At 72.1% G+C, this 53,976-nt stretch carries 61 protein-coding genes (2 of these 61 cut by a window edge); 24 read left to right on the forward strand and 37 right to left on the reverse strand.

The annotated features are described in order from the left end of the window. Positions 1-557: the 5' portion of a Fic/DOC family protein gene (locus CMN_RS00540; protein WP_015488918.1), read on the reverse strand. It extends 133 nt beyond the left edge of the window; only the first 557 of its 690 coding nucleotides appear in the window; the start codon lies at positions 555-557; the stop codon falls past the left edge of the window. A 10-nt stretch (positions 558-567) separates the two neighbouring features. Then, positions 568-759, reverse strand: coding sequence for an antitoxin VbhA family protein (locus CMN_RS00545; protein WP_041465182.1), 192 nt, complete (start codon positions 757-759; stop codon positions 568-570). A gap of 114 nt (positions 760-873) precedes the next feature. Between CMN_RS00545 and CMN_RS00550 the strand changes: the two genes are divergently transcribed. Continuing rightward, positions 874-2,253, forward strand: a complete 1,380-nt coding sequence (locus CMN_RS00550; protein WP_015488920.1) for an NAD-dependent succinate-semialdehyde dehydrogenase — start codon at positions 874-876, stop codon at positions 2,251-2,253. Between the two features lie 109 nt (positions 2,254-2,362). Here CMN_RS00550 and CMN_RS00555 read toward each other — a convergent pair whose 3' ends face one another. Continuing rightward, a complete protein-coding gene (locus tag CMN_RS00555; RefSeq protein ID WP_041465183.1) occupies positions 2,363-2,545 on the reverse strand; it encodes a hypothetical protein in 183 nt (60 codons plus the stop codon). Between the two features lie 143 nt (positions 2,546-2,688). On the opposite strand from CMN_RS00555, the gene CMN_RS00560 reads away from it, so the two are divergent. Continuing rightward, the gene (locus tag CMN_RS00560; RefSeq protein ID WP_041465184.1) at positions 2,689-2,904 is read left to right on the forward strand and encodes a hypothetical protein; all 216 of its coding nucleotides are present in this window, start codon (positions 2,689-2,691) and stop codon (positions 2,902-2,904) included. A gap of 33 nt (positions 2,905-2,937) precedes the next feature. Here the strand turns inward: CMN_RS00560 and CMN_RS00565 are convergent, their stop codons facing one another. Then, positions 2,938-3,603, reverse strand: a complete 666-nt coding sequence (locus tag CMN_RS00565; protein WP_015488921.1) for a TetR/AcrR family transcriptional regulator — start codon at positions 3,601-3,603, stop codon at positions 2,938-2,940. A gap of 144 nt (positions 3,604-3,747) precedes the next feature. Here CMN_RS00565 and CMN_RS00570 point away from each other — a divergent pair, with 144 nt between their 5' ends. Both CMN_RS00570 and CMN_RS00575 read left to right on the forward strand, forming a co-directional pair. After that, complete coding sequence (locus tag CMN_RS00570) at positions 3,748-5,289, forward strand: DHA2 family efflux MFS transporter permease subunit (protein ID WP_015488922.1); 1,542 nt, start codon at positions 3,748-3,750, stop codon at positions 5,287-5,289. A gap of 152 nt (positions 5,290-5,441) precedes the next feature. After that, positions 5,442-5,714, forward strand: coding sequence for a helix-turn-helix domain-containing protein (locus CMN_RS00575; RefSeq protein ID WP_227077708.1), 273 nt, complete (start codon positions 5,442-5,444; stop codon positions 5,712-5,714). Between the two features lie 208 nt (positions 5,715-5,922). On the opposite strand, the gene CMN_RS00580 is transcribed toward CMN_RS00575, so the two are convergent. Then, complete coding sequence (locus CMN_RS00580) at positions 5,923-6,645, reverse strand: TetR/AcrR family transcriptional regulator (protein ID WP_015488924.1); 723 nt, start codon at positions 6,643-6,645, stop codon at positions 5,923-5,925. A gap of 111 nt (positions 6,646-6,756) precedes the next feature. Between CMN_RS00580 and CMN_RS00585 the strand changes: the two genes are divergently transcribed. From CMN_RS00585 to CMN_RS00605, 5 genes are read left to right on the forward strand one after another with little or no spacing between them, the layout of a single operon-like run. After that, positions 6,757-7,857, forward strand: coding sequence for a Gfo/Idh/MocA family protein (locus CMN_RS00585; protein WP_015488925.1), 1,101 nt, complete (start codon positions 6,757-6,759; stop codon positions 7,855-7,857). Then, positions 7,854-8,666 carry a hypothetical protein gene (locus CMN_RS00590; RefSeq protein ID WP_015488926.1) on the forward strand — a complete coding sequence of 271 codons (813 nt, stop codon included), beginning with the start codon at positions 7,854-7,856 and terminating at the stop codon, positions 8,664-8,666. The genes CMN_RS00585 and CMN_RS00590 overlap by 4 nt, the downstream gene beginning before the upstream one ends. A gap of 54 nt (positions 8,667-8,720) precedes the next feature. Then, positions 8,721-10,043, forward strand: a complete 1,323-nt coding sequence (locus CMN_RS00595) for an ABC transporter substrate-binding protein (RefSeq protein ID WP_015488927.1) — start codon at positions 8,721-8,723, stop codon at positions 10,041-10,043. 42 nt (positions 10,044-10,085) lie between these two features. Then, on the forward strand, positions 10,086-11,081 hold the full coding sequence (locus tag CMN_RS00600; RefSeq protein ID WP_015488928.1) for a carbohydrate ABC transporter permease: 996 nt from the start codon (positions 10,086-10,088) through the stop codon (positions 11,079-11,081). Beyond that, positions 11,078-11,959: a carbohydrate ABC transporter permease gene (locus CMN_RS00605; RefSeq protein WP_015488929.1), complete on the forward strand. Its 882-nt coding sequence runs from the start codon at positions 11,078-11,080 to the stop codon at positions 11,957-11,959. Before CMN_RS00600 ends, CMN_RS00605 begins: the two co-directional genes overlap by 4 nt. A gap of 94 nt (positions 11,960-12,053) precedes the next feature. Here the strand turns inward: CMN_RS00605 and CMN_RS00610 are convergent, their stop codons facing one another. The 5 genes from CMN_RS00610 to CMN_RS00630 form a co-directional block, all read right to left on the reverse strand. Beyond that, the gene (locus tag CMN_RS00610; protein ID WP_015488930.1) at positions 12,054-12,398 is read right to left on the reverse strand and encodes a hypothetical protein; all 345 of its coding nucleotides are present in this window, start codon (positions 12,396-12,398) and stop codon (positions 12,054-12,056) included. A 2-nt stretch (positions 12,399-12,400) separates the two neighbouring features. Next, positions 12,401-12,859, reverse strand: a complete 459-nt coding sequence (locus CMN_RS00615; RefSeq protein WP_015488931.1) for a hypothetical protein — start codon at positions 12,857-12,859, stop codon at positions 12,401-12,403. 44 nt (positions 12,860-12,903) lie between these two features. After that, positions 12,904-14,766 carry a glycoside hydrolase family 2 protein gene (locus tag CMN_RS00620; RefSeq protein ID WP_015488932.1) on the reverse strand — a complete coding sequence of 621 codons (1,863 nt, stop codon included), beginning with the start codon at positions 14,764-14,766 and terminating at the stop codon, positions 12,904-12,906. Between the two features lie 94 nt (positions 14,767-14,860). Further along, complete coding sequence (locus tag CMN_RS00625) at positions 14,861-16,018, reverse strand: Gfo/Idh/MocA family protein (RefSeq protein WP_015488933.1); 1,158 nt, start codon at positions 16,016-16,018, stop codon at positions 14,861-14,863. Positions 16,019-16,073: 55 nt separating this feature from the next. After that, positions 16,074-18,692, reverse strand: a complete 2,619-nt coding sequence (locus CMN_RS00630; RefSeq protein WP_015488934.1) for an MMPL family transporter — start codon at positions 18,690-18,692, stop codon at positions 16,074-16,076. 67 nt (positions 18,693-18,759) lie between these two features. On the opposite strand from CMN_RS00630, the gene CMN_RS00635 reads away from it, so the two are divergent. After that, complete coding sequence (locus CMN_RS00635) at positions 18,760-19,359, forward strand: TetR/AcrR family transcriptional regulator (protein WP_045929045.1); 600 nt, start codon at positions 18,760-18,762, stop codon at positions 19,357-19,359. Here the strand turns inward: CMN_RS00635 and CMN_RS00640 are convergent, their stop codons facing one another. From CMN_RS00640 to CMN_RS00650, 3 genes are read right to left on the reverse strand one after another with little or no spacing between them, the layout of a single operon-like run. Beyond that, positions 19,360-20,319: a D-2-hydroxyacid dehydrogenase family protein gene (locus CMN_RS00640; protein ID WP_015488936.1), complete on the reverse strand. Its 960-nt coding sequence runs from the start codon at positions 20,317-20,319 to the stop codon at positions 19,360-19,362. 51 nt (positions 20,320-20,370) lie between these two features. Beyond that, positions 20,371-21,654: an SLC13 family permease gene (locus CMN_RS00645; RefSeq protein ID WP_015488937.1), complete on the reverse strand. Its 1,284-nt coding sequence runs from the start codon at positions 21,652-21,654 to the stop codon at positions 20,371-20,373. Between the two features lie 34 nt (positions 21,655-21,688). Continuing rightward, complete coding sequence (locus CMN_RS00650; RefSeq protein ID WP_015488938.1) at positions 21,689-22,795, reverse strand: PrpF domain-containing protein; 1,107 nt, start codon at positions 22,793-22,795, stop codon at positions 21,689-21,691. Positions 22,796-22,897: 102 nt separating this feature from the next. On the opposite strand from CMN_RS00650, the gene CMN_RS00655 reads away from it, so the two are divergent. Beyond that, complete coding sequence (locus CMN_RS00655) at positions 22,898-23,830, forward strand: LysR family transcriptional regulator (RefSeq protein ID WP_015488939.1); 933 nt, start codon at positions 22,898-22,900, stop codon at positions 23,828-23,830. Between the two features lie 36 nt (positions 23,831-23,866). Here the strand turns inward: CMN_RS00655 and CMN_RS00660 are convergent, their stop codons facing one another. From CMN_RS00660 to CMN_RS00675, 3 genes are all read right to left on the reverse strand, one after another. Beyond that, positions 23,867-24,505 carry a LysE family translocator gene (locus tag CMN_RS00660; protein WP_015488940.1) on the reverse strand — a complete coding sequence of 213 codons (639 nt, stop codon included), beginning with the start codon at positions 24,503-24,505 and terminating at the stop codon, positions 23,867-23,869. Between the two features lie 74 nt (positions 24,506-24,579). Beyond that, complete coding sequence (locus CMN_RS00665; RefSeq protein WP_041465185.1) at positions 24,580-24,837, reverse strand: 3-hydroxyacyl-CoA dehydrogenase NAD-binding domain-containing protein; 258 nt, start codon at positions 24,835-24,837, stop codon at positions 24,580-24,582. Between the two features lie 158 nt (positions 24,838-24,995). After that, positions 24,996-25,607 (reverse strand): flavodoxin family protein, encoded by a 612-nt coding sequence (locus CMN_RS00675; RefSeq protein WP_015488941.1) that lies wholly within the window; start codon positions 25,605-25,607, stop codon positions 24,996-24,998. 160 nt (positions 25,608-25,767) lie between these two features. Between CMN_RS00675 and CMN_RS00680 the strand changes: the two genes are divergently transcribed. After that, on the forward strand, positions 25,768-26,625 hold the full coding sequence (locus CMN_RS00680; protein ID WP_015488942.1) for a phosphatase PAP2 family protein: 858 nt from the start codon (positions 25,768-25,770) through the stop codon (positions 26,623-26,625). A gap of 145 nt (positions 26,626-26,770) precedes the next feature. Here the strand turns inward: CMN_RS00680 and CMN_RS00685 are convergent, their stop codons facing one another. Beyond that, complete coding sequence (locus CMN_RS00685) at positions 26,771-26,932, reverse strand: hypothetical protein (RefSeq protein WP_227077709.1); 162 nt, start codon at positions 26,930-26,932, stop codon at positions 26,771-26,773. A gap of 621 nt (positions 26,933-27,553) precedes the next feature. Here CMN_RS00685 and CMN_RS00690 point away from each other — a divergent pair. The 3 genes from CMN_RS00690 (at position 27,554) to CMN_RS14900 (ending at position 30,031) form a co-directional block, all read left to right on the forward strand. Next, positions 27,554-27,967, forward strand: coding sequence for a hypothetical protein (locus CMN_RS00690; protein WP_041465187.1), 414 nt, complete (start codon positions 27,554-27,556; stop codon positions 27,965-27,967). Positions 27,968-28,105: 138 nt separating this feature from the next. Beyond that, positions 28,106-28,615 (forward strand): hypothetical protein, encoded by a 510-nt coding sequence (locus CMN_RS00695; RefSeq protein WP_015488946.1) that lies wholly within the window; start codon positions 28,106-28,108, stop codon positions 28,613-28,615. A gap of 1,014 nt (positions 28,616-29,629) precedes the next feature. Next, positions 29,630-30,031 (forward strand): M12 family metallo-peptidase, encoded by a 402-nt coding sequence (locus CMN_RS14900; protein ID WP_172638671.1) that lies wholly within the window; start codon positions 29,630-29,632, stop codon positions 30,029-30,031. A gap of 1,136 nt (positions 30,032-31,167) precedes the next feature. Here CMN_RS14900 and CMN_RS00705 read toward each other — a convergent pair. Next, positions 31,168-31,776 carry a recombinase family protein gene (locus CMN_RS00705; protein WP_015488948.1) on the reverse strand — a complete coding sequence of 203 codons (609 nt, stop codon included), beginning with the start codon at positions 31,774-31,776 and terminating at the stop codon, positions 31,168-31,170. A gap of 289 nt (positions 31,777-32,065) precedes the next feature. After that, positions 32,066-33,205, reverse strand: a complete 1,140-nt coding sequence (locus CMN_RS14550) for an expansin EXLX1 family cellulose-binding protein (protein WP_319637250.1) — start codon at positions 33,203-33,205, stop codon at positions 32,066-32,068. 389 nt (positions 33,206-33,594) lie between these two features. Here CMN_RS14550 and arfB point away from each other — a divergent pair, with 389 nt between their 5' ends. After that, a complete protein-coding gene (gene arfB, locus CMN_RS00715) occupies positions 33,595-34,017 on the forward strand; it encodes an alternative ribosome rescue aminoacyl-tRNA hydrolase ArfB (RefSeq protein WP_015488950.1) in 423 nt (140 codons plus the stop codon). A gap of 27 nt (positions 34,018-34,044) precedes the next feature. Here the strand turns inward: arfB and CMN_RS00720 are convergent, their stop codons facing one another. Both CMN_RS00720 and CMN_RS15050 read right to left on the reverse strand, forming a co-directional pair. Beyond that, the gene (locus tag CMN_RS00720; RefSeq protein ID WP_015488951.1) at positions 34,045-35,094 is read right to left on the reverse strand and encodes an LLM class flavin-dependent oxidoreductase; all 1,050 of its coding nucleotides are present in this window, start codon (positions 35,092-35,094) and stop codon (positions 34,045-34,047) included. An 80-nt stretch (positions 35,095-35,174) separates the two neighbouring features. Next, entirely contained in the window at positions 35,175-35,330 is a 156-nt protein-coding gene (locus tag CMN_RS15050) for a type II toxin-antitoxin system Phd/YefM family antitoxin (RefSeq protein ID WP_015488952.1), read from the reverse strand. A gap of 69 nt (positions 35,331-35,399) precedes the next feature. On the opposite strand from CMN_RS15050, the gene CMN_RS00725 reads away from it, so the two are divergent. After that, a complete protein-coding gene (locus CMN_RS00725; protein ID WP_015488953.1) occupies positions 35,400-35,744 on the forward strand; it encodes a DUF2200 domain-containing protein in 345 nt (114 codons plus the stop codon). Here the strand turns inward: CMN_RS00725 and CMN_RS00730 are convergent. From CMN_RS00730 to CMN_RS00745, 4 genes are all read right to left on the reverse strand, one after another. Then, a complete protein-coding gene (locus tag CMN_RS00730) occupies positions 35,741-35,968 on the reverse strand; it encodes a DUF2283 domain-containing protein (protein ID WP_015488954.1) in 228 nt (75 codons plus the stop codon). The genes CMN_RS00725 and CMN_RS00730 overlap by 4 nt on opposite strands. Continuing rightward, on the reverse strand, positions 35,968-36,543 hold the full coding sequence (locus CMN_RS00735; protein WP_015488955.1) for a TetR/AcrR family transcriptional regulator: 576 nt from the start codon (positions 36,541-36,543) through the stop codon (positions 35,968-35,970). The genes CMN_RS00730 and CMN_RS00735 overlap by 1 nt, the downstream gene beginning before the upstream one ends. A gap of 84 nt (positions 36,544-36,627) precedes the next feature. Continuing rightward, positions 36,628-37,059 carry a Fic family protein gene (locus CMN_RS14555; protein ID WP_051057914.1) on the reverse strand — a complete coding sequence of 144 codons (432 nt, stop codon included), beginning with the start codon at positions 37,057-37,059 and terminating at the stop codon, positions 36,628-36,630. A gap of 345 nt (positions 37,060-37,404) precedes the next feature. Continuing rightward, entirely contained in the window at positions 37,405-37,626 is a 222-nt protein-coding gene (locus CMN_RS00745; protein WP_015488956.1) for an antitoxin VbhA family protein, read from the reverse strand. Between the two features lie 165 nt (positions 37,627-37,791). Between CMN_RS00745 and CMN_RS00750 the strand changes: the two genes are divergently transcribed. Beyond that, positions 37,792-38,913, forward strand: a complete 1,122-nt coding sequence (locus tag CMN_RS00750; protein WP_015488957.1) for a zinc-binding alcohol dehydrogenase family protein — start codon at positions 37,792-37,794, stop codon at positions 38,911-38,913. Here CMN_RS00750 and CMN_RS00755 read toward each other — a convergent pair. Then, positions 38,910-39,713, reverse strand: coding sequence for a hypothetical protein (locus CMN_RS00755; RefSeq protein ID WP_015488958.1), 804 nt, complete (start codon positions 39,711-39,713; stop codon positions 38,910-38,912). The two genes, CMN_RS00750 and CMN_RS00755, sit on opposite strands and share 4 nt — an antisense overlap. Continuing rightward, positions 39,710-40,363, reverse strand: a complete 654-nt coding sequence (locus tag CMN_RS00760) for a metallophosphoesterase family protein (protein WP_015488959.1) — start codon at positions 40,361-40,363, stop codon at positions 39,710-39,712. Before CMN_RS00760 ends, CMN_RS00755 begins: the two co-directional genes overlap by 4 nt. A 146-nt stretch (positions 40,364-40,509) precedes the next feature. On the opposite strand from CMN_RS00760, the gene CMN_RS00765 reads away from it, so the two are divergent. Continuing rightward, entirely contained in the window at positions 40,510-40,809 is a 300-nt protein-coding gene (locus CMN_RS00765; RefSeq protein ID WP_015488960.1) for a rhodanese-like domain-containing protein, read from the forward strand. A 39-nt stretch (positions 40,810-40,848) separates the two neighbouring features. After that, positions 40,849-41,442: a YdeI/OmpD-associated family protein gene (locus CMN_RS00770; protein ID WP_015488961.1), complete on the forward strand. Its 594-nt coding sequence runs from the start codon at positions 40,849-40,851 to the stop codon at positions 41,440-41,442. A gap of 25 nt (positions 41,443-41,467) precedes the next feature. Here the strand turns inward: CMN_RS00770 and CMN_RS00775 are convergent, their stop codons facing one another. From CMN_RS00775 to CMN_RS00785, 3 genes are all read right to left on the reverse strand, one after another. Next, positions 41,468-41,782, reverse strand: a complete 315-nt coding sequence (locus CMN_RS00775; protein ID WP_015488962.1) for a DMT family transporter — start codon at positions 41,780-41,782, stop codon at positions 41,468-41,470. Further along, entirely contained in the window at positions 41,782-42,174 is a 393-nt protein-coding gene (locus CMN_RS00780; RefSeq protein WP_015488963.1) for a DMT family transporter, read from the reverse strand. The genes CMN_RS00775 and CMN_RS00780 overlap by 1 nt, the downstream gene beginning before the upstream one ends. 138 nt (positions 42,175-42,312) lie before the next feature. Further along, a complete protein-coding gene (locus tag CMN_RS00785) occupies positions 42,313-42,972 on the reverse strand; it encodes an HAD-IA family hydrolase (RefSeq protein WP_015488964.1) in 660 nt (219 codons plus the stop codon). An 85-nt stretch (positions 42,973-43,057) separates the two neighbouring features. On the opposite strand from CMN_RS00785, the gene CMN_RS00790 reads away from it, so the two are divergent. From CMN_RS00790 to CMN_RS00800, 3 genes are all read left to right on the forward strand, one after another. After that, complete coding sequence (locus CMN_RS00790; RefSeq protein WP_015488965.1) at positions 43,058-44,425, forward strand: glycosyltransferase; 1,368 nt, start codon at positions 43,058-43,060, stop codon at positions 44,423-44,425. Further along, positions 44,365-44,559 carry a hypothetical protein gene (locus CMN_RS00795; RefSeq protein WP_041465190.1) on the forward strand — a complete coding sequence of 65 codons (195 nt, stop codon included), beginning with the start codon at positions 44,365-44,367 and terminating at the stop codon, positions 44,557-44,559. The genes CMN_RS00790 and CMN_RS00795 overlap by 61 nt, the downstream gene beginning before the upstream one ends. Before the next feature lie 91 nt (positions 44,560-44,650). After that, a complete protein-coding gene (locus tag CMN_RS00800) occupies positions 44,651-45,796 on the forward strand; it encodes an FAD-dependent oxidoreductase (protein WP_015488966.1) in 1,146 nt (381 codons plus the stop codon). 12 nt (positions 45,797-45,808) lie between these two features. On the opposite strand, the gene CMN_RS00805 is transcribed toward CMN_RS00800, so the two are convergent. The 3 genes from CMN_RS00805 to CMN_RS00815 form a co-directional block, all read right to left on the reverse strand. Next, positions 45,809-46,486 (reverse strand): coiled-coil domain-containing protein, encoded by a 678-nt coding sequence (locus CMN_RS00805; RefSeq protein ID WP_106389099.1) that lies wholly within the window; start codon positions 46,484-46,486, stop codon positions 45,809-45,811. A 133-nt stretch (positions 46,487-46,619) separates the two neighbouring features. After that, complete coding sequence (locus CMN_RS00810; RefSeq protein WP_015488968.1) at positions 46,620-47,579, reverse strand: acetylxylan esterase; 960 nt, start codon at positions 47,577-47,579, stop codon at positions 46,620-46,622. A gap of 106 nt (positions 47,580-47,685) precedes the next feature. After that, the gene (locus CMN_RS00815) at positions 47,686-48,465 is read right to left on the reverse strand and encodes an oxidoreductase (RefSeq protein WP_015488969.1); all 780 of its coding nucleotides are present in this window, start codon (positions 48,463-48,465) and stop codon (positions 47,686-47,688) included. Positions 48,466-48,542: 77 nt separating this feature from the next. On the opposite strand from CMN_RS00815, the gene CMN_RS00820 reads away from it, so the two are divergent. Then, positions 48,543-49,133: a TetR/AcrR family transcriptional regulator gene (locus CMN_RS00820; protein ID WP_015488970.1), complete on the forward strand. Its 591-nt coding sequence runs from the start codon at positions 48,543-48,545 to the stop codon at positions 49,131-49,133. A 15-nt stretch (positions 49,134-49,148) separates the two neighbouring features. Here the strand turns inward: CMN_RS00820 and CMN_RS00825 are convergent, their stop codons facing one another. The 4 genes in view from CMN_RS00825 to CMN_RS00840 are tightly spaced (each overlapping or abutting the next) and all read right to left on the reverse strand, a layout consistent with a single transcriptional unit that may run on beyond the window. Next, entirely contained in the window at positions 49,149-49,826 is a 678-nt protein-coding gene (locus CMN_RS00825; protein WP_015488971.1) for a TetR/AcrR family transcriptional regulator, read from the reverse strand. Further along, entirely contained in the window at positions 49,823-51,865 is a 2,043-nt protein-coding gene (locus CMN_RS00830; RefSeq protein ID WP_015488972.1) for a CocE/NonD family hydrolase, read from the reverse strand. The genes CMN_RS00825 and CMN_RS00830 overlap by 4 nt, the downstream gene beginning before the upstream one ends. Continuing rightward, entirely contained in the window at positions 51,862-53,592 is a 1,731-nt protein-coding gene (locus tag CMN_RS00835) for a dipeptide ABC transporter ATP-binding protein (protein ID WP_015488973.1), read from the reverse strand. The genes CMN_RS00830 and CMN_RS00835 overlap by 4 nt, the downstream gene beginning before the upstream one ends. Beyond that, positions 53,589-53,976 carry the end of an ABC transporter permease gene (locus CMN_RS00840; protein ID WP_015488974.1) on the reverse strand. It continues 494 nt past the right edge of the window, so 388 of the gene's 882 nt are visible here — the last part of the coding sequence; its start codon lies beyond the right edge, outside the window; it ends in the stop codon at positions 53,589-53,591. The genes CMN_RS00835 and CMN_RS00840 overlap by 4 nt, the downstream gene beginning before the upstream one ends.

The raw sequence follows: 53,976 nt of genomic DNA on the forward strand, positions 1-53,976 counted from the left end.
GGACCAAGGTCACGGCTCTCGGACGCGAGGCGCGACGCCCGGTCGTTCTCCGCGCCGGACACGCGACGCCAGTCCAGCTCCCACCCCGCATCCCGCGCCACGCGATCCCAGAACAGCCTCTGCGTCCGCCCGTTCCCCTCACGGAAAGGGTGGATGTAGTTGAGCTGGTCGTAGTGATGCGCGAGCCTCTGCACGAACCGCTGGCGGTCGAGTCCCCGGAGCATGTCGTCCGCGCGGAGCTCCTCCGCCGTGAAGGAGGCCGCCCGGTCGATCATCGAGACCGGGAGGAAGAACTCCGCGCCCTCAGCGTCCTTGCGGATGTCGACGGTGCGGATCTCCCCGGCCCAGTCGTACACGTCGGTGAACAGGCCCCGGTGGATCGTCCGGAGCTCCGCGAGGTCTCCCGTGGGCCGCGGCGGTCGGGTCAGGAGCTCGATCATCGCGGCGAAGGAAAGGTCGCCCTCCGCCCGGTCGAGCTCGGCGCGCGTGCGCGCGCCCACGCGGTTGCGGAGGATCCCCGTCGCCGGGTCCACGTAAGGATCGACGAAGCCGTCCATCGCGCGTGGGTCAGCCGATGCCGTATCGGGCGCGGACGCGCTCGCGCAGCTCCGCCGCGTCGATGCGCCCCGCGACGTACTCGCCGGCGTCCTCCGACGTGCCGGGGGTGAGGTGCAGCCCCTCCATCTCGCCGCTGTGCGCGGCGTCCTCCACGTGGCGGCGGCGCTCCTCGCGCCCGGCGCCATCCCGATCCTCCGGCATCCGCACTCCGATCCTCGATGCCCGATCGTACCGGCGCGACCCCGGCGGGACCGGGGCCGCTCGATATCGTGGGCCCACCCGCGTGACCCGCGCGGCGTTCGAGGAGGAGCCCCCATGAGCAGCTACGCCGTCACCGATCCGACCACCGGCGAGCGGGTCGCCGAGCATCCCGAGATCACCGACCGGGAGCTGCAGGGGGCGATCGCCGCCGCCGAGGGCGCGTACCGCGGCTGGTCGCGCCGCACCACGATCGCCGAGCGGGCGGCCCTCGTCGCCCGCGTCGCCGAGCTGCACGTGGAGCGCCGGGACGAGCTGGCCCGGATCATCGTGCGCGAGATGGGCAAGCCGCTCGACCAGGCGCTCGGCGAGGTCGACTTCGCCGCCGACATCCAGGCGTACTACGCCCGGAACGCCGAGGACCTCCTCGCCGACGAGCCGATCGTGCTCGCCGACGGCACCGGATCCGCGTTCGTGCGCCGCTCGGGCCTCGGCGTGCTGCTCGGGATCATGCCGTGGAACTTCCCCTACTACCAGGTGGCGCGGTTCGCGGCGCCGGCCATCGTCACGGGCAACGCGATCCTGCTCAAGCACGCGCCGCAGTGCCCGGAGTCGGCCGCGGCGATCCAGCGCATGTACCGCGACGCGGCCGCCGAGCTGGGCGCCGACCCGGGCGTGTACGTGAGCGTGCTCGCGACGAACGCGCAGATCGAGGGCGTCATCGCCGACCCGCGCGTGCGGGGCGTCTCCGTCACGGGATCCGAGCGGGCGGGCGCCGCCGTCGCGGAGATCGCCGGCCGGCACCTCAAGAAGGTCGTGCTGGAGCTCGGTGGATCCGACCCCTTCCTCCTCCTGTCGACCGACGACCTCGACGCCACGGTCGCGGACGCGGTGGCCGCCCGCCTCGACAACAACGGCCAGTCCTGCAACGGCGCCAAGCGCTTCCTCGTGATCGACCACCTCTACGACGACTTCGCCGCCCGGTTCACCGCGCAGCTCACGGCCGCGCAGCCCGGGGATCCGATGGCCGACGGCACCCTGCTCGGCCCGCTCTCCTCGCGCGCCGCGACCGAGCGGCTCACCGAACAGCTCGCCCGCGCGGTGGAGCAGGGCGCGACCGTGCTCGCGAGCGGCGAGCCCGTCGGCAACATGTTCCCGCCGGCGGTCCTCGCCGACGTGACCCCCGAGATGGACGCCTACCGCGAGGAGTTCTTCGGCCCGGTCGCCGCGCTCTACCGCGTGCGTTCGGAGGAGGAGGCGGTCGCGCTCGCGAACGACACCCCGTTCGGCCTGGGCTCGTACGTCTACACGACGGATCCCGAGCAGGCCATGCGGGTCGCCGACGGCATCGACGCGGGCATGGTCTGGGTCAACCTCGTGCTCGCCGACGCGGCCGAGCTGCCCTTCGGCGGCGTGAAGCGCTCGGGCTCGGGCCGCGAGCTCGGCCGCCACGCGGTCGACGAGTTCGCGAACCGGAAGCTGATCCGGATCGCGTAGGGCGTCGTCGCCTCCGTCGCGCTCGGCCGGTGCCGGCCGTGGTCGCGGGCAGGGCTCGTCAGGGGTCGGGCTGCACCGCGGGAGCCGTGCGCTCCGGCACCGCGACGGGTCAGGCGGCCGACGCCTCGGGGAGCTGCGGCCGAGCGTCGCGAGCGGAGCCGACCGGATCCGCGTGCAGCAGTCGGTGCACCCCCACGAGCGACGCGGCGACGGCGAGCCCGGCCGCGCACGCGGATCCCAGCATGAGCGCACCGCACAGGAGCGGCAGGCGGGGCGGCAGCGGGCGACGCACGGATGGGACTCCTCGATCAGGTGCGCGGGGAGCCCGCGGCAGGCGGTGCACCGTATCGACCGGCTCCGGGAGGTCGGTCGATCCGTCCGCACGGAGCGGCGGGCCCGAGGACGCGCCGTCCGGGACGTGGGAATGGACGCCGCGTGACCACCAACTACCTGGAGCACCCGCAGGTGATCGCCAACCGGATCCTCGAGGTCGTCGACGCCGTGGGAGACCCGACCCGCGTGATCGCCGGCACCGACTGCGGCCTCTCGACCTTCGCGAGCTACGAGTTCGTCGCCACCGACGTGGCGTGGGCGAAGCTCGGCGCGCTGGTGGAGGGCGCGGAGATCGCCTCGCGGCGGGCGTTCGGCTGAGGGGTCGGGGCCGCCTCGAGGCGGTCGGGAGGGTCAGGCCGCGCCCGTGCCCGCGATGGCGCGCAGCCGGCGGCGCACCGCCGCGTAGGACGCGACGAGGGTCGCGTCGAGGCCGGCCGTGCGCGCATCCGCCCACTCGTCGAAGGCCGCGCGCACCGCGACGCCCGCGAACTCGGTCACGAGCCGCGCCTCCTGGGCCGTGATGCGGCCGCCGAACGCCGTCGTCATGCGCTCGGCCAGCTCCCACGAGCGCGTCGCGTCGAGGGAGACCGCGGTCGACCGCAGCTGCGGCTCGGCGGCCATGAGGCGGCGCACGCGCAGCTGCTGGTGGGCGATGGCGGAGAGGTCGCCGTCGAGGGTCGCGAGCACGCGTTCGTAGACGGACTCGAGCTGGGGGAGCGGCGCGGATCCGCGGTCGACGTCCGCGAGCCACGCGTCGAGCGGCGCGTCGAACACGGGGTGGAGCGTGAGGACCGACTCCTCCTTGCTCGGGAAGTAGCGGAAGCACGTGCGGTCGGAGACGCCCGCGGCCTGCGCGATGTCGTGGATCGTGGTGGCCGCCATGCCGCGCTGCTCGAAGAGGGCGAGCGCCGCCTCGCTGATCTCGGTGGTCGTCGCCATGCGGCGCCGCTCGCGGAGGCCGGTCGCGCCGGTCGCGCCCGTGCCGGCCGCGTCCGCCGGGTCGCTCGCTGCGCTCATGTCGTCCTCCGCCTCCTGCGGATCCGACCTGCCGGATCCACCATTCGTGTCATAGACTGCCACATGGTCCGAGTCTGACATCCGGATCTCCCCGGCCCCGCACCGTCGCGCGCGCCCCGCCTTCCACTCCCCCGGAGAACCCCCATGAGCACGCCGCCCTCCGCCGACACCCGGCGCGACGCCACGCCGCCCGCCGAGTCGACCATCCCCCGCGCGAGCGACGCCGCGTCCGACCGGGCCGTCGCCCCCGAGGACGAGCGCCTGCCGCACGGCGCCCCGCTCGTCATCGGCCTGCTGGTCGTCGCCGCCTTCGTCGTGATCCTCAACGAGACGATCATGAGCGTCGCCCTGCCGAGCCTCATGGCCGACCTCGACATCACCACCGCGACCGCGCAGTGGCTCACGACCGGCTTCATGCTGACGATGGCCGTCGTGATCCCCGCGACCGGCTTCATCCTGCAGCGCTTCTCCACGCGCCAGGTCTTCGGCGCCGCCATGACGCTGTTCTCGCTCGGCACGCTCATCGCGGCCATCGCCCCCGGCTTCGGCGTGCTCCTCATCGGCCGCATCGTGCAGGCCAGCGGCACGGCGATCATGATGCCGCTGCTGTTCACGACCGTCCTCAACCTGGTGCCCGCCGCGCGCCGCGGCCGCCTCATGGGCGTCATCTCCATCGTCATCGCGGTCGCCCCGGCGATCGGCCCGACGGTGTCCGGCCTCATCCTCAGCTCGCTGTCGTGGCGCTGGATGTTCTGGATCGTGCTGCCCATCGCGCTCGTCGCGCTGACGCTCGGCCTCTGGAGGATCACCAACCTCACGACCCCGCGGAAGCTGCCGTTCGACATCCTCTCGGTGGTGCTCTCCACGCTCGCGTTCGGCGGCCTGATCTTCGGCCTCTCGAGCCTGGGCGAGTCCGCCGAGGGCGACGCGCCCCTGCCGCTGTGGATCCCGATCACGGTCGGCGTGCTCGCGCTCGCCGCCTTCATCACCCGCCAGATCGCGCTGCAGCGCCAGGACCGCGCCCTCATGGACCTGCGCACCTTCCGCAGCCGCCCGTTCGTGGTCGCGATGATCATGGTGAGCGTCAGCATGATGGCGCTGTTCGGCAGCCTCATCGTCCTGCCGCTCTACCTGCAGAACGTGCTGGAGCTCGGCACGCTCGAGACCGGCCTGCTCCTGCTCCCGGGCGGCGCGCTCATGGCGATCCTGTCGCCCATCGTCGGCCGTCTCTTCGACCGTGTCGGGCCGCGCCCGCTCGTGATCCCCGGTGCCGTCGTCGTGAGCATCGCCCTCTGGGGCATGACCACGATGCTGCACGAGGGCACGTCGATCGGCTGGGTCATCGCGGTGCACCTGGTGCTCAACGCGGGCCTCGCGTTCATGTTCACGCCGCTGCTCACGTCGGCCCTCGGATCCCTGCCGCCGCGCCTCTACTCGCACGGCAGCGCGACCGTCTCGACGATGCAGCAGCTCGCGGGCGCCGCGGGCACCGCGCTGTTCGTCACGGTGCTCACCACCACGACGGTCGCCGGCCTCGCCGAGGGCCAGTCGGAGGTCACGGCCACCGCGGCCGGCGTGCAGGCGGCCTTCATGATCGGCGGGTTCATCTCGCTCGCCGCCATCGTCGCGTCCTTCTTCGTGCGGCGTCCGACGGAGCCGCTGCCGGAGGGCGTCGCGGCGCACTAGCGGCGACGCGCGGGCGTGGGGGCGCCGCCGCGGTCCGACGCGGCCGTGCGAGCCTTTGCTTCCACCCTGCATGACGGAAAAGGCTTCTAGTTGAAGCGTGATTGATCTAATGTGAGGACATGCCGCCCACGCCTCCCCCCGTCACGAGAGCGATGCGCACCGTCGGTCGCAACCTCGCCACCCAACGGAAGCTGCTCGGTCTGACGGCGAAGATGGTCGCGGAGCGCGCCGGGACGACGCAGCAGACCATCAGCAAGCTCGAGAACGGCCAGGGCACCAGCCTGGAGATCACGCTCCGAGTGCTTCGCGTCCTGGGGCTCATGGACGCCGTGGTCGTCGCCACCGATCCGTTCGGGACCGAGCGAGGCCGGCTGATGGTCGAGGAGAAGCTGCCGGAGCGGGTCCGGGTGCGCAAGCATGGCTGACGCTTACGAGGTGACGACGGTGGTCGGCTGCGACGACGGGACGCGTTCGCGCTCGTGCCTGCCCTGGGCCTGTTCCCCGGCGCCCAGTCGCTCTCTCCCTGGCGACCGACATCGACGTGAGCTTCGGCTGGATCGTCGCGTTCCTCGACGGCGGCCTGAAGGCGGCGGCGGGCGGCGGGCGCTGACGCGGCGCCGCTGACCGTCGGCCTCAGTCCCAGCTCGCCGAGCCCGGCGGGACCGACGCCCGGGCGCCCGCGCGCCAGCGCGCGATCGACTGCTCCACGTACTCGCCCACGAGGGCGGGCAGGTCGATCGCCGGGTTGTGGATCCACTGGATCTCGAGCCCGTCGAGGATCGCGAGGAAGCACGCGGCCTCGTAGTCGAGCGTCGCGTCGTCCATCGCCGGTACCTGCCCGAGCGCGACCGCCTCGCCGATGCGGCGGCGGATCTGCGCGATCGTGCGCGCGTACCGGCCGCGCATGTACTCGTGCGCCGGATGCGTGGCGTCGCTGGTCTCGGTCGCGAACGTCAGGTACAGCTCGAGGAAGCCGCGGTGCTCCACGTGGTAGCGCATCAGGTCGACGAAGGCGCGCAGCGCGGGCAGGCCCGGGGCGGCCTCGGAGACGAACGGCTGCTGCCGGTCCCACTGCCGGAGCACCTCCGTCAGCAGCTCCTCCTTGCGGAAGTAGCGGAGCACGGCCGCGGGCGAGACGCCCACCTCGTCGGCGATCTCCTTGATGGTCGCGGCGCCGTAGCCGCGGACGCCGAACACCCGGACGGCTGCCGCGACGATCTCGGCCCGCCGCCGCACGCCCGTGGAGTACGGCCCGCGGACCGCCGTCGCCTGCTCGGCGGAAGCCCCGGAGACCCGCTCGCCCGGGGATGCGGAGGGTGCGTCACGGGCCGCGGCGTGCTGATCCGTCTCGGTCATCCCCGTGATCCTCCCTCTTGTGCCTGCGTGGACCCGGACGTACAGTGACTCAACCGTAAACGACTCGTCAGTGTTCGTGCCACGGTGGTCATTGCTAGGGACGAGGGCGTCGTGGGCGAAGAGGTGTTCGGTGTGGGCCTTGTCGGGGCCGGGCCGGTCGGGCAGGCCATCCACCTGCCGACCCTGGCGCGCATGGCAGACCGGTTCCGCGTCGTCCACGTGATGGACGTCGACGCGGACGTCGCGGAGCGCGTCGCCGCCCGCGCGGGAGCCCGGCACTCGACCGACGCGGACGCGCTCATCGAGGATCCCGCCGTCGACGTCGTCGTCATCGGCAGCCCGAACCGCTTCCACGCCGAGCAGGTCATCGCCGCGTGCCGGGCCGGCAAGCGCGCCGTGCTCTGCGAGAAGCCGCTGGCCGTCTCCGCCGAGGAGGGCCGGGCCATCGCCCGCGCGTCCGCCGAGCATGGGGTCCCCGTCATCGTCGGCACGATGCACGCGTTCGACCCCGCGTGGATCGCCGCGGCCGACGCCTGGGACGCCTCCGGCCGCGCGCCGCACACCGTCCGCATCTCGGCTGTCATCCCGCCGAACCCCGACTCCGAGGACTCCGCCACCGAGATCGTCGGCCGCCCCGCACCTCGCGTCGCGGGCGAGCCGGACCTCGAGGCGCAGGCGCTCGCCGTCATCGGCGGCGTGCTCGGCCTCGCCATCCACGACCTCCCGCTCGCGCGCCGCCTGCTGCCCGACGCCCGGCCGCGCGTGATCAGCGCGCGCGCCCTCCGGCCCTGGGGCTACGAGGTCGTCGCGATGGTGGGCGAGAGCGTGCTCGAGATCCACGGCATCGGCGGCGCCTCGTGGGACCCCGAGTGGACCCTCGACGCCGTCGCCCGCGACCGCTCCCTCCACCTCGACTTCTCGCTCTCCTACGTGCACGCCGGATCCAGCACCGCCACCCTCACGGACGCCCGCGGCACCACCGGCTGGGGCCCGTACACGGACAACGGCTACGTCGGCGAGTGGGAGCACGTGCACGATGTGGTCACGGGCCGCGCCGCCCCGGTGGCGATGCACGCCCAGCTCGCCGACCTCGACCTGGCGACCGACATCGCGGAGCAGAGCGCGGCGATCATCCGGGCGGGCGGCGTCGTCCCCGCGGCGACCGAGGCCGGATCCGACGCGGACGCCGCGCGGACGGAGGTCGCGGCATGAGCGCCCTCACCCTCCGCATCGACGGCGGCGCCTCGGCGACCGGCGCGCACGCGGCCGTCGCGACGCTCGCCTCGCTGCCCGAGTCCTTCCGCCGCACCGACGACGCGGGCGACGTGGTCGTGGTCGCCGGCGACGCGGGCTGGCCCGGCCGCGCGACGGACGCCGCCCGATCCGGTGCCCGCGCGCTCCTCGTGATGGATCCCGGTCCCGCCGACGACGCCGACCTCGCCGACCTCGTCGCGGCGGGCGTCCCCGTCGTGCTCGACGTGCCGTGGCGGCACGACGAGGCCGTCCGCCGGGTCGCCCCGCGGATCCACCGCCTCGCCGCCCCCGGCGCCCTGTTCGAGGCGCGCGCCACCGTCGCGGCCACCGACGACCTCGCCGGTGCCGCCCGCGCGCTCGCCCTCACCGCGCAGACGCTCGTCGGATCCCCGCTCACGGAGCTGGCGCCCCTCGCGGAGACGCCCGACCACCTGATGCTCACGGGACGGACCGCCTCGGGCGTGCACATGATCGTGAGCGCGGTCGTCACGGCCCACGCCCACGCGTGCGCGACCTTCCGGCTCGTCGTCGGCGACCGCGCCGCGCACGTCGCCCTCCCCGCGCCGGGCACGGCCGCACCCGGACGCGCGAGCGTCACGGACGCCGCCGGCCGCGAGGACCTCCCCGTCGTCTTCGAGTCCGGCCACCGCACCGCGATGCGCCTGGCCCGCGACGCCGCCCACGGCCGATGCGTCCCCGACGACGTCGCCGACCTCCGCGCCCTCCTCGCCGCCGCGCCCGCGCTCGCCGACGACGCGCGCCCCTAGACCCAGCCCCTTCCCTTCCACCACACACAGCACCACCGGACAACGGAGTCAGAAATGCCACAGCAGTCATCCAGCGCCTTCGGCAACGGCCTCACCCGACGTTCCCTCCTGAGCGCGGGCGTCGGCGCCGCCGCCGTCGGCCTCCTCGCCGCGTGCAGCGGCGGCGGAGGCGGCGCATCGGGCGCCGCCGCGCCCCTCAAGTTCTGGAACATGCCCTGGGGCGCGCCCGCCTTCCTCACCGAGGACAAGGCGATCTCCGCGGCCTACAAGCCGGCGAGCGGCATGGGCGGCGTGAGCTACCAGCAGGTCCAGTGGGCCAACTTCACGCAGACCTTCTCGACCGCGGTCGCCGCCAACAACGGCCCGGCCGTGAGCTCGGGCGGCGGGACGACGGCGTTCCTCTTCGAGTCGCAGGGCAAGATCGCGTACGCGGACGACCTCATCGAGACGTGGAAGGGCAACGGGATCTACGACGACTTCCTCCCGGGCCTCGTCGACACCCTGAAGACGGCCAACGGCTACGCGGCCGTCCCGTACAACCTCGACATGCGCATGTACTGGTACCGCAAGGACCTCCTCGAGAAGGCCGGCGCCGACGTGCCGACCGACTGGGACTCCTACGAGGCCGCGTGCGCCGCGCTCAAGAAGATCGGCGTCTACGGCTACGGCACCCGCTCGGGCGCCGGCGCCTTCACCGGCTTCCACCAGATCGTCGCCCACATGATCAACAACGGCGGCGGCCTCTTCGACGGCGACCAGAACCCGGACGTGGTCACCGACGCCAACATCCAGGCGGTCGAGTGGGTGCTCGGCATGGTGAAGAACGGCTACGTGGACCCCCGCAGCGCCACCTACACCTCCGACAACGCCTACCAGCAGATGGACGCCGGCACCTTCGGCATGTTCTGGGACGGCGCGGGGGCCACGGCCAACGTGACGCCCGAGACCGCGGCGCAGATGGTGGTCGGCGACCCGCTCGTGGGCCCCGGCGGCGAGAAGGGCGCGCTCTACTTCCCGAACAACATCATGATGTACAAGTCGACGCCTAGCCAGGAGAACAGCGAGGCGTTCCTCACGTACTACTACCAGAACATGAAGTCGCTCTGGACGAAGCAGACCGGCATCGGCCTGCCGCCGCTGAAGTCGATCGCCGCGGAGGCGTACGCGGACGACGCGAACACCACCAAGATCCTCAACGACTGGCAGCCCATCTCGAAGACCTGGGGCGCCCCCGGCTCCAACACCGTCTTCCAGAACGTGACCAAGGTCGACGGCACGCAGCCGACGATCTCGTTCGCGCAGGCCGTCCTCGGGGGCACGGTCACGGCGAAGGCCGCCCTCGAGACCCTGCAGAAGGAGCTGGAGGCCGGCGCGTGACCCGCGTCGTCCCGGCGGCCCTGACGTGGACGGGGTGATCTGATGGCCGTCGACACCCGCGACACCCGCGTCGCCGACAAGATCGGGCTGGCCCGCCGCGGCGTCGGCGTGGCCGGCCCCGGTCGGCCGCCGAGCGCGCCGCGGAAGGCCCGGGGGAAGACGCCGCTCGGCCGGGCGGGGACGACGCTGGCACTGTTCGCGCTGCCGTCCCTCCTCCTGCTGATCCTGCTCAACGTCTACCCGGTCGTGTACTCGTTCCTGCAGTCCCTCCAGCAGGGGACGCCGTCGACGCTGCCGTGGCAGACGCCGTTCGTCGGGTTCGAGAACTACGCGAACGTGCTCACCTCGGAGTCGTTCCGCAACGCGACCACCTTCACGATCGTGTTCACGGTCGTGGGGGTGTTCGGGTCGTGGCTCGTGGGGCTCGCGCTCGCGCTGCTGCTGCGCACCCGGATCCCCGCGAACGGGCTCTTCAAGGTGCTGCTGCTCCTGCCGTGGATCGTCCCGGTGGTCGTCTCGTCGACCTCGTGGAACTGGCTGGTGGCGACGCCGCAGAGCCCGGTGCCGATCATCCTCGAGACGCTCGGGTTCCCGGACGCGAACTTCCTCGGCGACCCCGTGCTGGCGCAGATCGTGGTCTGCGTCTTCAAGGTGTGGATCAGCTTCCCGTTCATGCTGATGATGATGTCCTCGGCCCTCGCGTCGGTGGACACCAACGTCTACGAGGCGGCGAAGATGGACGGCGCGAGCGCCTGGCAGGCGTTCCGCGGCGTGACCCTCCCGATCATCTCCCGCACCACGTACATCAGCTGGGTGCTGATGACGATCTTCTGCGTCAACGACTTCCCGACGATCTTCCTGCTCACGCAGGGCGGTCCCGTGAACGCGACGACGTCGCTGATCGTGCTGGCGTACCAGCAGGCGTTCCAGAACCTGCAGACCGGCCCGGCGACCGCGGTGGCCTTCATGATGACGGCCGTGCTGGTCATCGTGTCGACGCTGCTGTACCGGCAGATCAAGAAGGCGGACATCGAATGAGCCAGGCACTCGCCGTCGGCGGCGCCACGTCGGCGACCGTCGGCGACGTCAAGCGGACCTCCGCGAAGCAGCGCGAGCGGAAGGGCCAGTGGTGGCGCTTCCTGCTCATCGCGGTCATCACGCTCGTGGTGATCACGCCCATCCTCGCGGTGCTGTTCCTCTCCACCCAGCCGGGGCAGAACTCCACGGCGACCGGGTTCACGCTCGAGAACTTCGAGCGCGTGCTCGGCGGCACCGACGTGGTGATCTGGCTCGGCAACAGCCTGATCGTCGCGCTCGTGACCGTCGTCGTCTCGGTCGTGATCGCGGCGCCCGCCGGATACGTGCTCAGCCGCTCGCGCTCGAAGCTCGTCTCCGGGTACTCGCTCGTGCTGTTCGTGGTGCAGGCCCTCCCGGTGGTGACGGCGGCGATCCCGCTGTTCATCACGTTCTCGGCGATGGGCCTCATCAACACGCTGCAGGGCGTGGCGATCATCTACATCGGCTCGACCATGTCGGTCGCGATCTGGATGATGGCGGCGTACATCGACTCCATCCCCATCACCCTCGAGGAGGCGGCGTGGATGGACGGCGCGAGCGTGTTCAGCGGCTTCGTCCACGTCGTGCTGCGGAACTCCCTTCCGGGCATCCTCTCGACCGCGATCTTCTCGTTCCTGCTGGCCTGGAACGACTACCTCATCGCGCTCCTGTTCCTGCAGGACTTCACGAAGTACACCCTCCCCATCGGCCTCAACACGTTCTTCCAGCAGAACGCGGCCGACTGGGGCTCGGTGATGGCGGTCGCGGTCATCATGATGCTGCCGCCCGTGCTGATCTTCGCCCTGCTGAACAAGTACTTCAGCGTCGGCGGGATCGGCGGGTCGCTCGCCGGGAGGTGATGCGGGCGGGGCGCGGGTGATCCTGCGTCCGAGACGAGAGCCCGCCCCCGAGGTCTGTGTGGATCGCGGGGGCGGGCTCTCGTCGTAGGGGGCGCTACTTCGTCTGGTTCGGGTGCTTCGTGTGCACCTGCTCGAGGAGGACCGTCTGGCCCTCCACGTAGAACCAGATGCGGGCATCGCCCCGAGCGGTCGGCTTGTGCTGCCAGCGCACGTGGCGCGCACCCGCGCGCGTGATGATCCCGAGCTCCCCGCCCTTGAGCGGGTAGTTGGTCGGAGTGCGCTCCATCGGAGTCCTGGTGAGGAAGTCCCACGTGTCCGCCAGCGGTCCGCGGATCGTCGCGGCCAGGTCCTGCCACCCCTTCCGCGCGCTCTCGGTTGCGAAGACGATCGTGTACTCGGACCTCTTCGTCGGCCGCGGGACCTGAGGGTCCTTCGCCACGGTCAGGGGCGCTCGACCGGCGTCGGACGCGCGAGCCACTCGACCGGCGAGGACGCGAGCCCTGCGGCGATGGCCGTCGCGCTCTCGCGCCAGGAGGTGAGCTCGGCGATGGCGAGGTGGGGCTGACCGGTGGAGAAGGAGGCGCGCGCGGCGTCGACCAGCTCGCGCGAGCAGGTCTCGCGATCGGTGGCCGAGAGGGCGAGCATCCACGGGAACCGCTGGGCCATGCGAGAGGACAGGGAACCTTCGTCGTCCAGCGTGACGGTGATGAGGTCGGCCGCGAACTGGAGGAGCTGCGAATTTGCATCCGCTGCGCTCTGCGACATCAGCACCAGGGTCTCCCCGTCCCGACGGGTGACCTGGACCGGGTGCTGCTCCGCCTCCGCGAACACGTCCGCCGAGTGCTTGCTCAGGTCCGATGAGCGGCGGGTCGTGGTGCGGGAGCCGTGGAGGAGGGACATGGATCCACTCTATTCGGAACGTATTCGGAAGTCCATGCTGCAGCTCACGCGTCGTCCCGTGCCTCGTACGCCGCCCGCTGCTCCTGCACCTCGCGGATGCGCGCGATGTCGAACTTCGGGCGGCGGTGGAAGTCGTAGATGCCGTTCTGCTCCTGGAACGTGTCGGTCAGCTGCGTGAAGCAGTAGCCGAACATGAGCGGATCCTCGAGCAGCACCTCGGTGAGGCCGCGGAACCGGGCGTGCCACTCCTCCACGCTCGCGACGCGCTCGCCATAGCCCCAGGAGACGGCGCGCGCGGGGTCGTCGGAGGCGTCCTGCGGGCGGTCGATCTCGTCGGGGTTCCACCAGATGCCGCCGTACTCCGAGAGGAAGAACGGCTGGCCGGCGTACGGCACGGAGATCGCGCGGCCCTGGAGCTCGTTGACGAACGGGCGGCCGTCGGCGAGGCCCGCCTGCTCGCGGCGGAAGGCGTCCGGGTCCTGCTCGTAGGAGTGGGAGTCGTAGACGTCGGAGGAGCGCACGCGGTGCGAGTAGCCGGAGGCGTCGAGGACGGGACGCGACGGATCCGCCGCCTTCGTGGCGAGGTACATGCCGGCGGTCACGTCGTCGAGCTGCGTGATGCGGTCGTGGATCGCCTGGTACGTCTCGTTGAGCGGGCACCAGCCGACGATCGACGGGTGCGAGCGGTCGCGCTTCACGGCCTCGATCCACTGGGTGATGAACGACGCCGTCGGCTGCTGCGCGTCCTTGCCGAGGCCGCCGCCCGCGCCCCAGTCGCCGAACTCGCCCCATACGAGGTAGCCGAGCCGGTCGGCGTGGAAGAGGAACCGCTTCTCGAACACCTTCTGGTGCAGGCGCGCGCCGTTGAAGCCCGCGGCCATGGACAGCTCGATGTCGCGGACGAGCGCGGCGTCGTCGGGCGAGGTCATGAGCGTGTCCGGCCAGTAGCCCTGGTCGAGCACGAGCCGCTGGAAGACGCGGCGGCCGTTGAGGAGCACGTCGCGGCCGTCGATCGCGATGGAGCGGAGGCCGCCGTAGGACGCGACCTCGTCGACCACGTGGTCGACGTCGCCCGAGGCGTCGACCAGGCGCAGCGCGATGTCGTACAGGTGCGGATCCTCGGGCGACCACACGCGCACGCGATCCGCGGGGATGCGGAGCGTGACGCGCGCACCCATGTCGCCCGCGGGGATCTGCGCCCGCGTGATCTCGCCCGCGGCGTCGGCGAGCACGGCCTCGAACGCGAGGCCCGCCGTGCGGTGCGACAGCTCCGGCGTCACGGTGAACGAGGAGTCGGCGCGCTGCGGCTCGATGTGCGCCGAGCGGATGTGCGCCTCGGGCACGGGCTCCAGCCACACCGTCTGCCAGATCCCGGTGGTGCGCGTGTAGAAGCAGGACGTGTTCTCGAACCAGGTGGCCTGCTTGCCGCGGGCCTGCGGCTCGTCGCGGGTGTCGCGGGCGCGGACCACGATGGTCAGCTCCTCCTCGTCGGCCCGCACGCCGAGATCCGCCGTGAACGACGTGAAGCCGCCGCGGTGCCGGGCGACCTCCTCGCCGCCCACCCACACGGTCGCGTCGTGGTCGACGGCGCCGAAGTGGAGGAGGACGCGGCGGCCGCTCCAGCCCGCGGGGATCCGCACGGTGCGGCGGTACCAGACCGCCGTGAGGAAGTCGACGTCGCCGATGCCCGACGCGCTGGACTCCGGCGCGAACGGCACGAGGATCTCCTCCGCCAGGTCCCGCACGAGGAGCCCGCGCTCGAGGCCGCTGTCGCCGCGGTCGCGCTCGAACTGCCACGGCCCGTTGAGGTTCAGCCAGTCCGGGCGCGTGGACTGCGGGCGCGGGTGCTCGGGCTTGGGGATCGCCGTGGCGGTGCTGCCGGCGGCGGTCGCGGTGCTGTCGCTCATGATCGGGCTTCCTTCTGTCGAGACGGAGGGGAGGAACGGTCGCCGACCAGCCTGCCGCGGCGGGATGGGACGGCGCCGCACGCGGGGCCGCGGGTCACCGGGTGGCGGTCGCGGATCCCCAGGCCGGCGTGCGGATGCCGTCCGCGGCGCTCGTCCAGGAGCGCAGCAGGTCGGCGACGTCGGGGCTCCGCTCGTCGGCGATCGCCTGCGCGAGCGCGTCCTCGAGCAGGTCGGCGATGACGACGCGCTCGCCGCCCCGCTCGCTGCTGCGGATCGCGCCTTCCACCATCGCCAGGCTGAGCACGTTGTGCCGCACCTCCGTCGGCGGCGTGGTGCCCGTGCGGAGGGATCCGACGAACTCCTCGAGCGACGCCGCGATGCCCTCGGGGTGCGCGGGCACGTCGAACCGGGCGCCCGGGACGTCGAGGACGACGACGTCGTCGCCGTCCCAGTGCGCCGCGCCGCGCTCGCCGTACGCGCGCCAGTCGGCGTTCCACGAGGTGGGCATGCCGGGCGTGCAACGGCTGCCGACGTAGGCGAACCGCGCGCCGGACGCGAGCTCGAAGTCGGCGGTGGCGGCGGCGTCGCCCGCGAACCAGCTCCACGGCGGATTCCACGAGCTGCAGCGCACGGCCACCGGCTCCTCGCCCGTCGCGTAGCGGAGCTGGTCGAAGTGGTGGATGGACATGTCGACGAGCAGCGGGTGCGCCATCTGCTCGCGGAAGCCGGGCTCGTGATCCTCGTGCAGGAACTGCGCGTGCACGACCGCGAGCGGGCCGACCTGCGCGACCGCCTCGCGGAACGCCGTGAGGTGCGTGAAGTAGCGGCGCGACTGGCTGACCATGAGGAGCCCGCCCGTGATGTCGGCGAGGGCGACCTGGCGGAGCGCCTCGGCGACCGTCGGCGCGAGCGGCTTCTCGCACAGCACCGGCAGGCCCGCGCGGAGCGCCTCGTAGTTGACGACGCGGTGCGCCTGCGGCACGGTCACGTTCACCACGGCGCGGGCGCCGGAGCGCGCGGCGACCTCGGCGACGGACGCGCCCACGGCGATCCCGTCGAGCCCCGCCGCGCGCACGGCGGACTCCGCGAGCGGCACGTCGAGGTCGACGACGCCCACGAGCGCGGCGTGCGGGGAGTCGGCGAGCATCCGGATCCACAGGGCGCCCATGACGCCGGCGCCCACCACGACGACGGGCAGGCGGTCGGATGCGGGTGCGTCGGCGGCCCCCGGTCGGCGATCGGACGTGGTCATGGTGCTCGCCTCCCGGGCACGACGGCGAGCCCGCTCCGACGATACCGGGCGGCGCTCAGTCGCGCGGGGCCGCCGCCGTCTCCGCCTGGATGGTGGACGCGGTGGGCGGGGCCGCGTGCGCGCCGTGCCCGCCGTCCGCCGGGAGGCCGGCCGGGAGATCCGCCGCCGCCGACGCGTGCGGGTGCGTGCCCTCGAGCGCCGCGCCCTCGATGTCGACGTCCGGGAGGATCCGGTCGAGCCATCGCGGCAGCCACCACGCCGAGCGGCCGAGCAGGCGCATGAGCGCGGGCATCAGCAGCATGCGCACCACGAATGCGTCGAGGAGCACGCCGAACGCGAGGCCGAAGCCGATGGACCGGATGATGGTCGACTCCGAGAAGACGAACCCGCCGAACACCGACACCATGATGAGCGCCGCCGCCGTGACGACCGCGCGCCCCGCCCGGAAGCCCTGCACCACCGCGAGCCGGGCCTCGGCGCCGTGCACGTACGCCTCCCGCATGCCGCTCGCGAGGAACAGCTGGTAGTCCATGGCGAGGCCGAACAGGATCCCCACGAGGATCACCGGCAGGAAGCTCAGGATCGGCCCCGGGCTCTCCAGCCCGATGAGCCCCGCGCCCCAGCCGAACTGGAACACCGCGACGATGAGGCCGTAGGTCGCGAAGAGCGACAGCACGAAGCCGCCGGTCGCGATGAGCGGCAGGAGGATCGAGCGGAACACCACGATCAGGATCAGCAGCGACAGGCCCACGACCACGAGCAGGTAGAGCGGCAGCACCGCGGCCAGCGCCTCGGAGATGTCGATGTTGGTGGCGGCCTGGCCGGCGACGCCGAGCGTGATGCCGCCGTCGAGCTCGGGCAGCGCGCGGATGTCCTGCACGAGCCGCTCGGTCGACGCGCTGTTCGGGCCCTCCTGCGGGAGCACCTGGAACGCGAGCACCGTGCCGTCGTCGGTGTTCGCGACGGGCGCCACGGCGACCACGTCGTCGAGGTCGTGCAGCGCCTGCGCGACCTCGACCTGCGTGGCGAGCAGGGCATCGTCCGCGACGCCGGCCGGCACGTCGGCGACCACGAGCAGCGGGCCGTTGGCGCCCTCGCCGAACTCGTCGGCGACCGTGGTGAAGGCGCGCTGGCTGGTGGATCCGGCCGGCTCGCTGGATCCGTCGGGCAGGCCGAGCCGCATCGACAGGCTCGGGATCGCGATGACGAGCAGGGCGACGACCGTGCCGAGCACCGTGAGCACGGCGCGCGCGTTCGACATGGGCTTCAGCGCCGCGGTGCCCTCCTGCGGGCGGGCCGGGTCGGCGGCCGACGCGCGGGCGCGGTCGCGCTTCCGCAGCACGCGCGTGCCGGCGAGGCCGAGCACCGCGGGCGTCAGCGTGATCGCGACCAGCACGGCGACGAGCACGCAGACCGCGCCGACCGTGCCCATCAGCGCGAGGAACGGCACGCCCGTGACGTTGAGGGCGAGGAGCGCGACGATCACGGTGGATCCCGCGAACACGACCGCCGTGCCCGACGTGCCGTTGGCGAGCCCGATCGACTCGCGCACGCCCGTGCCCGCGAGCATCTGCTTCCGGTGTCGGTTGACGATGAAGAGGGAGTAGTCGATGCCGACCGCGAGGCCCAGCATCACGCCCAGCACCGGGGTCACCGACGCCATGTCGACGATCCCGGAGAACGCGAGCGACGCCGTGACGCCGACGCCCACGCCGACCACCGCGGTGACGATGGGGAGCGACGCCGCGATGAGCGTGCCGAGCATCACGATGAGCACGATGGCCGCGAACACGAGGCCGATGACCTCGCCGATGCCGAAGATCTCGGGGACGCCCTGCGCGAGGTCGGTCGCGAAGTCGACGCTCGTGCCGGCGACGTGGGAGTCCTGGAAGTGCGCGATCGCGGACTCCTTGGTCTCCTCGGAGAGCTCGAGGCGCGGATCCGTGAAGGAGACGTTGACGATCGCCGTCGAGCCGTCCGTCGACACGACGCCGATGCCGTCCGTGAGGCCGAGGAGCGTGCGGCCGAGTTCGGCCTGCTCGGCGCCCGACTCGAGCTGCGTGCGATTCGCGTCGACCGTGGCCTGCTGCTGCTGGAGGGCCTGGGTCTGCTGGTCGAGCTGGGCCTGCTGCGCGTCGAGGGCGGCGATCTGCGCGGCCGGGGCGCCCGCGGCCTCGGCCTGCTGGCGCGCGGCGGTGAGCTGCTGCTGGCCCGCGTCGAGCTGCGCCTTCCCGGCGTCGAGCTGCTGCTGCGCGGCGTCGAGCTGGCTGCGGCCCGCGGTGATCTGCGCGTCGCCGCTGGTCAGCTGCGCGGCCTGGTCGGCGCGCTGCTGGGTCACGGCGAAGGGATCCACGACGCGCGCGACGCCCGGCAGGTCGCCTGCGCTCGTGGCGAGGGCCGAGATGCCCGCCTTCTGCTCGTCGGTGAAGGCCGAGCCGTCGGTGGTCCGGTAGACGACCGTGCCGGTGCCGCCCGCGGTGTCGGGCAGCGTCTGCGCGAGCTCGTCGGTGACGGCGCCGGACGCCGTGCCGGGGATGTCGAAGCTGTTGCCGAGGGTGCCGGCGAACGCGAGGAACGAGCCCACGCCGATCCCGAGGATCACCACCCACGAGACGATCACGAGCCACGCGCGACGCGCGGCCATCGAACCGAGCCGGTACAGCACTGACGCCATGTCATCTCCCTCAGACGTTTCGACGATACGCTACGTCTCGTCTAGTTTCTGCCGCTACCCTGTGCTGGTGAACGAGCACCGAACCGGGCGGGTCCGCAGCGAGGCGGCCCGCGAGGCGATCCTCGGTGCGACCGTGCGCCTCATCCACGCCGTCGGCTACGACCACCTCACGATCGAGGGCGTCGCCAAGGAGGCGGGCGTCGGCAAGCAGACGATCTACCGGTGGTGGCCGTCGCGCGGCGCGCTCATCGCCGAGTGCATGACCGAGGGGCGCCTGATCCCGGTGGAGTTCGCCGTGCCCGACACGGGCGACCTCCTCGCCGACATCGAGCGCTGGCTCACCGACGTGCTGGCCGTGCTCGACGCGCCGGCGGGCGGCCCGCTCGTCCGCTCGCTCGTGGCGGCCGCCGCCGAGGACGAGGCCGTGGGCGACCACCTCGGCTCGAGCCTCGGCGTCGACCGCGGCCTGTCCGAGCGGCTGGCCTCGGGGATCCGCGCGGGCCAGCTGCCCGCCGACGCGCCCGTGGAGGAGCTCGGCCAGGCGATCCTCGGCGTCATCGTGCTGCGCGTGCTCGGACGGAAGGCCGACCACGCCGAGAGCGTGACGCGGCTGGTGCGGTTCGTGCTGGGATCCGGCGGGGCGACGGAGAGGACCGCCCGGCGCTGATCAGCCGAGCAGCCGGATCGGGGCCCCCGCGGCCCACGCCGCCACGCTCTCGTGCGCCTCCGCGAAGAACCGGCGGTAGGTGTCCTCCGTCACGTAGCCGAGGTGCGGCGTGAGCACCGTGCGCGGCGCGGACCGCCAGGGCGAGTCCAGCGGCAGGGGCTCGCGGTCGAAGACGTCGAGGGCGGCGCCGCGGATCCGACCCGCATGCAGGGCGGCGAGCAGCGCGGCCTCGTCGACGAGCGGTCCGCGCGCGGTGTTCACGAGGATCGCCGTGGGCTTCATCGCGGCGATGTCGCTCGCCCCGATGAGCCCGCGGGACGACGCGTCGAGCTTGGCGTGCACGCTGAGCACGTCGGCGGTGGCGACCAGCTCGTCCTTGCCCACCGGGATCACGCCGAGGCCGCGCGCCCGCTCCGGATCCAGGTGCCGGCTCCAGGCCGCCACCTCCATGTCGAACGCGAGCGCGACCCGGGCGACGCGGGAGCCGATCGCGCCGAGCCCGACGATCCCGAGCCGCCGGCCCTGGAGGTCGCCGCCGACGGTGCCCTGCCAGAGGCCGTCGCGCACGCGGCGGTCCTCCTCGGGCACGTGCCGGAGCGCGGCGAGGATGAGCGCCCAGGTGATCTCGGCCGCGCCCGAGGTGCCGCCGGTGGCGCCGCCCGAGACGAGGATCCCGGCGCGCGCCGCCGCCGCCAGGTCGATGGCGGCGTTCGCGCGCCCGGTGGTCACGAGCAGCCGGAGCGCGGGGAGGGAGGAGAGCACGGCCTCGTCGAAGCGGGTGCGCTCGCGCATGGCCACCACCACGTCGAAGGGCTGGAGCGCGGCGATCACCTGCTCGGCGGATCCGAGGTGCTCCCGGAACGCGGTGGCGGTCGCGCCGGGGATCGATCCCCAGTCGGCGAGCCCGTCGGAGACGCCCTGGTGGTCGTCGAGGACGGCGATGCGGATCGGTGCGGTCATGCTCCACTCTCCCTCCTCCCGCACGCGGGCGGGAGGGCGCGTGCGGTCGGATCAGGCGAAGGCGTTCGGGATCACCACGAGCAGCACCCAGCAGATGAGTGGGGCGATGGCGACCACGGCCCCCGCGTTCAGCAGCAGCTGCCGGTAGAAGACGTTCCGGTCGATGCCCTGCGCGTTCGCGAGCACGAGCGCCCCGTTGGTGGAGAAGGGCGAGACGTCGACGACCGTGGCGGCGATGGAGAGCGCCGCGACCACGCCCACCACGGGCAGCTCGCCGAGCTGCAGCAGCGGGAGGGACAGCGGGATGATCGCCGCGAGCAGCGCGGTGGACGACGCGAAGGCCGAGGAGAGGCCGATCACGTAGCAGAGCACGAGCGCCACGACCACGGGGGCGCCGATGAGCAGCGCCATGTCGGCGAGGTCGTCGATGGTGCCGAGCTCCTCGAGCATCGCGATGTAGGTGACCATGCCCCCCACGAGCAGCACGGTCGGCCAGCTGATCCCGGCGATCGTGCGGCTCGTGTTCTTGAGGTCGGTGAAGGAGAGGAGCACGCCCGCGGCGATGGCCACGAAGCTGATCGGCTGGTGCCCGACGAGCACGATCACGAGGATGGCGGCGATGAGCGCGAGCGTCAGCATGCGCACCCGGGTGAGCGGCACGTGGTCGGCGTCGACGGTGTCGTCCTCGATCGTCATGACGCTGCCGGTGGCCGTGTACTCGAGCGTCTTCACGCGGCTCGTGATCGCGTAGGCGGCCACCGTGAGCACCGACAGGAGCGTGTTGATCCCGAAGCTGGAGAAGAAGAGCTGCCACGGGTCGAGCGTCAGGCCGTTGCCCTCGACGATGTCGCGCACGAGCACGCCCGAGACGGAGATGGGCGAGAAGGCGCCGGCGTGCGCGCCGTTGATGGTCATGATCCCCATCACGAGCGGGCTCATGCGCGTGCGGCCCGCGAAGCTCATCGCCGCCGGGGCGATGAGCGCGACCGCGGCCGGGCTGAACGTGCCGAGCGAGGTGAGGAACGCGGCCACCAGGAAGAAGACCCACGGGATGAGGTACAGCTTCCCGCGCACGGCCCGGATGCAGGCGCTCACCATCAGGTCGATGGTGCCGTTCTGCTTCGCCATGCCGAAGAAGTAGGTCACGCCGATGATCGTGAGCACGATCGACGACGGGAAGACCTCGAGGATCTCCTTGTCGTCGTAGCCGAACGCGATGGCGCCGACGAGGAAGGCCCCGATGAAGCCGAGGAAGCCGATGTTGATCGGGAACACCGTCGCGATGACGAACATCACGACGAGGCCGATGAGGGGGATGATCTCGATAGACGACACTGTCTTCTCCTGGTGATCGCGGACGCGGGACGCGTCAGCGGGTGGGGGCGAGCGGGATGGGTTCGTGGTGGGTGAGGAGCTCCGAGTCCGCGAGGCGGCGGGCCGCCCGCTGGAGGAGCACCCGGGTTCCGTCGGCGTCGACCTCGACGCCGGCGCGCAGCGGGCCGCCGAGGGTGCCGAGGCGGAGCGGCGCTGTGGCCGGATCCACGCCCACGCGCTCGAGCACGGTGCCGGGCTCGCGGGCCGCGAGGGCCAGGGCGACGGCGCTCGTGAGGCCGATGGTGGGGTGGGCGGCGTTCATCGAGAGCATGCGCACGGAGACGTCGTGGTCGGCCGCGCGCACCTCCTGGCCGAGCGTGGTCACGTGGTCGACGGCGGGGCCGACGACGCCGACCTTGGGCACGGCGTCGCCCGCGGCCTCGACGGTGGGCGCGATGCCCATCGCGACGGCGGCGTGCGCGCGGATCCGGCGCAGCAGCGGCACGGCGGCGAGGATCTCGACCTCGGTCGCGGCGTCGGGCAGCCCGATGTCGGCGGCGGCGAGCAGCACGACGGGCGCACCCGCGTCGGCCATGGTCACCTCGTAGGCGGTGCCGTCGACGACGAGGCCATCGCGCACGGATCCGGTGGGGAAGAGCGAGCCCGTGGTGGATCCGGCCGGGTCGACGAACGCGAGGTCGACCGCGGTGCCCGATCCGCGCACGCCCGGCACGGAGACCTCGCCGGCCCGGGCGCCGGCGACCTGCGCGACGACCTCGGCGGACGTGTTGAGGTTGCGCATCCGCACGGTGGTGGGCGCGTCGCCCGGACCCGCGAGCCCGAACCGCTCGACCGACCACTGGGCGACGGCCGTGGCGCAGTTGCCGCAGTTGCTGCCCCACTCCACGACGTGCGCGCCGATGGCGACCTGCGCGAAGAGGTAGTCGACGTCGATGCCGGGCTCGTCGCTCCGGCCGACGATCACGGCCTTGGAGGTGACCGAGGTGCCGCCGCCGACGCCGTCGAGCTGGCGCGGGTCGTCGGCGCCGAACAGCTCGATGAGGAGCTCGGCGAGCTCGTCCCGGTCGGCCGGGACGGCGTCGCGGTCGAAGAGCCAGCACTTGCTGGTCCCTCCGCGCATGAGGGTGGCGGGGATGCTCACGAGGTCTCCTGGTCGTCGTCGATGTCCTCACGCTACGAATCGCTCGGCTTGAGCAAAATCTCGATCTCCTACGCCCCCGTTCAACTCAGCTAAAGTCAGCCCATGGCCTCCTTCGATCTCGTGACGCTGGATCTGCTGCTCGACGTCGTCGACTCCGGCACGCTGACGGGCGGCGCGGCCCGCTCCCGGATGACCACCTCGGCGGCGTCGCAGCGCATCGCGAAGCTCGAGCAGCTCATCGGCCAGCCCGTGCTCGACCGCCTCCCGCGCGGCATGCGGCTCACCGAGGCGGGGCAGGTGCTCGCCGCGAAGGCGCGCGCCGTGCGTCGCGAGCTGCGGGCCGCCGAGGGCGAGCTCGAGGCGATCCGCGGGCTCGAGCACGGCACCGTGCGGCTCGGGTCCTTCCCCACCGTGAGCGCGTCGCTGCTGGCCGACGCGCTCAAGGACGCCCACGCGGCCTGGCCGGGCATCGCGATCCGCGTGCAGTCGGCGCTGCGGCCCGAGCTCATCGACAAGCTCAGCTCCGGCGAGGTCGAGATGGCGCTGCTGTGGAGCTACGCGTGGACCGAGGAGGCCGAGAAGCACCTCGCGCTGCGGAGGCTGGTGGAGGACGAGACGATGCTGCTCGTCGCCGCCGACAGCCCGATCCAGGACGGGGTCGCGCTCAAGTCGCTGCGGAGGGAGTCGTGGATCACGCGCAACGGCGGGCACCCGGCGGCCGACGTGCTCTACCGCAGCTGCGCGGCCGCGGGCATCACGCCGGAGGTCGCGTACGAGGCGTACGACTACCAGGAGGTGCAGGCGATGGTGGCGGCGGGCGTCGGCATCGCGATGGCGCCGCGGCTGGCGTTGGCGTCGCACCGGGACGACGTGCGGGCGGTCTCGTTCCGGCCGGCCGACCGGATCCCCGCGCGCACCATCTACCTCGCGACCCTCGCCCGCCGCGTGGAGACGCCGGCGATGCGCGCGCTGTCGGAGGCGGTCACGCGCGCGGCGCGGTCGTTCGCGGCGGGGGCGGGGTCGGATCCGCGGTAGCGGCCGGGCGCGCGCGGCGCGTCCCGGGCCGGGCGCCTAGGCCGGCGCCGGCGCCTCCACCGCGAGCTTCACGCCGACCGCGCCGAGGAGGCCGCCGGTGGCCCAGCGCTGCCAGCGCATCCACCGAAGGCGGCCGCGCAGGAACACGGCGATGGAGCCGGCCGCCAGGACGATGCCCGCGTTCACCGCGAGGCTCACCAGGATCTGCACCGCCCCGAGCTGGAAGCCCTGCGCGACGACGTCGCCGGCGCCCCGGTCGACGAACTGCGGGATGAGCGCGAGGTACATGATCGCGGCCTTCGGGTTGAGCAGGTTCGTGACGAGGCCCCTGCGGAAGAGCTTCGCGGTCGAGTCGCGCGGCAGGTCGCGGGTGTCGAAGACGGAGGCGCCGCCCGGGCGGAGCGTGGAGTACGCGAGCCACAGCAGGTACGCCGCACCGACTGCCTTGAGGCCCGTGTAGAGCCACGGCACCACGACGAAGACGGCGGCCAGGCCGACGTTGGCCATGGTCATGTAGACGACGAATCCCACGCCGGTGCCGGCCAGCGAGACCAGCCCGGCGCGACGGCCCTGGCTGATGCTGCGCGAGACGAGGTACATCATGTTCGGGCCCGGCGTGAGGACCATGCCGAGGGCGACGAGGGCCATGGCGGATGCGGCGGCCAGGGTGATCATGCGGGTCCTCCTCGCGGGTCGCCGGCGGGTGGTCCGCGCCGTGGGGACCAGCTTGGCGCATGGGCGGGGCCGCTTCACCGGACCGCGTCAGCGGTACGAGTAGGACCCCTCGCCCGACTCCACGCCGAGCTGCCCTGGTCGATGTACTCGCTCTTCAGGTGCGCCGCCCACGCCTGCGCGCCCATCGCGTCGAGCCGGCCGCGCGCGGCCTCGAGCGCGGCGTCGTCCACGTCGTAGCCCGTCACGGTCTTCCCGTGGTTCGCGGCCTGGAACGCGATCTGCGCGCCGAGCACCCCCGCGCCGAGGACGGTGACCTTCGTGATCGCGGGCATGGCGGACTCCTTCGTCGGCGGGACGCGTCGAGGCGGCGCGCGGGTCCCGCGCGGGCGTCATCGCCAGCGAACCACCGGGCGCCGGGGGCGGTCGGATCCGTGTGGCCAGCGGGCAGACGCGTCCCCCTGCCCCGTCGCGGAGCAGGGGGACGCGGGCATCACTCGGCAGGCGCCGCCGGGTAGTCGTGCTGCGACAGGAACTCCGCGAGGTGCGCCGCGTTGCGGGCGGCCGTCGCGGTGACGAACGCGACCTGCTCGGGCACCTCGTCGAGGTCGTTGTAGTCGACGCTGTTCATCGCCTCGCCGTTCCAGTACACGCCGCCCTGCGCGGGGATCGAGAAGCCGACGTCGTTGAGGCCCTGGAAGAAGTCGGCCGTGATCTTGTGGGCGCCGTCCTCGTTGCCGACCACGACCGCGAGCGCGACCTTGCCGAACAGGATCGGGTTGCCGTCCTCGCGGGTCTCGGACAGCTCGGCGTCGAGTCGCTCGAGCACGCGGGAGGCGACGGACGACATGTGGCCCATCCAGGTGGGCGTGGCGAGGATCAGGATGTCGGCGGCGAGCACCGCCTCGCGGACGGTGGGCCAGGCGTCGCCGTCGCCCATGTCCTTCTCCACGCCGGGCTTGATGTCGTGGTCGACGAGGCGGATCTCGCGGCCGGTCACGCCGTGCGTGGCGAGCTCGGCGAGCACCTCGCCGGCGAGCTTGCTGGTGCTCGAGGGGGCGGGGGAGGGCTTGAGGGTGCAGTTGAGGACGATGGCGGTGGTCACGGTGTTCCCTTCGGTGGATCCCCTGGAACGTAGGCCGGTCGGGGCGGCGGCTGTCGAGGAGCTGCGCGGATCGGCTAAGGCTCGCGGCGCGGGTCATCTCCCGGCCGGCCGTCGGTAGGTTCGACGGGCGGGACTCCCCGCCGGACGCGGAGGATCCCCGATGAAAGACACCCCCGGGCACAGGCCCCTCGCCCCCCTCGACCCCGCCGACCAGGGCGTCGAGGGCGAGCTCCGCCGCGACCGCTTCCTCGGCGAGCGCGATCTCACGCGCTGGGTGACGCCCGTCGGCCGGATCCTCGCCCGCGTCGTGCAGCGGATCATGCGCGCGCTCGGCCCGCACGCCGCCCTCGTGATCACGCTGCTGGTCGGCCTCGTGCTCGCGTTCGGCCTCGCCGCGATCGCCGCGCAGGTCTACGACAACGTGACCGACGCCGACGGGGTCGCCGGCCTCGACAAGCCGCTGCTCGCCTTCATGATCGGCATCCGCACGCCGTGGCTCAACGACGCGGCGACCGCCTACACCGACGTCGCGGGCGTCGTCATCATGCCGATCATCGCGGTGGTCACGATGCTGTTCTTGAGCGTCCGGCGCCGCTCGTGGACGCCGGTCATCCTGGTGCTCGCGGCCGGCGGCGGATCCCTGCTGCTCACCATCGCGGGCAAGGACATCGTCGGCCGCGCGCGCCCCGACCTCGCCGACGCGGTGCCACCCTACGAGACCTCGCCGTCGTTCCCGAGCGGTCACACGCTGAACGCGGTGGCGATCGCCGGGATCCTCGCCTACCTGCTCCTCCTCCGCCAGCACCGCCGGGCGACGCGCGTGCTCTCGATCGCGGTGGCCGTGGTCTTCGCCATCACCATCGGCGCCTCCCGCGTGTACCTCGGCCACCACTGGTTCACGGACGTGCTCGCGGCCTTCTTCCTGAGCGGCGCGTGGCTGGCGCTGGTGATCACGGCGCATCGGCTGTACCTGACGGCGCGGCGGCCGGGGGCGGTGGAGGCGGGCGCGGGGCGCTGATCATCTGCGACAACTTGTTTACGTGCATCCGCTTAAGCTCCGCCCCTGACAAGCGCGTTGCTCTGCTCGGTTCGTCTCAGATCCGTGTCGCTAAACGGGCTGTCTCAGGCGCAGTGCTTCGGCCCCTCGCGAGGGGGCATGCTCGCTAAATGGGCTCGATAGGCAGCTCACCCTCTCGGCTCTTGGGAGGCATCCACGAGGGGATCCCCTGATCGGTGAGCTCGAGGTGGTCGACGACCAGCTCGAACATGACGGCTCGCGAGACGCCGGCGCGATCAGCGATCGCGTCGAACTTGTTTTTGGACACGCGCTCAACCTCGTACCCGATCGGAACGGGGTCTACGAGGGTGCCGCGGGGGCGGCGCTTGGGGGCCATTCGGCCGCTTGGTCCTGGGGTAAAGGCGACGGGCAACAGGCGCGCGAGGTGTCGTCGAACGTTGGCCGGCGTAGGTTCACGACATGACGAACCCAGGATGGCCACGAGACCGATACACCGGCCCGGGCGGCGGCGAGCACACGGGCCCCGGCGGAGGCATGCACACCGGGCCTGGCGGCGGTCTTCACACCGGGCCCGGCGGCGGGCTCCATACCGGCCCTGGCGGTGGGCTCCACACGGGCCCCGGCGGCGGCCTATACACCGGCCCGGCGGACAAGCCATATCGGAGCAATGTTCCCCCGTGGCCGGTCTTCATCCGAGAGCTCCGGGTACGCGGCCTGGACGGCATCGCCGACCAGATTGCAGCCGCTCGGGGCCTTTAGCGAGCCATCGCCAGGCCGAGTCCCGGCTCCTCGACCCCCGGTGTGGAGGGCGCGCACGTCACCGCTCCGAGCTACCGTCGGCTCTATGCCCGAAGACGAAACACCCGAAACCCCCACCCTGTACGACCAGCTATTCGAAGCCGCCCCGTACTACGCGCACCGTCACGTCGTGAGCGACCCCCGATCCGCGCAGTTCGAGCGGCTCACCGAGGCGCTCGACGTCGCCCTGCCCGGCAAAGAGGTCAAGTACGCAACGCACTCGTTCCCGGACGCGGGCGAGCCCCTGCCGGACCTCAGCGGCACCGCGTTCGTCGTGACGGAGACGGTCATCGCCTCGATCGAGGCGGGCCAGCACCTCGAGGTGCACGTCGCGCCTCTGAGCGCCATCCGCACGATCACCCTGTCCTCTGCGCCGGGCTCGTCCTTCACTACCAACGACGAGTGGAACGGACGATCGGTCACCATCGCGGTGGACGGCATGCCGCACCCCATCAGGTTCCCGGCCGGCCCCACGAGCGCGGACAACGCCGCGAGGTTCGCGAAGCTCTACCCCGTGCTCATCACCGCTCTGGGGGCGGCATAGCCGCCAGCCGCCGGTACAGCGCCGAGGTCAACATGCCGAGGTCGCGCGCGATGAGCAGGGCTGCGACTGCGTGTTGCACCGCCCACGCCCTTGTGCTGGGGGAGGTGGCGGCGAGTAAGTGCCGATACGGTCAGAGGCATGTCTGACGCCGCGAGTCCCAGCTACTTCAGTCTCAACGCTCAGTTATATGGAGCCGACGGAGGGCACGTGCACAATCAGCAGGCCAAGAACCCCCGAACCCGCGCGTTCGAGTCGCTCGTTAAGTGTCTCGAAGACGCACTCTGCGGCGAGCCGGCCATCTACGCCACCCACACGTTCACGATGCAGTTCGATGAGTCGGGCCCGCTGACGGGCACAGCTCACGCGGTGACAGAGACACTCATCGCCACCGCTGAAGTGCGCGACAACAAGGTCATCGGGATCACGGTGACGCCGCTTCGTGCTATCACGTCGCTCGAGATTTCGGACAAGGAACCGACCAGGCGCTTCTCCGGCGATGCCACATGGGGCGGACTCAGCGTGACGGCCACGACGGACCGACCGACTTCCACGTTCAACTTCCCTGCAGCGCATAGGTCCAGCGCCTCCAACGCGGAGGACTTCGCCCGTTTGTACCCGAAACTGGTCGATATCCTGCGCGGTCGCTAGAGCGATTGCACGATGGACACAAGCGCGTGGGTGGCGATCGCAGCCGGTGCCGCGGCGCTCGTCGCCGTCTGGCAGGCGTGGGAAGCCTGCCGTGCGCGTACGGATGCCCAAGCAGCCCGCGACAAGGCTGATGAACACGAGCGGCGAGCCGTGTCAGCGGCAGAGCTCTCGTCCGGCGCGGCGGCCCGTAGCGCCACGGCTCACGAGCGTCTCGTCGCACTTGCCGAAGAGCAAGCCAGGAGCCAAGAGACTTGGGGCGCACAAGTTCTTGACGGTGAGCGATGGGAGATCACCAACCTCACCGCTGATGCCCTAGACGTTAATGCGTCACCAGCAGACGATGAAGAGCACTTGACCGTGGACGAGAGCGATCACCCGTTCGTCACCGTTGGGCCGGGTGAGAGCGTCACTGGTGAGTGGCCTGACCGGCTCAGCCGGCGGCCGTTCGCACGAGTGGAGCTGCGCTGGAGGGATCCGCATGGAGGAGCTCTGCGCTCGTCGCTAGTCACGCTTCGTAGGCCATAAGCGACTACACACGGGAAGTGCGGGCAGCGCACCGCCTCTCTACTATGCAACAGTAAATGATAACTTGTCTCAATAATAAAAGGTGGCGTCACTCCCGACTCCACCGGGCGCCCCCGTTTTATAACGCTTGGGAAACCAGTATTTACTGGCCAAGTATCGACGCCCTAATATCCGCGCGCAAGTCACGTCGCTACCGAAGCGCCGACATCAAAGCGTACGCCCCCGCCGCCGCAACCCCTTGTTGACTCACACAAGGCTCATTACGGTAAGTACACCGACGTGCTGGCGTCGGTGACCACTCACGGGGGGATCTCTATGAAGAGAAAATGACTGGGGTCGGCATTGGCCGCGATGGCGCTAGTAGCTGGCCTCACGGTTGCGGTGCCACAGTTCGCGTCCGCATATAGCCTTGGGAATTGTCGCTGGGGAGGAATTAGCGACCTTCGATGGGCCAACTTTTCGGGAACGACCGGTATCTATGCGACAGCAATGAGTACCGGTGCATCTCGATGGAATGCCACTGGCACGGGTATCGGCATTAGCCAGGCAATCAACACCACGTCTGTAAACTTCAACGTCAATTCGGCAAACTTCGGTAACGTGACCTGGTCCGGTCGTGCCCCGAACTTCGACACGTGCAACGCGGGCGGATATAACCAGGCACTGCCGCTGCAACTCAACACGTACTACCTCGCGAATTACTCCGCGACTCAGCGTGCGATGGTTGCTGCTCACGAACTCGGCCATAATCTCGGACTCCGCCATGTCGGAGGAGACACGACGGCGTGCGGATCCGTAGCGCTAATGAATCCGGGAGATACGCGTCGAACCGCCTGTAGTGTCTACGGGCCAAAGGTCGACGACATCAACGGCATCAACGCGAAGTACTGAGGAGTAGATCCATGAAAAATCGATATGCGCCCAAGGTTCTCGCGCTCGTGGCAGCTTCCTCTGTCATCATGCTGGCTGGATGCACCTCTAGTGCGGATGCGCCCAGCGGTGATCCCAAGTCGCTGATGACAGGTACAAAGGAGGCCCCCTTGGAGTGGGATGCGACCACAGCAGACGGTGAGACCTTCGAGACCCTCAACGCTGTCTCACAAGCGGCAACTGTGGTGATACAGGGAACTGCCGAGTCAAGCAGAGTCGAACGAGTATCTGAGGTGCCGTTTACGGTCACCACCGTGAACGTTAGCAGCGTCGTCAGTGGTACCCACGAGGGGGCATCGATCGACATTCGCCAGTTTGGCGATGAGTACAATACGGACCACTCTTACGCAAATGTGCTTTCGCCTGGGGGGCGACTACCTGCTATATCTTGAGCCGTTCGAGCTTGAGGCAGGCGTGCCAACTGGTCAATATGTGATCGTCGGCGGCGTAGCTGCCTGGGAAAAGGCGCCAAGCGGTGAACTCGAGGGCATGGCCGGCGAGTCGAAGTTGCCTGACGTCGTAACCCAAAGCGACATTCAGGCGTCTCTCGACTAAGTCGATTCAACTTCGGGGTGGCATCGGCAACGATGTCACCCCGTCACCTGTACGCGAGTGAGGTAGGCCGCGCAGGAGGCGTCGGCGTCGCATGAGTCCAGTGGACTTCCGGTCACTAACACCTGCGCATTCCCAATAGGAAACCCGGCCGGTACCTCTACGGCTGCAGTAAAGCTTCCATCAGAAGCAACGGGAACGACAACCACATCGGTCCGTTGTGACTCGTCGTTTTCGCTGATAAGGCGTACTTCGTAAGTGGCATCATCGGCTAAAGCTAAGTCACACGGTGCGGCAGGGCTCGAGATAGAGAGGTTGGCGCCTGTCGAGACGGATGCCGGCGTTGCCGTCAACGGCGCAGGAGCGCACTTATTCGAGCCCGGTGAGCATGCCGTCAGAGTTACCGCGATAGAGAGCATCGCGATTGATAGTGTCAGATACTTCGCATGCTTGAACATGTGCGTCGCCTTTAGAAATTGCGTTGTGAGCCAGCATAGATGAGACATTGATCGCCACAAGGAGGACGTCAAGTTCGCACGCGCGGCTTAAGCAGACACGTCGCCTGAAGCGTCTGCTTCTCGAAGGTGCTGTAGCCGTCGGTACAGCGTCGTGGTCGACATACCGAGGTCTCGCGCGACCTGCGCGGCCGGTTTCTCGGCCGCAATGAGCTGGGCGGCGTTCGCGATCTGGCTGTCCGTGAACTTCCGCCGGCGGCCGCCGAGGTCGCGGCCGGCGGCGCGGCGATTGGCCACGGAGTCGACAACGCGCTCGCTCTTGATCTCGCGTTCAGCCTGCGCGAGCGCGGCCATCATGGTGAACACCATCGCCCCCATGGTGGTGGACGTGTCGACGTCGCCGCCGCCGAGATTGAGCACCCGGAGACCGACGTCGGCAGCCTGGAACTCGCCAGCGAGCACGAGCATGTTGGACGTCGACCGGCCGAGGCGATCGAGCGTCGTCACCACGAGCGTGTCGCCCGCGTGCAGCGCCGCACGCGCGACGTCGAACTGCGGCCTCGAGGCGCGGGCGCCGGACACCCCGTGATCGACGTACAGGTCATCCCGACGCACGCCGGCCGTGAGCAGGTCAACGACCTGCCGGTCCGTGCTCTGCTGCCGAGTCGAGACCCGCGCGTACCCGATGAGCTTCCCCACGACGTCCTACCTGTCCCGCAACCGACAATGAACACGCCCAGCTAAGCACCACTTGCGGGCCATGGTTGCGGGACACTCGCGGCCGCGGTGTTCGGCGGCGGGCTCCGATCGCTCGCGGGACGTCCCACAACCCAAGGGATGCGGGACAAGAAGAGGTGAACGCGACACCCTTCTCCGGTGGCGAGCTCAGCCTTCACAGCAGGCGAGTGCGGCGACCAACGCGCGATGGCTCCGGGGACGCATCCCCGGAGCCATCGCCGCGTACATGTGGAGGTCGTGCGATCAGGGCTCAGTGCACCGGATAGAACCGGCGCGCCGTACTCTGGATCTCCCCTGGTGCCATTCGGATTCCGGGGAGAACGACCGAGCGACCGTATTGGTCAGTCACTCTAACGGTCATCGGGCCGTCCGGGATAGGTGAAGGTGTCACCCAGTACCCGTAGTCAGTGCGGCTCAGGCCCAGCCACTGTCCATCGGCTTGGACTTCAACATGGTCGATGGGGTTGCCGGCGTTCAGAATCTGCAGACCGGCCCACCATCGGGATGAGCCCTCCTTGACCCGGACGGCGACATCGGGCACGTCCGGATCCCGGACGGTGGTGTAGCTGATCGGGATGACGCCGGCATCGAAGTCGCCGACGGCACGGAACGCTTCCTCGCTCAAGTCGAGATGTCCGATCTCGCACTCGTGGCATTGGTCGACGATTTGGACGCGGACGGTGCCCTTGGGGCCCGTGACGAGGAGGTACGAACCGCACGCGGCGGCTCCGCTGTACTCGGGGCTGCTGACCGCAACGTACATGCGGTCGGCGGGGACAGCCGGCATGGAGCAGTTGCCATTCGCGATCGTGTTGCCGGTACCGAGCGAGTAGTGCGTGGCACGGCCGTGCGTCGCCGACTGGGACGGCGGCGTGGGCTGGGACGGCGGCGTGGGCTGGGACGGCGGCGTGGGCTGGGACGGCGGCGTTCCGGCCGCTGTGGCACTGATTTGAGGCGAAGAGGGAGCGGGTCCACCCGCCAACTGCACGCCGACGCTAACGGTCTGTCCGGCGGCGAGCTCGCTTGCCCAGTCCGTGCCGGTGCAGGTCACGGTGTTGGAGGCGACGCTACAGCGCATGCCCCAACTGTTGACGACGCCGGTGGTTTCCGGGCTGGCCCATGAGACGGTCCATCCCGTGACAGCGTCTGTCGCGGTGACGTCGAGGTTCGCCACGTAGCCGGATGCCCAGGACCCGCCCGGCTGCCACTTCGCTGAAATCGCGCCTGGCTTCGCCGGACCTGGCTGCGATTCGGATCCGCCAGATCCCGGACCCGCTGCGGTGGCGGCTGAGGCAGGCGCGGCGAATGCGCCAAACGTGGCACCGACTGCCATCGCAAAGAGAAGGAACATCCTGATTACTAAGGGTACACTAACTTGTCGAACAGTCATGTAAGGATCGTAGGACAATCATCCGGCTGTCCTAAAAACCACTTCCACAGAAGCTTTTCACACGCACCCCTAAAGCCCGAAACATCACCCAGTAGGTCTTTCTTTGAGGGGCGCGGTGCGCCGTCAGCGTGACCCCCTCAGGAGCCGAATATATTGTATTGCCCGAGGGGCGGAATGCGGCCCGAAGCGTGAGAGGCGATGCGGTCAAGACAATCTTCTCCGATCGGCATGACCCTGCACGCATCGGAACTACCTAACCGCGTGGATGGCTGAAATGCATGACCTACCAAGGCTTGCGGGACTCGCGGCAGTGGTGAATCAGTTCGTGGCACCTCGACGGATGAGTCGAGCCGCCGATCTCCTTTCGTAAAGCGTGGGACCCTTGCCCCATGGATCTCGAGGTCGGCCCCGCGCTGACCATCCTCGCGGCCGAGCTGCGGTGGCGGTTCTCGCGGTCGTCGGGGCCCGGCGGGCAGCACGTCAACACGTCCGCCAGCCGGGTGCAGCTCACGTGGAGCCCGGTCGAGTCGCTGGTGCTGACCGATCAGCAGCGGGCGCGGATCCTCGAACGGCTCGGCCGGCGCCTGGTCGGCGGCGCGATCACGGTGACCGTCTCCGAGCAGCGGTCGCAGCTGCGGAACCGGGTGGCCGCGCTCGACGCGCTCCGCGAGATCGTGGCGGATGCGCTCGCGCCGGACGCCGCCCCGCGACGCCCGACGCGTCCCACCAAGGGATCGCAGAAGAGACGCCTCGCGGCGAAGACGCAGCGCTCCGCGATGAAGCAGCAGCGCAAGCGTCCGACCGGCGACTGATCCCGCGGACGAGCAGGCGTCAGCGGATCAGGCGGACGCCCCCACGGACGCGTCCGTCCGGTCCCACCCCAGCGCCTCCCCGATCTGCTTGATCGCCGCGAGCGAGCGCAGGTTGAAGTCCACGCCGAGCTGGTTCGGGATCGTGACGAGGAGGGTGTCGGCCGCGGCGATCGCCTGGTCGGCGCCGAGCTCCTCGATGAGGCGCTCCGGGCTGCCGATGTAGGACCGGCCGAAGCGCCACTTCTCGCCGCCGACCTGGCCGACCTGGTCCTGGCCCTCGATCTGCGAGCGGACGCCGAAGTACATCTCCGACTCGTCGTCGACGATCGGGATGATGCTGCGGCTGACGCTCACGCGCGGCTCCCACGCGTGCCCGGCGGCGGCCCAGCCGTCGCGGAACAGCTGGATCTGCTCGGCCTGGAGCACGTCGAGCGGCACGCCGGTGTCCTCCGAGAGGAGCGTCGACGACATGAGGTTCATGCCCTGCTCGGCCGCCCACTGGCCGGTCGCGCGCGTGCCGGCGCCCCACCAGATCCGCTCGCGGAGGCCCGGCGACTGCGGGGTGATCGCGACGCCGCCCGCGATGATGCCGCGCTGCGGGGCCGCGGTCGCGAGCTCCTCGCCTTCGAGCGCGCGGAGGAAGAGGCCCGTGTGGCGGCGGGCCATGTCGGCGTCGGTCTCGCCGTCGCGGGGCACGTAGCCGAACGACTCGTAGCCGGCCTCGACCTGCTCGGGCGATCCGCGGCTGATGCCGAGCTGCACCCGGCGGTTGGAGATGAGGTCGGTCATGGCCGCCTCCTCCGCCATGTAGAGGGGGTTCTCGTAGCGCATGTCGACGACGCCGGTGCCGATCTCGATCCGGCTGGTGCGGCTCGCGATGGCGGCCAGCAGCGGGAACGGCGACGCCTGCTGCGGCGCGAAGTGGTGCACGCGGAAGTACGCGCCGTCGATGCCGATCTCCTCGGCCGCGACCGCGAGGTCGATCGACTGGAGCAGGGAGTCCTGGGCGGTGCGCACGCGGGATCCGCGCACGTCCTGCCAGTGGTTGAAGGACAGGAAGCCGATCTTGGTGGCCATGGGGCGCTCCTCGGTGCTCGACGGCGGCGGCATCCGGGTGGATGCGTCTGCATGGAAGTGAACCACGGCCGCGCGCCTCCCTATTCCCGCGGGTCGTGGCGCTCCACCTCATCCGCCCGCTCGATCAGCTCGCGTTCGACGAACTCCCCACGACGCGCTCGTTCGAGCGCCTCCAGCAGCCTCTTCGCGCCAGCGGGGTTCCGGAGCAGGTAGGAGGTCTCGTCATCCTCGGACATGGGCGCCTTTCGTCGGGGGTGACGCGACGGTACCTGGCGCCCCCGACTTCCCCGGCCTACGCTCCGACCATGCATTGGCTCTTCACGACGCCGTTCGCCGCGGTGTACCCCCTCTACGTGAAGAAGGTCGAGCGCAAGGGCCGCACTCAGGCCGAGGTCTACCAGGTGATCACCTGGCTCACCGGCTTCGACGCCGCGGAGCTCCAGCACCACCTCGACGCGGAGACCAGGTTCCAGGACTTCTTCGCCGCGGCCCGCCTGAACCCGCTCGCCGACGAGGTGCGCGGCGTGATCTGCGGCGTCCGCATCGAGGAGATCGACGACCCGCTCATGAAGCGGATCCGCATCCTCGACCGGCTCGTCGACGAGGTCGCTCGCGGTCGGCCGATGCAGAAGGTGCTGCGCGGCGGTTAGTCCGGCCGCACCGCGTCCGCGAGCACCGTCGCCGGCAGCACCGCGCTCGCGTGCAGCACCTCGATGCCGAGCAGGCGCCCGTCGGCGTCGAAGTCGAGCGCGACCTCGCCGCGGTCGCCCGGCGTGGTGATCGAGTGGATCGTCGTGGCGGCCTCGCCGTCGCCGGGCGGCCCTGCGAGCTCGACGTACGCGGCGTCGGCGGCCGGGTCGTAGGTGACCCGCATCACGCGCCCGCCCCCATCACCCGGCGGAACGCATCCAGCGTCTCGCGCAGCACGACGGCGAGGTCGGTCGTGCCGCCGCCGTCGGAGAGCCAGCGGCCGATCGAGACGCCGAAGACGGTCGCGGTGGCGTGGGCGACGAGCGCGGCGGTGAGCGGATCCGACCCGCGCTCCACGAACCCCGCGCGCACGGCCTCCTGCATCGCCTGGAGCTTGCGCATCTCGCGCTCCTGCAGCCCGGGGTCGGCGCCGATGATGCGCTTGCGCGCGAGCAGCGTCGCGCGCCCCTCCGCGAACTGCGAGGCGACGACCTCGGGGAAGCCGTCCTCGACGACCTGGAGTGGGGAGCGGTCGGCGGGCGCCTCGCGGATGATGCGCGTCACGAGCGCCGGCAGCTCGTCCTCCTCGGCGAAGAGCACCTCGCGCTTGTCGGCGAAGTGGCGGAAGAAGGTGCGGGTGGTGAGGCCGGCGCGGGCGGTGATCTCGGGCACGGTCGTCTCCGCGAAGCCCTGCTCGCGGAACAGCTCGAGGGCGGCGGCGGCCAGGCGCTCGCGCGTGTCCGGCTGCCATCTGCTCATGCGTCGATCCTAGTGATGACACGACGTGCCATGGCTGTCCCGTGCTCGAAGGCTTGTCTCGCGGGTGACCTGATCCGCCGCCCGTCAGGAGCCGCGACCACCGCCGTGGCCCGGTCGCACCGAGGAGCGGCCGAGAGGATCGGCGGTCCGCGCGGTGGCCGGCCGTGCCTGCGGGATCCGCGGAGCCCCCTCGCCCGTGGGGCGTCCCGCACCCGCCGGCGCGACCGTGACGATGGTGCGCAGGGCGTCGCGCAGTGGGGCGAGGTGGCCCTCGCGAGCCTCCGCGGAAATGGTCACATTCTGCGCCGAGGTGAGCTGGGACCAGTCGATGCGCCGGCCCGCGTCGCGCGCCACCAGCTCGAAGTAGTGGCGCTGGGTCCGCCCGTTGCCCTCGCGGAAGGGATGTGCCTCGTTGATCTCGGAGAACCTCCGGGCGAGCAGGTCGACGAAGCGCTCGTGATCCATGCCCGGGCGCAGCATGCCGTCCTCGTGCATGCGCTGGGCGGCGCGATTCACGGCGAAGGCGGCGTACTCCGGCGACAGGAACGGCTCGGGGGGGGATGCCCTTGGAGATGTTGACCGTCCGGATCTCGCCCGCCCAGGGATAGACGTCCTGGAAGAGGCGGAGGTGGATGGCCTGGAGGTGATCGATGCCGTACGAGCCGGTGATGGGGCGGACGCGTGCCTCGATCAACTGCGCTTCCACGTGGTCGTCCTCGAATGCCCGGAGCTCGGCCTGCGTCTGCAGCGGCTCGGCCGAGAGGGTGCGGAGCAGTCCGGTGCTCGGATCGAGGTATCCCGCCCAGCGACCCTCGGGGCTGGTCGCTGTCTCCCAGGGGCGGTGGTTCGTCGGCATGCGGATCAGCGGGGCGCCGAGGTCGGGTGCAGCCGGCGCGCTCCGGCCACCAGCTCGTCCGCGGTGATGCGGCCGTCGACCCATTGCTCCTGCAGCTCGCGCATGGCATCCGTCGAGCTGCCGCCCTCCAGGGCGGTCGACGCGCGCGTCTCGTCGACGACCTGTCGGCGCCAGCTCCGCTCCGCCTCGCTGAGCGGGGCGGTCGGTTCCGAGGGCGTGGTCGTCATGGCGCTTCCTTCCGGACGGGATCACGAATCTATCGAGCGGCGCCCGCCGGTGGGACGGCATCTCCGGACACCCTGCATCGAATCGATGACACGACATGTCATCACGGTGTATGGTGATGACACGCGATGTCATCGGACAGCGCGATCCGAGATCGGAGACCCACCGTGCCCACCGAATCCGCCGCCTGGCTCGCCTCGTTCGCCGCCGACCTCACCGTCGGCCCCGCGCCGCGCACCGCTCCTCGCGCGGGCGAGGTCGCGATCCGCGTGCGCGCCGTCGCGATCAACCCGCTCGACACCATGAAGCAGCACATGGGCGACCTCATGTACCGCTGGCTCCCGCACCCCGCGGTGCTCGGCGAGGATGTCGCGGGCGAGGTCGAGGAGGTCGGCCCCGGCGTCACGCGCTTCGCGGTCGGCGACCGGGTGGTCGCGTACGCGGTCGGCATGGAGAAGGGGCGGCGGCACGCGGCCGAGGGCGGGTTCCAGACGCGCGTCATCGTGCGCACCGACCTCGCCGCGCCGATCCCCGCGGCCATGCGCTTCGAGGACGCCGCCGTCCTCCCGCTCGGCATCTCCACCGCCGCATCTGGACTGTTCGGCGCCGGCCAGCTCGGCCTGCGCACGCCCGACGCCGCCACGCCACCGACGGGGGAGACCGTCGTGGTCTGGGGCGGATCCACGAGCGTCGGCCTGAACGCGATCCAGCTCGCGGTCGCCGCCGGGTACGACGTGGTCACGACCGCGTCGCCGCGTAACCACGAGCTCGTGACCGGCCTCGGCGCGAGCCGCGCCTTCGACTACCGCAGCCCGACGGCGGTGCGGGACATCGTGGCGCACATCGCGGCGAGCGGTCGGCGGGTGGCGGGCGTGCTCGCGATCGGCACCGGATCCGGCGACCCGGCCGTCCGGATCGCCGCCGCCACGGGCGCGACGCGCGTCATCATGGCGAGCCCGCCGGTGTCGTTCGACACCCTGCCGCGCGGAGGTCGCATCGGGCTCCCGCTCGTGCGCCTCGGGATCCGCATGGGCACGGCCACCCCGGCCCTGATGGTCCGCGCGCGCCTCCATGGCATCCGCGCGAGCTTCATCTGGGGCAGCGCGCTCATGCACGACGGCGTCGGCGCGATGCTCTGGGAGCAGTTCCTGCCCGAAGCGCTCGCCGAGGGCCGCTACGTCGCGGCGCCCCCCGCCGAGGTGGTCGGCACGGGGCTCGAGGCGATCCAGCCGGCGATGGACCGCCTGCGCGAGGGCGTCTCGGCGCGGAAGCTCGTGGTCGCGCTCTAGCGACCGCGATCCGTCGGGCGTCCGGGATCGCGGCGGCGCATGCGCGTTGCACCCGGGGTGCGGGGTGCGTCTCGGGCGGGGGTGGAGAAGGCGAGCTTGAGTCGCTCGGCGACGGACGGGTCCACTCCGGCACGGCGCGCGTAGGCGTCGTCGCGTTGGATCAGTGCTGCCGCTGCCAACGCTCGTCGGCGCTCGGTGGTGGTGATGCCCTCGCCCACCCTGTCCCGTCGTGTGACTAGCGCTCCGAGGGGGGCGATGTCGATGAGGTGGCGCGTACTGTCGTCGCCCGCGATCTCGAGTGCGGCGGCCTTCGAGAGGATCGCACCCTGCAGCGTCGGGCGGCGGATCGTCCCGACACGTCCCTCGACTCGGAATCGGACGTCGGCCGACCGATCGAGCGCGCCCTGCGTCCCGGGTGCGGCGACCGTGGTCCCACCACCGGCGCCGCGACGGCTGTCGGCGCGCTCGCCGAGGAACCGCGGGATCAGCACATCGATGCGCGCCTCCCCACGGGTCCATCGATGCTGGTGTCCTTCGAAGCTCGTGCCGTCCGGCTCGAAGCCCATGTCGCGCGGCGCCGAGGTGAAGGTCATGAGCATCCGCGGATGCGCGCGGATGTCGAGGGCGGTGTCCGCGTCCACCGTCGGGCGGTTGGCCGGGGCGCCACGTTCCCAGCACAGCGCCTGGATCATCTGGCCGCCGACGAGCGCCCACCCGGTTGGGATCTGCTCATGGACCTCGAAGAGCGCATGCCATGCCTCTGCCTGGGGGCGCCGGAGAGGGGGTGCCTCGACGATCATGCGACCTCCCCGAGGAGATGCGCGGCCGCCGCGCGTTCGCGCGGCCCCCGGTGCTGGGCCAGATCAGCGATCAGCTCTCCGAGCGGCAGTGGCTGCTGGACGGGACGCTCCTGCACGTGCAGGAGGACGTTCGGACGATCGCCCGAGACGAGCAGGTACTCGTGGATGATCGGGTCGAGATCGTCGACGTGCATGTGCGCCTCGAGCTCCCGCGCGTCCGACATGCCCGTTCGGGGGTCGCTGATCCCCCCGGCCACGAGTCGAGGATCCGCACGCAGGTCCTCCAGGTCCTCGTCCGCCACGAGGAAGGACCGGGCCGCGGGCCGAGCGCTGCGCATCCAGGCTGCCAGCACCTCCGCTGCGTTCGGGGCATCCCGGAGCCTCGTGAGACGCCCGATCACGCGGCTCGCCTCGCTGGCGGACAGTCCGGCGCGCCATGCGTCGTCCCCGGAGAGGCGCGCGAGCAGCGCGCGCACCGAGCGCGACGACAGCGGCCGCCCGACCTCATCGTGGCGAGCCTCGGCGGCGTCGATGACCCACCTGCCCGCGATCTTGCGCGCAGGCAGCACGCCGGCCGCGGCCGCCGCCTGGACCCTCCGAGCGGAGATGCTCTGCTCCTTCGCGTATTCGGCCGCGCTGATCTCCGCCATGTCTCCCCCCTATGTGACCAGAATCATACGGTGAGGCGAATGATTCTGGTAGGCCCCGGGTCCGGCGAAGCTCGTGGTCGTCCTGGGCGACCGGGCGTGACCTCCTCGGCTAGCGTGGGGAGCACCGACCCCCGAGGAGCACCCGCATGAGCCGCATCACCGTCGACCAACTCGTCGCCTTGGACTCGCCCGTCCTCATCGACGTGCGCGAGCCCGACGAGTACGCCGCGGGCCACGCGCCCGGCGCCGTCAACCTGCCCCTGTCGCAGCTCGACTCGCGCGTCGACGAGGTGCCGACCGACGCGCCCGTGCACGTGATCTGCCAGTCCGGCGGGCGCAGCGCGCGGGCGACCGAGGCGCTCGTCGGCCGCGGCATCGACGCGGTCGACGTCGAGGGCGGTACGAGCGCGTGGATCTCGGCGGGCCACCCCGTCGACCGTGACTGAGCGAGCCGCGTCGTCGTCGGCGCTCCGTAGCATCGGGGCATGCCCGCCGCCGCGCACGAGCTCCTGACCGTCCCCGACCGGGCCGCATGGCGCGCCTGGCTCGATCGGCACGAGGAGGCGTCCGACGGCGTGTGGCTGGTGCTCGCGAAGAAGGGCACGACGGATCCGACCTCGCCCACCTACGCCGAGGCGCTCGACGAGGCGCTGTGCAGCGGGTGGATCGACGGGCAGACCGCGAGCATCGACGAGCGGATCTTCCGGCGTCGCATCACGCCCCGGCGGAAGGCGTCGCTGTGGTCGGAGCGGAACATCGGGCTCGTCGCGACGCTCACCGCGGAGGGTCGGATGCGTCCGGCCGGGATCCGCGATGTCGAGCGCGCGCAGGCCGACGGTCGATGGGAGCGCGCCTACGCGGGCCAGGCGTCGGCGTCCGAGCCGGAGGACCTGCGGGCCGCGCTCGCCGCGCTCGCCGCGTCGCCCGCCGCCGCCGCGACCTTCGCGACGCTGTCGAAGGTCAACCGCTACGCCGTGATCCACCGGGTGACGACGGCCCCGAACGCGACCGTCCGCGGGAACCGGCTCGCGAAGTTCGTCGCGATGCTCGAGCGCGGGGAGTCGCCGCACCCGCAGTGAGCGCGGCGGCGGATCAGCGACGGCGTCAGTGCCCGAGCTCGATGAGCAGCACGCCGCCGATGATGAGGGCGATGCCGGCGAGCATCGTGCGCGTCAGCGGATCCCGGAAGATCACGCGGCCGAGGATCGCCGTGAGGGCCACGCCGGTCGCGGCCCAGATGCCGTAGGCGACGCCGATCGGCAGGCCGAGCGAGAGCGCGCCGGCGAGCATCGAGAACGCGGTGACGTAGCCGACCACGACGACCGCGTACCAGCGCTTCCGGCCGTCGGTCGCGAGCTTGAGGGAGATGGTCGCGGCGACCTCGGTGGCGATGGCGATCGCCAGCAGGACCCAGGCCATCAGCGGGCCTCGCCGGTCGGGGTGACGGGGGTGGGCGTTGCGTCGGCGGGCGCGACGGCGGCGCGGGCCGCGTGCGCGCGCTGCGAGCCGAGCTCGACCAGCAGGACGCCCCCGACGATGAGCACGAGGCCGAGGATCATCAGGCCGGTGAGGGGCTGCCCGAACAGGACCGTCGCGCCGACCGCGGTGAGCGCGACGCCCGACGCGCCCCAGATCCCGTAGGCGACGCCGACGGCCATGCCTGCCTTCAGCACGCGGGTGAGGAACCCGAACGCGGCGAGGTAGCCCGCGACGACGAGCGCGTACCAGCCGGGCACGTCGACGGCGGCCTGGAGGGCGAGGGCGGCGGTCACCTCGGAGGCGATGGCGGCGCCGAGGAGGAGCCACCTCATGCGGCGGCCCTCCGAGCGGCCCGGCGCGAGGGGATGCGGGAGGTCATGAGGCGACCGTACCGCGGGATTCGGCCGAGTGGCCCAATCGCATCCCGCGCGCAGGTCCCTTCGAGCCGATGCGCAGGAGCGCGACCGCCCTCAGGCGCCGGGGAGCGTGAGCGTGAGGATCCCGTCGTGCACCTCGACCGTCGTGCCGCGGTGGTCGCGCACGCGGGGGAGGCCGGCGGTGGTCTCGCTCTCGTGGTCGCCCACGACGACGACGCGCATGCCCGCGGCGAGGCCCGCCTGGATCCCGGCCTCGGCGTCCTCGTAGACGATCGCGTCCGCGGGATCCACGCCTAGGCGCGACGCGGCGAGCAGGTAGCCGTCCGGGTGCGGCTTCCCGTTCGCCACGTCCTCGGCGGTGACGAGCAGGTCGGGCACGCGGACGCCGGCGCCGGTGAGGCGGGCGCGCGCGAGCTCGCGGCCGGCGCTCGTGACGAGGGCGTGGGATCCGGCGGGCAGCGCGGCCACGAGGTCGCGGGCGCCGGGGATCTCGACCGTCGCGGGGCTGCCGTCGAGCTCCAACCGGTCGAGCTCGGCGAGGAGGGCGGGCACGTCGCTGCCCTCCGGCGCGAACCGGGCGATGCTGTCGACGGCGCGCACGCCGTGGATCCGCCGCAGGAGGTCGGCCGGATCGTGGCCGAAGCGGTGGGCGAGCATCGTCCAGATCTCCTCGACGAGCGCGGTCGAGTCGACGAGCGTCCCGTCCATGTCGAGGAGGAGCGCGCGGGCGGTGAGCGTGACGGGGGAGGACATGGGTCCAGTCTCCCGGACGGCGCGCGTGGCGGGCCGGTGTGGAGAGGGGCCCCTCATGCCCGCGGGCACGGGCGATCGTGGTCCCATGCCCCTTCCGATCCGGATCCTCTTCTCCTTCGCACGCGGGCAGGGCCACCTGAACCCCCTGCTGCCGTTCGCCCGCGCCGCACGCGCGCGGGGTCACGAGACGGCCCTCGCCGGGCCGCGCGAGATCGTGGCGGGGCGGGCGGACTTCGCGCCCCTCTTCCCGAGCGACACCGGGGCGGCGCGCACCGCAGGGGGCACCGGTCGCCTCGTCGTCGCGGATCCCGGGAGGCCCTACGCGCAGGTGGAGGAGGTGTTCCTGGGCCGGACGGCGCGGACGGTCGCGCGGAGCGTCGGCGATGCCATCGCCCGCTGGAGCCCGGCCCTCGTCGTCTGCGACGAGTTCGACTTCGGCGCGATGGTGGCCGCGGAGCGCGCCGGGGTGCCGGTCGTCGTGGTGGAGGTGACCGCCTCGGCGTACGCGGGCTGGCGGCCGTCGGTGGCGCACGCGCTGGACGCGCTGCGGGCGGAGGCGGGCCTGGCGCCGGATCCCGAGCTCGCCATGCTCGCGGGCGACCTCCTCGTCGTGCCGTTCCCGGAGTCCGTGGCCGGTGCCGGACCGGGCGCGGCCTCCGCCGCGGAGCCGACGCGGCGGGCCGTGCTGCGGGTGCGGCCGGAGGCGCCCGAGGCCGCCGACGACCACCCGGCCGTGCGCTGGCTCGCCGGCAGCGACGAGCCCTGGCGCGCGTACGCGACCCTCGGCACGCAGTTCAACACGCGCTCGGGGGACCTCCTCCATCGCATCCTCGACGGCCTCGCGACCACGGACGCGCGCGTGCTGGCGACAATCGGGCCGTGCGTGAATCCCGCCGCCTTCCCGGGGGCGACCCCGCGCCGCCGCCTCGAGGACTACGTGCCCCAGGGCGCGGTGCTGGAGCGCGTGGACGTCGTGATCACGCACGGCGGATCCGGGACGGTCGCCGGTGCGCTCGCGGCCGGCGTCCCGCTCGTCGTGCTGCCCATGGGCGCCGACCAGCGGCTGAACGGCGAGCGGATCGCGCAGCTCGGGGTCGGCCGCATGCTGGACGCGGCGACGGCGACGCCCGAGGAGATCGCCGCCGCGGCCAGCGAGGTCCGGGGTGAGCCGCGCTTCGCGGACGCGGCCGGCCGGATCCGCGGCCAGATCGCGGCCCTGCCCCCCGGCGGCCGACGCGCTCCCGGCCTTCGAGGCCCTCGCGGGTCGCTGACGCGGGCCGCGTGCGCCGGACCTCCACGCGTCGGGCACGATGGGGGAGCGGCCGGCGCCGGGCGCGGTGGCGTGAGGGGACGAGATGCCCGACGACGCGCAGATGCGGCGAGGACGATCGCATGGCTGACGCGGTCGAGACGGCGCTCCTCGTGCTGTCGGTCGTGGGACTCGTCGGCGTGATGGTCTGCTTCGTCTGGATGACGGCCCACGGGATGGTGGACAACCGTCGGCCGACGCGGCCCATGCTCGTGACCGGCTTCGCGTGCGCCTTCGTGGGCTGGGGCGCGATGCTCATCCGCCTCTTCCTCTTCTGAGGCCGCCTGCCGCTGTCCAGCCCCCGCCCGCACCGCTTACGGCCTCCCGCCGGGCCCGGTCGTCCGCGGCACGCGCCCGTAGCCTGGACGCATGGCGGGATCCACCGGGCACGGGCGCGCATCGCACCATGTCGTCATCGGCGCGGGGCTCGCGGGGGCGGCCACCGCGTGGCAGCTCGCGAGCCGCGGGCACGAGGTCACGGTGCTGGAGCGCGACCGGCCGGCGAGCATGCTCGGCAGCTCGCACGGGTCCGCGCGCATCCTCCGCTACGCCTACGACGACCCCTTCTACGTGCGCCTGGTGCGCGACGCCCGCGTGCTCTGGGACCGGCTCGAGCGCACCACGGGCGCGCGGCTCGTGACCCCGACCGGATCCGTCGACTCCGGCCTCGTGCGCCGCCCCGCCGAGCTCGCGCGCGTGCTGGAGCGCGTCGGCATCGAGCACGAGCTGATGTCGGCGCGCGAGGCCGAGGACCGCTGGTCGGAGATGGCGTTCGACTCCGACGTGCTCTTCCACCCGGCTGCCGGCGTCGTCGACGCCGAGGCCGCGGTGCGCGCGATGCTCGACCTCGCGGTCGCGCACGGCGCCGTCGTGCACGAGGGCTGGGAGGTGGCGTCCGTCGAGCGGGTCGGCGCGGGCTTCGCCGTGACGTCCGACGACGGCCGTCGCATCGAGGGCGACAGCGTGGTCGTGTGCGCCGGTGCCTGGCTGCCCGAGCTGCTCGGCGCCGCGCTGCCGCTGCCGCACGCCGCGCTCGACCGGATCCCGCCGCTGCGCGTGCGGCAGGAGCAGGTGTTCCACTTCGCGTACGTGGATGGGCCGCCCGCCCGGTCCGTGCCGACCTCCATCCACATGGACGAGCGCATGCAGGTCTACGCGCTGCCCGGCGGCCGCGACGTGGAGGGACGCGGCCACAAGGTCGCCGAGTTCGACGGCGGCCGCGTGATCCCGTCGGCCGCGCACCAGGACGGCGTCGTGGATCCGGCCAACCGCGCCCGCGTCGTCGACTGGGTGCGCCGCAACCTGCCGGGCGTCGAGCCGGTGCCGTACGCGGAGGCGACGTGCCTCTTCACGAGCACGCCCACCGAGGACTTCGTGATCGACCGGGTGGACGGGATCACGATCGTGTCGCCGTGCTCCGGCCACGGCGCCAAGTTCGCGCCGCTCATCGGCAGCCTCGCGGCGGATGCGGCGACCGGCGAGCGCGTCGAGCCGCGGTTCGCGCTCGCGCCCTGACGCACCGCTCGATCAGACCTTCTGCGGTCGCCCGCGGCCGCCGGTGCGCACGCGCGTGCGGCCCGGATCCCGCGGTGCCGTGACCTCGGCCGCCCGCTCCCGCTCCGCCGCCAGCCGCGCCAGCTCGTCGCGCAGCTCGCCGACCCGGTCGTCGCGCCCCTCCTCCGGGAACGCGCCCGGCAGCAGCTGCGGGGCGAGCCGCGCGCGCACGATCTGCTCGAGGGCCGCGTCGCGCGCGATGACCAGCACCTCGCGCAGCGCCTCCGGGTCGCGTGAGAGGGCGCCGAGCCGCTCGACGATCTCCTCCGCGATCTCGGCGCGCAGCCGGAGCCCCGGCACGTCGCCCTCGCGGTAGTCGTCGGGCCGGCGTCCCTTGCCGTCGCGCAGCGCCGCGCGGTCGCGGGCCATGCGCAGCCGCTCGGCCTCGCCGCGCTTCTCGCCGATGAGCTCGGCCAGCTCGCCGCGGAGCGCCTCGATGAGCGACTCCTCGTCGAACGGGCGACGCTCCCGCAGCGTGCGCAGGATGATGAGGTTGACCATCTGGATCCGGAGCGCGACGCCCACGAGCAGCAGCGACTCCTCGACGAGCACCTCCTTCTGCGCCGGATCCGCGGCGACGCGGGCGGCCACGGACGGAGGAGGGGCGCCCGGCTTGGAGGGCTTCGCGGGGCGGATGCGGGGCCGGGGCATGATGTCCTCCCGGTCCGCTCGCTCCACCGGCGAGGTGCTCCCAGGTTACGCGGAACGGCCGACAGCGGGGCGGTTCGCGCCCCCGCCCCCGTGCCGATCCGGGGCGTCACCAGTGGTCGCCGCCGAGCCGGTCTCAGCCCATCGTGCGCCGCAGGAACGCGAGCGTGCCGAGCTCGTCGTCGATGCCGCCGCCGTCGTGGCCGTTGTACTCCCACTCGACGATCTCCTTCTCGCCCGCGTAGGCGTCGAACGCGCCGTAGACCGTGGAGGGCGGGCAGGTCGCGTCCATGAGACCCACCGAGAAGCGGGCGGGCGCGGTCGAGCGACGCGAGAACGCGACGCCGTCGAAGTACCGCAGCACGGCGTGCACGTCCTCGCCGCGGCCCCGGTGCGTCTTCAGGTAGTCGACGACCTCGTGGTACGGGTACGCGTCGGTGATGTGGGTGGCTCGCTCGATGTCGCAGAGGAACGGCACGTACGCGGAGACCGCGGCGACGTCGTCGCGGAGGCCGGCGACGGCGAGGGCCATGCCGCCGCCCTGGCTGCCGCCCTGCACGGCGATGCGCGCCGGATCCACGACGTCGAGCGACCGCGCCACGTCGACCGCGCGCACCGCGTCGGTGAAGAGGCGGCGGTAGTAGTACGTCTCGCGCGAGGCGATGCCGCGGGTCATGAAGCCGGGGATCGCGGGTCCGGCCTCGCCGTGGTCGGCGGTGTCGCCGGCGCTCCAGTACGAGCCCTGGCCGCGGGTGTCCATCTGCAGGTGCGCGAAGCCGGCGGCCGCGTAGATCAGGGTCTCCTCGGCGCGTCCACGGCCGCCGCCGTAGCCGACGTACGAGACGACCGTGGGCAGCGGACCGGTCGCGCCACGCGGGGTGCGGAGCCAGGCGCGCACGTCGGTGCCGCCGGATCCCGCGAAGGTCACGTCCTGCACGTCGACGAGCGCGAGGTCGGTCTCGACCGGCGCGAGGCGCACGTCGAGATCGTGGCTCCCGGCCTCGGCGAGGGTGTCGGCCCAGAACGCGTCGAAGTCCTCGGGGTCGACGTGGCTGCTGACGTGCGCGCGGGCGGCGTCGACGGGTTCGATGAGCATGGATCCTCCGGGGGACGGGTGCGGGACCGGCGGCCGCGCCCGTGCTCGGGCGGCGCCGCCTCGCCCATCATGGCCGGAGCGCGGCCGCCCTGCACGACGGCCGGGCCTAGGGGCGGGAGAGCTCTCCGCCGTCGACGAGGAGGTTCGACCCGGTGATCCACTGCGCGCGGTCCGACGCGAGGAAGGCCACCGCCTCCGCGATGTCCCGCGGGTCGCCGGGGCGCCCCAGCGGGGTGTCCGCGGTGGTGGCCTCGAGCGGGACCCCCATGGCGTCGGCCAGGTCCTGCCGGATCGCGTCGGCACCGGGGGTGAGGACGTTGCCCGGGGTGATGGTGGCGACGCGGATCCCCGCGGGCGCGAGCTCCGAGGCCAACGCCCTCCCGTACGCGTCGAGGGCGGCTTTCGCGCCGCCGTAGTGGGCGAGGGGCGGCGCCGCGTCGCGCGCCGCCGTCGACGAGATGTTGATGATCGCGCTGCCCGCCCCGGCCTCGTGGAGCGCGGGTAGCAGGGCGTCGACTACCCGCACCGCGGAGAGGTAGTTGAGGGCGAGCGCGTCGACCCACTCCTCGTCGGGGATCGTCCCGATGCCGCCGACGTGGAAGCGCGCGGCGCCCGCGTTGTTGACGACGATGTCGACGCCGCCCAGCGCGGCGAGCGCGGCCGAGGCGAGGGTCCGCGCGCCGTCGACGGTGCTGATGTCGCCGGCGATGAACGTGGCTCCCTCGGGTGTCTCGGCGGTGGCGCTGCGTGCGGCCGCGACGACGGTGGCTCCGCCGTCGAGCAGCCGCTGCACGATCGCCGCGCCGATGCCGCGCGTGCCGCCGGTGACGATGGCGCGCTTGCCGGCGAACTCGGGGGTCGGGGATGGGGTGATGTAGGACGTCATGCGGCCCACGCTAGCGGTTCTGGACTGAAAGTTCAGAAGTTGTGGACCGAAAGTCCAGAATCGCGTAGGATCGCCGCATGGCGCGACCCCGGAAGTTCGACGAGCAGGACGTGCTGGCGGCGGCGTGCCGGCGGTTCACGGAGACCGGGTACCACGGCACCTCGGTGGATGAGCTGTCTCGGGTGACGGGCCTCAGCAAGGGCAGCCTGTACGGGGCGTTCGGCGACAAGGAGGCCCTCTTCGAGAGGGTGTTCGACGAGTACTGCACCGAGGCGGGCGCCGGTGTCGTCGCGCTCACGGAGGGGCCGGAGGCTCAGGCGCTCGCCCGGCTGCACGCGTGGCTGCGCTCGCCGGAGGACGACGCCTCGAGGCGCGACTGCCTCCTGGCGAAGGGGACGGCCGAGCTCGCCTGGGCGAACGACGTCATCGCGGCCCGCTCCCTCTCCGCGTTCGACGGGCTGCTCGACAGCTGCCGCCAGCTCGTCGAGCAGGCGCAGCGCGCCGGTCTCGTGGATCCGTCCGCGGACGCCGAGGCGCTCGGCGGGCTGATCCTGGCGACGCATCGGGGTATCGAGGCGCTCGCGGAGGCGGGGGTCGATCCCGTCACCCGGAACCGCATCGCGGATGCCGCGATCGCGGGCATCGCCCTCCGTCCCGCAGGTGCGTGAGGCGACCGGGGGCGGTCAGCGGAAGAGCGGCGTCCCCTCGGCGGGATGGGCGAGCTCGGCGTCGAGGAAGGTCCAGATCCACGCGAGCGCGCGCGTGTTGTCGAGGCCGGGCACCTTCTGGGACAGTTGCGTCGCGATCCCGTCGCTGTAGGCCGCGAGCTTGAGCGCGACCTCGGGCGCGTCCACCGCCCGGAACGCGCCGCCCTCGACGCCGCGGCGGATGGTGCGGACGAGGCACGCCTCCCACACGCGGATGCGCTCCAGGCGGTCGGCGGTGAGGCCGGGCTGGCGGGCGACGGCGGTCCAGTAGTCCGACCAGAGCCGCCAGTGCGCCTCGGCCTCGTCGCCGCCGGTGAAGAGCGGCTCGACCAGCAGGCGGATGCCGTGCACGGGATCCGGATCCGCGTCCACCTCCTCGACGGTCGACGCGTAGAACCGGTCGGTCTCGAGCACGACGACCTCGTCGAGGATCTCCGCCACGCTCGCGAAGTGGTACGTCACGGTGCCCACCGAGACGCCGCCCTCGGCCGCGATGTCGCGGAGGCCGGTGGCGGTGAGGCCCTGGCGGAGGATCACCGCGCGCGCCGCCTCGACGATCATCGCGCGCCGCACCTCGGGCTTCTCGCGCTTGCCGCCGCGGCGGGCGGCGGTCGCGGTCGCGCCCGTCGCGGCGGCGGTCGTCCCCGCGCTCACGCGGACGTCCGCGGCACGAGGTCGTCGAACACGCGGTCGGCGACGAGCACCTCGGGTGCGTCGGGCCCGCCGTCGCGCGCCCACGCCCGCAGCGTGTTGACGATCCGGAACGCCTCCGCGTCGGCCGTCACGCGCGACGTCGTCTCGAGGCGCGCGCGCCAGCCGGGCTTCTCGAGGCCGATCGCCCAGCGCGACTCGGCGACGGCCGACGTCGGGTCGCCCTCGGTGATCCGGTACGTCTCGCGGCTCGACTCGGTGAAGACGAGGCCGTCGGGGTAGATCCGGGATCCGCCGTAGCCGGGGTCGACGTCGAGGGTCCACTCGCCGGTCGCGACGTCGTGGGAGAAGCTGCGCTCGGGCAGCCCGGAGTCGTCGGGGATCCGCTGGATCGCGATCGGCGTGGACTGCTCGGCCTCCTCGAAGCGCACGCCGTCGTCCTCCGTGCGCGTCCAGACGGGCAGGGTCACGGCGCTGCGGGAGGGCGCGACGACGAGGGTCGCCTCGCGGGCGTGCGGCCAGATCCACGGCCAGTACGCCGACGACACCGCGATCCGCAGCCGGTGCCCGGCCGGGAAGGCGTGCCCCGTGGAGACGAGCGCCACGCGCACGACCTCCTCCTCGCCCGGGACCATCGGGTCGATCCGCGCGCGGTCTATGCGCGTGTTGAGGTTGAGCGCACCGCGCGTCACGAGGGTGGACGACCCGTCGGGCGCGACGTCGCAGAGCCGCACCACGAGGTTCGCGTCGGGCAGGTCGCTCGTGACCGCGAGGTCGACGAGCACGTTGCCGAGCACGTCGAGCGGCTCGTCGAGCAGCAGGTCGAAGCAGACGGAGAGGCCGTCCTCGGCGCGCTGGTCCGGCGGCAGGTCGGTGGCGTTGCCGAACGGGAAGAAGCGGCCGGCGTCGAGGCCGGTGCGCTGGGGCGAGCGGACCACGACGGCGTCGCCCGCGGCGGCCGGCCCGTGGAACGCGGCCAGCGGCAGCACGGGCTGGGCGGCGACGGACGCGGGCGGCGGCCACGACTCCGCGGCGACCCAGCGGCCGGTGCGCTCGGGGTAGGCCGTGGCGGGCGGCTCGGAGTCGCTGACGAAGGCGCGGAGCGCGGGATCCGCCTCCACGCCCGTGTCGATGCCCTTCAGCCAGCGGTCCCACCAGCGCAGCGTCTCCTGCAGGAAGCCGATCGACGGGCCGGGCGTGAGGCCGCGGTCCGGGTACTGGTGCGACCACGGGCCGACGATGCCCTTCACGGGGGAGGACAGGTTCTCGACGAGGCGCAGCACGGCGTCGCGGTACGGATCCGCCCACCCTCCGACCGCGAGCACGGCCGCGTCGATCGAGGAGTAGTCCTCGCACACGCTGCCGTGCCGCCAGTAGTCGTCCCGCTCCTGGTGCGCGAGCCAGGTCGGCGTCATCGGCCGGTTCGCGTCCAGCCGCTCGCGCCAGCGCTCGACCCAGCCGTCGCCCACGACCTCGGGCCGCGGCGGGCGGGAGTTGAACGCGAACATCGTCGCGCCCCACGCGGCCATGTCGATGCCGAGCACCGCGCCGCCCATGTAGTGCACGTCGTTGTCGAACCGGTCGTCTGTGGAGCACACCGTCACGATGGCCTTCAGGGCCTCGGGCGCGCGAGCGGCGAGCTGCAGGCCGTTGAAGCCGCCCCAGGAGATCCCGAAGATGCCGACGGCGCCCGTGCACCAGTCCTGCGCGGCGATCCACTCGATCACCGCGACGCCGTCGTCGAGCTCCTGCGCGGAGTACTCGTCGACGAACAGGCCGTCGGAGGATCCCGTGCCGCGGATGTCGACGCGGATGGACGCGTAGCCATGCGCCGCGTACCAGGGGTGCCGCTCGCTGTCGCGCGGGGCGGTCCAGTCGTCGAGCCGGTAGGGGAGGTACTCGAGGAGCGCGGGGACGGGCTCGTCGGTCGCGGGCGCCCAGACGCGGGCGTGGAGGGGGGTGCCGTCGGGCATCGGGATCCAGACGTCGCGGTGGGTCACGCTGTCCTCTGCCTGGGTCGTCTCTCCTGCCGTGTCGGTCATCGTGCGTCCTCCCAGTCCCGGATCCGGTGCCCGTCGTCGAGCTCCCTCCACCCTCCCCCGGCGACGTCGCGCCAGGTGGCCGTCACGTCCTCCACCCGCGGCAGCTCGGTGGCGCCGGGCTCGAGCGTCGCGGCGAGCAGCTGCCGCGTGTAGGGGTGGTTCGGCCCCTGGAACACCCGCTCGGTCGGGCCGATCTCCACGATCCGCCCGCCGGTCATCACGGCCACGCGGTCCGCGACGCCGCGGACCACGGCGAGGTCGTGGCTGATGAAGAGGCAGCTGAGGCCCTTGTCGCGCTGCAGGCGGGCGAGCAGCTCCAGGATCTCGGCCTGCACGCGCACGTCGAGCGCGGTCGTGATCTCGTCCGCGATTACGAGCTGCGGCCCCGCGGCCAGCGCCCGGGCGATCCCGACGCGCTGCCGCTGGCCGCCCGAGAGCTGGCTCGGCAGCCGGGCCGCGAAGTCCGGCGACAGCCCCACCTCGGTGAGGATCTCGCCCACGCGCTCGGCCGAGGCCCGGCCCGTGAAGAGCTCGAGCGGCCGGGCGATCGCCGCGCCGACCGTCCGACGCGGGTTGAGCGAGGTGTCCGCGTTCTGGAACACGAGCTGCACCGCGCGCCGGAGGGCGGGCGAGCGGCCGGCGACCGCGGAGGTCAGGTCGCCCGAGACCCCCTCGCCCTGGAAGCGGAAGGTGCCCGACTCGGTGGGCACCAGCCCGGCGAGGGCGGTCGCGAGCGTGGTCTTGCCGCTGCCGGACTCGCCGACGACCGCGAGCGTCTCGCGCGGCGCGATCTCGAACGAGACGTCGGACACCGCGGGCGGCAGGCCGCGGCCGTAGCGGACGACGAGGCCGTCGGCGACGACCATCGGGGCCGCGGCGTCGGCGTGGGCAGGGGCGACCGGGCCGGCGCCCCCGGGGATCGCCGCCAGCAGCTCGCGCGTGTACGCGTGCTCCGGCGACGCGAACAGCTCCGCGGTCGGCCGGTGCTCCACGATGACGCCGTCGCGCATCACGGCGATCTCGTCGACCATCGTCGAGACGACGCCGAGGTCGTGGCTGACGAGCAGCACGGCCATGCCGAGCTCGCGGGCGAGGTCGCGGATCAGGGTCAGCACGGCCGCCTGCGTCACCACGTCGAGCGCGGTCGTCGGCTCGTCGAGCACGAGCACCCGGGGGCGCGCGGCGACGGCCATGGCGATCGCGATGCGCTGCTGCTGCCCGCCGGAGAGCTGGTGCGGGTACCGCCGCACGAGGGTGGCGGGGTCGGGCAGGCGCACGAGGCGGATCAGCTCCTGGACCCGCTCGTCGTCGCTCGGGAGCCCGTGGCTCTCGAGCGCCTCGCGGAGCTGGCGGCCCACGCGCATCGAGGGCGTGAGCGCCTGGCCGGCGTTCTGCGCGACGACAGCCGCGGTGCCGCCGCGCAGCTCGCGTGTCGCGGCGGGGGAGAGGGCGAAGACGTCCTGCCCGGCGACCTCGACGGATCCGCCCACGATGCGGGAGCCGCGGCGCAGGTGCGCGAGCAGCGTCCGCGCGACCGTCGACTTCCCGCTCCCCGACTCCCCGACGAGCCCGAGCGCGCGCCCGGCGCGGATCTCGAAGCTGACGCCGCGGACGACGGGCACGTCGGTGCGCCCGGCCGCGTACGAGATGGCGAGGTCGGCGACGCGCACGACGGTGCCGAGCCGCACCTGGCCGGTGAGGGTGTCCTCGACGTTGCCGGGCATCATGCGATCCCCCTCTGGGCGCGGTCGACGCCGAGCGACTTGCTGAGCCCGTCGCCGCTGAGGTTGAGGCCGACCACGAGGGTCGCGAGCGCCACGATCGGCGCGAGCGTGCCGAGCGGCACGACCGTGAGCGCGGTGCGGTTTTCCTGCACCATGAGCCCCCAGTCGGGCGTCGGCGGGTTCGCGCCGAAGCCGAGGAAGGAGAGCGACGAGATCAGCAGCACGATCCACGAGGCCCGCATCGCGTACTCCACGAGCACGACGTCGAGCACGTTCGGGAGGATCTCGCGGAACACGATGCTCAGCGGCCCCTCGCCCCGGGCGCGCGCCGCCGTGACGTAGTCCTGCGTGATCACGGTCCGTGCTGCCCCGCGCACCACCCGCGTG

This window comes from Clavibacter nebraskensis NCPPB 2581 (assembly GCF_000355695.1).
Classification (GTDB): Bacteria; Actinomycetota; Actinomycetes; order Actinomycetales; family Microbacteriaceae; genus Clavibacter; species Clavibacter nebraskensis.

Coding starts and splice junctions, on each gene's coding strand:
- CMN_RS00745 (WP_015488956.1), bottom strand. CDS start 37,626: ATGACGACCACGCCCTCGGAACCGACCGCCCCGCTCAGCGAGGCGGAG.
- CMN_RS00780 (WP_015488963.1), bottom strand. CDS start 42,174: ATGAGGTGGCTCCTCCTCGGCGCCGCCATCGCCTCCGAGGTGACCGCC.
- CMN_RS14550 (WP_319637250.1), bottom strand. CDS start 33,205: ATGACTGTTCGACAAGTTAGTGTACCCTTAGTAATCAGGATGTTCCTT.
- CMN_RS00785 (WP_015488964.1), bottom strand. CDS start 42,972: ATGTCCTCCCCCGTCACGCTCACCGCCCGCGCGCTCCTCCTCGACATG.
- CMN_RS00770 (WP_015488961.1), top strand. CDS start 40,849: ATGCCCGCCGCCGCGCACGAGCTCCTGACCGTCCCCGACCGGGCCGCA.
- CMN_RS00655 (WP_015488939.1), top strand. CDS start 22,898: ATGGCCTCCTTCGATCTCGTGACGCTGGATCTGCTGCTCGACGTCGTC.
- CMN_RS00775 (WP_015488962.1), bottom strand. CDS start 41,782: ATGGCCTGGGTCCTGCTGGCGATCGCCATCGCCACCGAGGTCGCCGCG.
- CMN_RS00565 (WP_015488921.1), bottom strand. CDS start 3,603: ATGAGCGCAGCGAGCGACCCGGCGGACGCGGCCGGCACGGGCGCGACC.
- CMN_RS00805 (WP_106389099.1), bottom strand. CDS start 46,486: ATGCCCCGGCCCCGCATCCGCCCCGCGAAGCCCTCCAAGCCGGGCGCC.
- CMN_RS00815 (WP_015488969.1), bottom strand. CDS start 48,465: ATGACGTCCTACATCACCCCATCCCCGACCCCCGAGTTCGCCGGCAAG.
- CMN_RS15050 (WP_015488952.1), bottom strand. CDS start 35,330: ATGTCCGAGGATGACGAGACCTCCTACCTGCTCCGGAACCCCGCTGGC.
- arfB (WP_015488950.1), top strand. CDS start 33,595: ATGGATCTCGAGGTCGGCCCCGCGCTGACCATCCTCGCGGCCGAGCTG.
- CMN_RS00570 (WP_015488922.1), top strand. CDS start 3,748: ATGAGCACGCCGCCCTCCGCCGACACCCGGCGCGACGCCACGCCGCCC.
- CMN_RS00755 (WP_015488958.1), bottom strand. CDS start 39,713: ATGATCGTCGAGGCACCCCCTCTCCGGCGCCCCCAGGCAGAGGCATGG.
- CMN_RS00575 (WP_227077708.1), top strand. CDS start 5,442: ATGCGCACCGTCGGTCGCAACCTCGCCACCCAACGGAAGCTGCTCGGT.
- CMN_RS00660 (WP_015488940.1), bottom strand. CDS start 24,505: ATGATCACCCTGGCCGCCGCATCCGCCATGGCCCTCGTCGCCCTCGGC.
- CMN_RS00725 (WP_015488953.1), top strand. CDS start 35,400: ATGCATTGGCTCTTCACGACGCCGTTCGCCGCGGTGTACCCCCTCTAC.
- CMN_RS00545 (WP_041465182.1), bottom strand. CDS start 759: ATGCCGGAGGATCGGGATGGCGCCGGGCGCGAGGAGCGCCGCCGCCAC.
- CMN_RS00810 (WP_015488968.1), bottom strand. CDS start 47,579: ATGCTCATCGAACCCGTCGACGCCGCCCGCGCGCACGTCAGCAGCCAC.
- CMN_RS00790 (WP_015488965.1), top strand. CDS start 43,058: ATGCCCCTTCCGATCCGGATCCTCTTCTCCTTCGCACGCGGGCAGGGC.
- CMN_RS00695 (WP_015488946.1), top strand. CDS start 28,106: ATGTCTGACGCCGCGAGTCCCAGCTACTTCAGTCTCAACGCTCAGTTA.
- CMN_RS00820 (WP_015488970.1), top strand. CDS start 48,543: ATGGCGCGACCCCGGAAGTTCGACGAGCAGGACGTGCTGGCGGCGGCG.
- CMN_RS00800 (WP_015488966.1), top strand. CDS start 44,651: ATGGCGGGATCCACCGGGCACGGGCGCGCATCGCACCATGTCGTCATC.
- CMN_RS00620 (WP_015488932.1), bottom strand. CDS start 14,766: ATGAGCGACAGCACCGCGACCGCCGCCGGCAGCACCGCCACGGCGATC.
- CMN_RS00605 (WP_015488929.1), top strand. CDS start 11,078: ATGAGCCAGGCACTCGCCGTCGGCGGCGCCACGTCGGCGACCGTCGGC.
- CMN_RS00835 (WP_015488973.1), bottom strand. CDS start 53,592: ATGATGCCCGGCAACGTCGAGGACACCCTCACCGGCCAGGTGCGGCTC.
- CMN_RS00580 (WP_015488924.1), bottom strand. CDS start 6,645: ATGACCGAGACGGATCAGCACGCCGCGGCCCGTGACGCACCCTCCGCA.
- CMN_RS00615 (WP_015488931.1), bottom strand. CDS start 12,859: ATGTCCCTCCTCCACGGCTCCCGCACCACGACCCGCCGCTCATCGGAC.
- CMN_RS00550 (WP_015488920.1), top strand. CDS start 874: ATGAGCAGCTACGCCGTCACCGATCCGACCACCGGCGAGCGGGTCGCC.
- CMN_RS00595 (WP_015488927.1), top strand. CDS start 8,721: ATGCCACAGCAGTCATCCAGCGCCTTCGGCAACGGCCTCACCCGACGT.
- CMN_RS00730 (WP_015488954.1), bottom strand. CDS start 35,968: ATGCGGGTCACCTACGACCCGGCCGCCGACGCCGCGTACGTCGAGCTC.
- CMN_RS00735 (WP_015488955.1), bottom strand. CDS start 36,543: ATGAGCAGATGGCAGCCGGACACGCGCGAGCGCCTGGCCGCCGCCGCC.
- CMN_RS00640 (WP_015488936.1), bottom strand. CDS start 20,319: ATGACCGCACCGATCCGCATCGCCGTCCTCGACGACCACCAGGGCGTC.
- CMN_RS00830 (WP_015488972.1), bottom strand. CDS start 51,865: ATGACCGACACGGCAGGAGAGACGACCCAGGCAGAGGACAGCGTGACC.
- CMN_RS14900 (WP_172638671.1), top strand. CDS start 29,630: ATGAGTACCGGTGCATCTCGATGGAATGCCACTGGCACGGGTATCGGC.
- CMN_RS00795 (WP_041465190.1), top strand. CDS start 44,365: ATGGCTGACGCGGTCGAGACGGCGCTCCTCGTGCTGTCGGTCGTGGGA.
- CMN_RS00590 (WP_015488926.1), top strand. CDS start 7,854: ATGAGCGCCCTCACCCTCCGCATCGACGGCGGCGCCTCGGCGACCGGC.
- CMN_RS00625 (WP_015488933.1), bottom strand. CDS start 16,018: ATGACCACGTCCGATCGCCGACCGGGGGCCGCCGACGCACCCGCATCC.
- CMN_RS00665 (WP_041465185.1), bottom strand. CDS start 24,837: ATGCCCGCGATCACGAAGGTCACCGTCCTCGGCGCGGGGGTGCTCGGC.
- CMN_RS00760 (WP_015488959.1), bottom strand. CDS start 40,363: ATGGCGGAGATCAGCGCGGCCGAATACGCGAAGGAGCAGAGCATCTCC.
- CMN_RS00630 (WP_015488934.1), bottom strand. CDS start 18,692: ATGGCGTCAGTGCTGTACCGGCTCGGTTCGATGGCCGCGCGTCGCGCG.
- CMN_RS00600 (WP_015488928.1), top strand. CDS start 10,086: ATGGCCGTCGACACCCGCGACACCCGCGTCGCCGACAAGATCGGGCTG.
- CMN_RS00765 (WP_015488960.1), top strand. CDS start 40,510: ATGAGCCGCATCACCGTCGACCAACTCGTCGCCTTGGACTCGCCCGTC.
- CMN_RS00720 (WP_015488951.1), bottom strand. CDS start 35,094: ATGGCCACCAAGATCGGCTTCCTGTCCTTCAACCACTGGCAGGACGTG.
- CMN_RS00680 (WP_015488942.1), top strand. CDS start 25,768: ATGAAAGACACCCCCGGGCACAGGCCCCTCGCCCCCCTCGACCCCGCC.